52 protein-coding genes and 2 pseudogenes (1 of these 54 cut by a window edge) are annotated in these 55,060 nt (G+C 73.9%); 22 read left to right on the top strand and 32 right to left on the bottom strand.

Annotated elements, in window-relative coordinates; genetic code table 11:
• Positions 1–271: 271 nt before the first annotated feature.
• Positions 272–870, top strand: a pseudogene (locus ACZ6O2_RS13925) (glycoside hydrolase family 15 protein); the annotation flags it as partial.
• Positions 871–875: 5 nt separating this feature from the next.
• On the opposite strand, the gene ACZ6O2_RS13930 reads toward ACZ6O2_RS13925, so the two are convergent.
• The 6 genes from ACZ6O2_RS13930 to ACZ6O2_RS13955 all read right to left on the bottom strand — a co-directional run bounded on the left by ACZ6O2_RS13930 (position 876) and on the right by ACZ6O2_RS13955 (position 8,406).
• Positions 876–1,319 (bottom strand): PPC domain-containing DNA-binding protein, encoded by a 444-nt coding sequence (locus tag ACZ6O2_RS13930; RefSeq protein ID WP_466023075.1) that lies wholly within the window; start codon positions 1,317–1,319, stop codon positions 876–878.
• Between the two features lie 135 nt (positions 1,320–1,454).
• Positions 1,455–2,534 (bottom strand): enolase C-terminal domain-like protein, encoded by a 1,080-nt coding sequence (locus tag ACZ6O2_RS13935; protein WP_466023076.1) that lies wholly within the window; start codon positions 2,532–2,534, stop codon positions 1,455–1,457.
• 5 nt (positions 2,535–2,539) lie between these two features.
• Positions 2,540–5,668, bottom strand: coding sequence for an FAD-binding and (Fe-S)-binding domain-containing protein (locus ACZ6O2_RS13940; protein WP_466023077.1), 3,129 nt, complete (start codon positions 5,666–5,668; stop codon positions 2,540–2,542).
• The gene (locus ACZ6O2_RS13945; RefSeq protein WP_466023078.1) at positions 5,665–7,434 is read right to left on the bottom strand and encodes a thiamine pyrophosphate-dependent enzyme; all 1,770 of its coding nucleotides are present in this window, start codon (positions 7,432–7,434) and stop codon (positions 5,665–5,667) included. Before ACZ6O2_RS13945 ends, ACZ6O2_RS13940 begins: the two co-directional genes overlap by 4 nt.
• 238 nt (positions 7,435–7,672) lie before the next feature.
• On the bottom strand, positions 7,673–7,852 hold the full coding sequence (locus tag ACZ6O2_RS13950) for a hypothetical protein (RefSeq protein ID WP_350704349.1): 180 nt from the start codon (positions 7,850–7,852) through the stop codon (positions 7,673–7,675).
• A 113-nt stretch (positions 7,853–7,965) separates the two neighbouring features.
• Complete coding sequence (locus tag ACZ6O2_RS13955; RefSeq protein ID WP_466023079.1) at positions 7,966–8,406, bottom strand: phage holin family protein; 441 nt, start codon at positions 8,404–8,406, stop codon at positions 7,966–7,968.
• Positions 8,407–8,693: 287 nt separating this feature from the next.
• On the opposite strand from ACZ6O2_RS13955, the gene ACZ6O2_RS13960 reads away from it, so the two are divergent.
• Complete coding sequence (locus tag ACZ6O2_RS13960; RefSeq protein ID WP_466023080.1) at positions 8,694–10,064, top strand: serine hydrolase domain-containing protein; 1,371 nt, start codon at positions 8,694–8,696, stop codon at positions 10,062–10,064.
• Positions 10,065–10,163: 99 nt separating this feature from the next.
• Here ACZ6O2_RS13960 and metH read toward each other — a convergent pair whose 3' ends face one another.
• Positions 10,164–13,679, bottom strand: coding sequence for a methionine synthase (gene metH / locus ACZ6O2_RS13965; RefSeq protein WP_466023081.1), 3,516 nt, complete (start codon positions 13,677–13,679; stop codon positions 10,164–10,166).
• A gap of 262 nt (positions 13,680–13,941) precedes the next feature.
• On the opposite strand from metH, the gene ACZ6O2_RS13970 reads away from it, so the two are divergent.
• Positions 13,942–14,811, top strand: a complete 870-nt coding sequence (locus tag ACZ6O2_RS13970) for a PAC2 family protein (protein ID WP_357093678.1) — start codon at positions 13,942–13,944, stop codon at positions 14,809–14,811.
• Positions 14,812–14,937: 126 nt separating this feature from the next.
• On the top strand, positions 14,938–15,729 hold the full coding sequence (locus tag ACZ6O2_RS13975) for a GntR family transcriptional regulator (protein WP_466023082.1): 792 nt from the start codon (positions 14,938–14,940) through the stop codon (positions 15,727–15,729).
• A 131-nt stretch (positions 15,730–15,860) separates the two neighbouring features.
• On the opposite strand, the gene mshC is transcribed toward ACZ6O2_RS13975, so the two are convergent.
• The 4 genes from mshC to ACZ6O2_RS13995 form a co-directional block, all read right to left on the bottom strand.
• On the bottom strand, positions 15,861–17,099 hold the full coding sequence (mshC, locus tag ACZ6O2_RS13980) for a cysteine--1-D-myo-inosityl 2-amino-2-deoxy-alpha-D-glucopyranoside ligase (RefSeq protein ID WP_350704361.1): 1,239 nt from the start codon (positions 17,097–17,099) through the stop codon (positions 15,861–15,863).
• Between the two features lie 87 nt (positions 17,100–17,186).
• Positions 17,187–18,005, bottom strand: a complete 819-nt coding sequence (locus tag ACZ6O2_RS13985; protein ID WP_350704363.1) for an SCO1664 family protein — start codon at positions 18,003–18,005, stop codon at positions 17,187–17,189.
• Positions 18,002–18,577: a DUF3090 domain-containing protein gene (locus ACZ6O2_RS13990; RefSeq protein ID WP_350704365.1), complete on the bottom strand. Its 576-nt coding sequence runs from the start codon at positions 18,575–18,577 to the stop codon at positions 18,002–18,004. Before ACZ6O2_RS13990 ends, ACZ6O2_RS13985 begins: the two co-directional genes overlap by 4 nt.
• 124 nt (positions 18,578–18,701) lie before the next feature.
• Positions 18,702–19,415, bottom strand: a complete 714-nt coding sequence (locus ACZ6O2_RS13995) for a histidine phosphatase family protein (protein WP_350704367.1) — start codon at positions 19,413–19,415, stop codon at positions 18,702–18,704.
• 121 nt (positions 19,416–19,536) lie between these two features.
• On the opposite strand from ACZ6O2_RS13995, the gene ACZ6O2_RS14000 reads away from it, so the two are divergent.
• On the top strand, positions 19,537–20,145 hold the full coding sequence (locus tag ACZ6O2_RS14000) for a helix-turn-helix domain-containing protein (RefSeq protein WP_466023083.1): 609 nt from the start codon (positions 19,537–19,539) through the stop codon (positions 20,143–20,145).
• A gap of 89 nt (positions 20,146–20,234) precedes the next feature.
• Here the strand turns inward: ACZ6O2_RS14000 and ACZ6O2_RS14005 are convergent, their stop codons facing one another.
• Positions 20,235–21,071 carry an undecaprenyl-diphosphate phosphatase gene (locus tag ACZ6O2_RS14005; protein ID WP_350704371.1) on the bottom strand — a complete coding sequence of 279 codons (837 nt, stop codon included), beginning with the start codon at positions 21,069–21,071 and terminating at the stop codon, positions 20,235–20,237.
• Entirely contained in the window at positions 21,068–22,120 is a 1,053-nt protein-coding gene (locus ACZ6O2_RS14010) for an LLM class F420-dependent oxidoreductase (RefSeq protein ID WP_350704373.1), read from the bottom strand. The genes ACZ6O2_RS14005 and ACZ6O2_RS14010 overlap by 4 nt, the downstream gene beginning before the upstream one ends.
• A 179-nt stretch (positions 22,121–22,299) precedes the next feature.
• Between ACZ6O2_RS14010 and ACZ6O2_RS14015 the strand changes: the two genes are divergently transcribed.
• Positions 22,300–23,271 carry an aldo/keto reductase gene (locus ACZ6O2_RS14015; protein WP_466023084.1) on the top strand — a complete coding sequence of 324 codons (972 nt, stop codon included), beginning with the start codon at positions 22,300–22,302 and terminating at the stop codon, positions 23,269–23,271.
• Between the two features lie 54 nt (positions 23,272–23,325).
• Here the strand turns inward: ACZ6O2_RS14015 and ACZ6O2_RS14020 are convergent, their stop codons facing one another.
• The 3 genes from ACZ6O2_RS14020 to ACZ6O2_RS14030 are packed head-to-tail and all read right to left on the bottom strand — an operon-like array spanning position 23,326 to position 25,635.
• Entirely contained in the window at positions 23,326–24,228 is a 903-nt protein-coding gene (locus ACZ6O2_RS14020; protein ID WP_466023085.1) for a hypothetical protein, read from the bottom strand.
• Between the two features lie 22 nt (positions 24,229–24,250).
• Positions 24,251–25,309: a WXG100 family type VII secretion target gene (locus ACZ6O2_RS14025; protein WP_466023086.1), complete on the bottom strand. Its 1,059-nt coding sequence runs from the start codon at positions 25,307–25,309 to the stop codon at positions 24,251–24,253.
• On the bottom strand, positions 25,306–25,635 hold the full coding sequence (locus tag ACZ6O2_RS14030) for a hypothetical protein (RefSeq protein ID WP_350704379.1): 330 nt from the start codon (positions 25,633–25,635) through the stop codon (positions 25,306–25,308). The genes ACZ6O2_RS14025 and ACZ6O2_RS14030 overlap by 4 nt, the downstream gene beginning before the upstream one ends.
• Positions 25,636–25,675: 40 nt before the next feature.
• On the opposite strand from ACZ6O2_RS14030, the gene ACZ6O2_RS14035 reads away from it, so the two are divergent.
• From ACZ6O2_RS14035 to ACZ6O2_RS14045, 3 genes are all read left to right on the top strand, one after another.
• Complete coding sequence (locus ACZ6O2_RS14035) at positions 25,676–26,146, top strand: YbaB/EbfC family nucleoid-associated protein (RefSeq protein ID WP_363709000.1); 471 nt, start codon at positions 25,676–25,678, stop codon at positions 26,144–26,146.
• On the top strand, positions 26,143–27,228 hold the full coding sequence (locus tag ACZ6O2_RS14040) for an SseB family protein (RefSeq protein ID WP_466023087.1): 1,086 nt from the start codon (positions 26,143–26,145) through the stop codon (positions 27,226–27,228). Before ACZ6O2_RS14035 ends, ACZ6O2_RS14040 begins: the two co-directional genes overlap by 4 nt.
• Positions 27,229–27,384: 156 nt before the next feature.
• Positions 27,385–27,576 (top strand): DUF5703 family protein, encoded by a 192-nt coding sequence (locus ACZ6O2_RS14045; protein WP_053655860.1) that lies wholly within the window; start codon positions 27,385–27,387, stop codon positions 27,574–27,576.
• A gap of 75 nt (positions 27,577–27,651) precedes the next feature.
• Here the strand turns inward: ACZ6O2_RS14045 and ACZ6O2_RS14050 are convergent, their stop codons facing one another.
• Together ACZ6O2_RS14050 and ACZ6O2_RS14055 are read right to left on the bottom strand one after the other, a co-directional pair.
• Entirely contained in the window at positions 27,652–28,302 is a 651-nt protein-coding gene (locus ACZ6O2_RS14050; RefSeq protein ID WP_350704635.1) for a hypothetical protein, read from the bottom strand.
• Positions 28,303–28,364: 62 nt separating this feature from the next.
• Positions 28,365–29,693 carry a M20/M25/M40 family metallo-hydrolase gene (locus ACZ6O2_RS14055; protein ID WP_466023088.1) on the bottom strand — a complete coding sequence of 443 codons (1,329 nt, stop codon included), beginning with the start codon at positions 29,691–29,693 and terminating at the stop codon, positions 28,365–28,367.
• Between the two features lie 183 nt (positions 29,694–29,876).
• On the opposite strand from ACZ6O2_RS14055, the gene ACZ6O2_RS14060 reads away from it, so the two are divergent.
• The 3 genes from ACZ6O2_RS14060 to ACZ6O2_RS14070 all read left to right on the top strand — a co-directional run bounded on the left by ACZ6O2_RS14060 (position 29,877) and on the right by ACZ6O2_RS14070 (position 31,852).
• Entirely contained in the window at positions 29,877–30,485 is a 609-nt protein-coding gene (locus ACZ6O2_RS14060) for a hemerythrin domain-containing protein (RefSeq protein ID WP_350704386.1), read from the top strand.
• Between the two features lie 109 nt (positions 30,486–30,594).
• Positions 30,595–31,590, top strand: coding sequence for a LysR family transcriptional regulator (locus tag ACZ6O2_RS14065; RefSeq protein ID WP_466023089.1), 996 nt, complete (start codon positions 30,595–30,597; stop codon positions 31,588–31,590).
• Positions 31,591–31,609: 19 nt separating this feature from the next.
• Positions 31,610–31,852 carry a hypothetical protein gene (locus ACZ6O2_RS14070; protein WP_350704390.1) on the top strand — a complete coding sequence of 81 codons (243 nt, stop codon included), beginning with the start codon at positions 31,610–31,612 and terminating at the stop codon, positions 31,850–31,852.
• 68 nt (positions 31,853–31,920) lie between these two features.
• Here ACZ6O2_RS14070 and ACZ6O2_RS14075 read toward each other — a convergent pair whose 3' ends face one another.
• From ACZ6O2_RS14075 to ACZ6O2_RS14085, 3 genes are read right to left on the bottom strand one after another with little or no spacing between them, the layout of a single operon-like run.
• On the bottom strand, positions 31,921–32,271 hold the full coding sequence (locus tag ACZ6O2_RS14075; RefSeq protein ID WP_350704392.1) for a DUF3140 domain-containing protein: 351 nt from the start codon (positions 32,269–32,271) through the stop codon (positions 31,921–31,923).
• The gene (locus tag ACZ6O2_RS14080; RefSeq protein ID WP_350704394.1) at positions 32,271–32,441 is read right to left on the bottom strand and encodes a hypothetical protein; all 171 of its coding nucleotides are present in this window, start codon (positions 32,439–32,441) and stop codon (positions 32,271–32,273) included. Before ACZ6O2_RS14080 ends, ACZ6O2_RS14075 begins: the two co-directional genes overlap by 1 nt.
• Positions 32,442–32,455: 14 nt before the next feature.
• Entirely contained in the window at positions 32,456–35,011 is a 2,556-nt protein-coding gene (locus ACZ6O2_RS14085; RefSeq protein WP_350704395.1) for an ATP-dependent Clp protease ATP-binding subunit, read from the bottom strand.
• Between the two features lie 193 nt (positions 35,012–35,204).
• Between ACZ6O2_RS14085 and ACZ6O2_RS14090 the strand changes: the two genes are divergently transcribed.
• From ACZ6O2_RS14090 to ACZ6O2_RS14110, 5 genes and pseudogenes are all read left to right on the top strand, one after another.
• A complete protein-coding gene (locus ACZ6O2_RS14090; RefSeq protein ID WP_466023090.1) occupies positions 35,205–35,609 on the top strand; it encodes a PIN domain-containing protein in 405 nt (134 codons plus the stop codon).
• Positions 35,610–35,733: 124 nt separating this feature from the next.
• Entirely contained in the window at positions 35,734–35,994 is a 261-nt protein-coding gene (locus ACZ6O2_RS14095) for a hypothetical protein (protein ID WP_089000636.1), read from the top strand.
• A gap of 9 nt (positions 35,995–36,003) precedes the next feature.
• Positions 36,004–37,088, top strand: a pseudogene (locus ACZ6O2_RS14100) (hypothetical protein); the annotation flags it as partial.
• A gap of 176 nt (positions 37,089–37,264) precedes the next feature.
• Positions 37,265–39,928, top strand: coding sequence for an FtsK/SpoIIIE domain-containing protein (locus tag ACZ6O2_RS14105; RefSeq protein WP_466023091.1), 2,664 nt, complete (start codon positions 37,265–37,267; stop codon positions 39,926–39,928).
• Positions 39,925–40,590 (top strand): hypothetical protein, encoded by a 666-nt coding sequence (locus tag ACZ6O2_RS14110; RefSeq protein ID WP_466023092.1) that lies wholly within the window; start codon positions 39,925–39,927, stop codon positions 40,588–40,590. Before ACZ6O2_RS14105 ends, ACZ6O2_RS14110 begins: the two co-directional genes overlap by 4 nt.
• Positions 40,591–40,643: 53 nt before the next feature.
• Here the strand turns inward: ACZ6O2_RS14110 and ACZ6O2_RS14115 are convergent, their stop codons facing one another.
• Both ACZ6O2_RS14115 and ACZ6O2_RS14120 read right to left on the bottom strand, forming a co-directional pair.
• Positions 40,644–41,912: a cupin domain-containing protein gene (locus tag ACZ6O2_RS14115; RefSeq protein WP_466023093.1), complete on the bottom strand. Its 1,269-nt coding sequence runs from the start codon at positions 41,910–41,912 to the stop codon at positions 40,644–40,646.
• A gap of 9 nt (positions 41,913–41,921) precedes the next feature.
• On the bottom strand, positions 41,922–42,272 hold the full coding sequence (locus ACZ6O2_RS14120; protein ID WP_466023094.1) for a hypothetical protein: 351 nt from the start codon (positions 42,270–42,272) through the stop codon (positions 41,922–41,924).
• A 256-nt stretch (positions 42,273–42,528) separates the two neighbouring features.
• Here ACZ6O2_RS14120 and ACZ6O2_RS14125 point away from each other — a divergent pair, with 256 nt between their 5' ends.
• Entirely contained in the window at positions 42,529–43,275 is a 747-nt protein-coding gene (locus tag ACZ6O2_RS14125; RefSeq protein WP_466023095.1) for a PIG-L deacetylase family protein, read from the top strand.
• Between the two features lie 111 nt (positions 43,276–43,386).
• On the opposite strand, the gene ACZ6O2_RS14130 is transcribed toward ACZ6O2_RS14125, so the two are convergent.
• From ACZ6O2_RS14130 to ACZ6O2_RS14170, 9 genes are all read right to left on the bottom strand, one after another.
• Positions 43,387–43,815 (bottom strand): DUF2267 domain-containing protein, encoded by a 429-nt coding sequence (locus ACZ6O2_RS14130; RefSeq protein WP_350704411.1) that lies wholly within the window; start codon positions 43,813–43,815, stop codon positions 43,387–43,389.
• 301 nt (positions 43,816–44,116) lie between these two features.
• Entirely contained in the window at positions 44,117–44,989 is an 873-nt protein-coding gene (locus ACZ6O2_RS14135) for a DUF72 domain-containing protein (RefSeq protein ID WP_466023096.1), read from the bottom strand.
• A gap of 44 nt (positions 44,990–45,033) precedes the next feature.
• Positions 45,034–45,432 (bottom strand): TraR/DksA family transcriptional regulator, encoded by a 399-nt coding sequence (locus ACZ6O2_RS14140; RefSeq protein WP_350704414.1) that lies wholly within the window; start codon positions 45,430–45,432, stop codon positions 45,034–45,036.
• A gap of 162 nt (positions 45,433–45,594) precedes the next feature.
• Positions 45,595–46,233: a nucleoside/nucleotide kinase family protein gene (locus ACZ6O2_RS14145; RefSeq protein ID WP_466023097.1), complete on the bottom strand. Its 639-nt coding sequence runs from the start codon at positions 46,231–46,233 to the stop codon at positions 45,595–45,597.
• Positions 46,234–46,359: 126 nt separating this feature from the next.
• Positions 46,360–46,965 carry a winged helix-turn-helix domain-containing protein gene (locus tag ACZ6O2_RS14150; RefSeq protein WP_350704418.1) on the bottom strand — a complete coding sequence of 202 codons (606 nt, stop codon included), beginning with the start codon at positions 46,963–46,965 and terminating at the stop codon, positions 46,360–46,362.
• Positions 46,966–47,341: 376 nt separating this feature from the next.
• The gene (locus tag ACZ6O2_RS14155; protein ID WP_466023098.1) at positions 47,342–47,779 is read right to left on the bottom strand and encodes a DUF6463 family protein; all 438 of its coding nucleotides are present in this window, start codon (positions 47,777–47,779) and stop codon (positions 47,342–47,344) included.
• A gap of 114 nt (positions 47,780–47,893) precedes the next feature.
• Positions 47,894–49,033 carry a CapA family protein gene (locus ACZ6O2_RS14160; protein ID WP_466023099.1) on the bottom strand — a complete coding sequence of 380 codons (1,140 nt, stop codon included), beginning with the start codon at positions 49,031–49,033 and terminating at the stop codon, positions 47,894–47,896.
• Between the two features lie 184 nt (positions 49,034–49,217).
• Positions 49,218–49,892, bottom strand: a complete 675-nt coding sequence (locus tag ACZ6O2_RS14165) for a response regulator (protein ID WP_350704423.1) — start codon at positions 49,890–49,892, stop codon at positions 49,218–49,220.
• The gene (locus ACZ6O2_RS14170) at positions 49,889–51,583 is read right to left on the bottom strand and encodes a sensor histidine kinase (RefSeq protein ID WP_350704425.1); all 1,695 of its coding nucleotides are present in this window, start codon (positions 51,581–51,583) and stop codon (positions 49,889–49,891) included. Before ACZ6O2_RS14170 ends, ACZ6O2_RS14165 begins: the two co-directional genes overlap by 4 nt.
• Before the next feature lie 99 nt (positions 51,584–51,682).
• On the opposite strand from ACZ6O2_RS14170, the gene ACZ6O2_RS14175 reads away from it, so the two are divergent.
• The 4 genes in view from ACZ6O2_RS14175 to ACZ6O2_RS14190 are tightly spaced (at most 5 nt apart) and all read left to right on the top strand, a layout consistent with a single transcriptional unit that may run on beyond the window.
• On the top strand, positions 51,683–52,690 hold the full coding sequence (locus ACZ6O2_RS14175; protein ID WP_466023100.1) for a Bug family tripartite tricarboxylate transporter substrate binding protein: 1,008 nt from the start codon (positions 51,683–51,685) through the stop codon (positions 52,688–52,690).
• Between the two features lie 5 nt (positions 52,691–52,695).
• Positions 52,696–53,454 carry a tripartite tricarboxylate transporter TctB family protein gene (locus ACZ6O2_RS14180; RefSeq protein WP_466023101.1) on the top strand — a complete coding sequence of 253 codons (759 nt, stop codon included), beginning with the start codon at positions 52,696–52,698 and terminating at the stop codon, positions 53,452–53,454.
• Positions 53,454–54,959, top strand: coding sequence for a tripartite tricarboxylate transporter permease (locus ACZ6O2_RS14185; protein ID WP_350704431.1), 1,506 nt, complete (start codon positions 53,454–53,456; stop codon positions 54,957–54,959). The genes ACZ6O2_RS14180 and ACZ6O2_RS14185 overlap by 1 nt, the downstream gene beginning before the upstream one ends.
• On the top strand, positions 54,956–55,060 hold the 5' portion of the coding sequence (locus ACZ6O2_RS14190) for a universal stress protein (protein WP_350704433.1). Its footprint extends 288 nt past the window's final position; the window shows 105 of its 393 coding nt (coding positions 1–105); the start codon lies at positions 54,956–54,958; the stop codon falls past the right edge of the window. The genes ACZ6O2_RS14185 and ACZ6O2_RS14190 overlap by 4 nt, the downstream gene beginning before the upstream one ends.

Below are 55,060 nucleotides of genomic sequence, written 5' to 3' on the forward strand. Positions count from 1 at the left end.
AAGCCGAGGAAACACCGCACACGGTTCCTGGAGTTCTGCCGCTACCTACGCAGCCTGCACCCACCGCAGACCCGCATCGCGATCGTGCTCGACAAGTCGGCGTCCGTGCGGTGGGTCCAAACCCACCCCGCTGGCCTTGCCATCCCGTCCGCCGCCGACCCGCCCTCCTGGAGAGCGGGCCGCCGCCCGGTCCGCCACGTCAAGCGGACCTTGACGCACGGACGGACGCTGGCGGGCCGGGCGACGGTCTGCTCGGCTCGCCCGGGTCGTCGGCATCTGGGAACTGCCGCCCCGCCAGTGGTTTCACTCGAAGCTGATCCGTGGCCGGGCTGCGCGCGGCGGCCGGGGTCGCGTCGGGCGGACAGGCAGGACGATGGTTGGCCCTGGCCGATGCGATCCTCGCCGACGCGGCAGCCCACGGGCAGCATCCGTCCGGGCGTTGGCAGCGAGCGTACGACGACAGGCGGGTCGACGCCGCGTTGCTCTTTCCCGGCATCCGGGGCGCGGCGCCGGCAGGGGACGCGCGGACCGAGGCGACCCGGCGGGCGATCCTGGCGGAGCTGGAATGCGACGGATACCTGTACCGGTTCCGCCCCGACAGCCGCCCACTGGGGGACGCCGAGGGAGCGTTCCTGCTCTGCGGTTTCGCGGCCGCGATGGCCGCCTGGCAGGCCGGCGACGTCGTGGGGGCGAACCGGTGGTTCGAGCGGAGAGCCGGGCCGCCTGCGGCCCGGTGGGCCTCTTCACCGAGGAGTACGACGTGCAGCAGCGGCAGTTGCGCGCGAACCTGCCCCAGGCGTTCGTGCATGCGCTGATGTTGGAGACGGCGGTAACCTGAATCAGGCGGCACCCTGCCCATCGGCCGGCTGAGCGGTCTACCCGCCGCCCGCGCCCGAGATGAGTGCCAGCCCGGTCTCCGGGTCCACCCGCTTGGCCAACTCAGGCGCCACCTCGGAGATCATCACCTCCAGCGTCGGCCACACCCGGCCCCGGAGCAGGTGCCCGCCCACGGTGCTGCCGTCGGCGCGGCCGAGCACCGCGTGCACGTGCAGCGCCGGCTCCCCGCCCCGCTCGGCAACGTCGCCGAGCAGGGAGAGCACCTCGACCTGCTCGCGTACCGGGATCGGTCGGTAGTCGCCGGTCTCCCGGTCGAACCACCCGACCTCGGCGTCGGCGAAACCGCCGACGGCGGTCACCCGGGCGGCGTGTATCCGATGCTCGCGCAGCGCCGCCCCCACGGCCTCGACCGCCTCCTCCCCCTTGTCGCAGACGACCACGAGGACCCGCCCGGTCTGGTGGTGCAGCTCGTGCGCCCTCATCGCCGACCGTCCCGCCGCCAGCCGGCCGGCCGGGCGGTCACCGTGCTGCCCCGACCGGTCGGGCGAGCACTGGTGTGCCAGGCCGGCACCGCCGTCGTCGCGTCCATCGCACCCTTTCCTCTCTCCGGCGCAGCCTCAGCCCACCCGGTACCGCTCCGCCTCGGCGGCACGCAGCTCCAGCCCGTGGCCCGGCCGGTCCAGCGGCACCGCGGCCCCGCCTCCCGCCGCGGACACCGCACCGTCGAAGAGCATCGCCTCGATCCGGACGTGGTCGTGGAACCACTCGATGTGGCGCAGGTTCGGCGTCGCTGCCGCCACGGCCAGGTGCTGGTGGGGCGCACAGTGCGCGGACACCTCCAGGCCCGAGGCGGCGGCCACCGCCGCCGCCCGAAGGAATTCGCTGATGCCACCGCACCGGGTGACGTCGATCTGCAGGCAGTCGACGTACGGGGCCATCCGATGGAAGTAGACGAGGTCGAAGCCGTACTCCCCCGCCGCGACGTCGGGCAGCACCTGGTCGCGGACCAGCCCGAGGCCGACCAGGTCGTCCGAGCTGACCGGTTCCTCGTACCAGCGCACGTCGAGGTCGGCCGCGGCCCGGGCCATCCGTACCGCCTGCTTGCGCTGGTACCCGCCGTTCGCATCGACGTACAACTCGGCGTCGTCGCCGATGGCGCGCCGGGCGGCCACCATCCGGGCCAGATCCCGCGGCGCGTCGGTGCCCCCGGACTCGCCAATCTTGATCTTGACCCGTGGGATGCCCTCGTCGTGCACCCAGCCGGAGAGCTGCCGGTGCTGCCGCTCGGCGTCGTAGGTGGTGAATCCGCCGCTGCCGTAGACCGGCACCTGCCGACGGGCGGTGCCGAGCAGCCGGGCCAACGGCAGGCCGTGCCGGCGGGCCTTGAGGTCCCAGACCGCGCAGTCGGCTGCGGAGAGCGCCAGGCCGGCGATTCCGGGCCGCCCGGCGTTTCTCAGCCGCCGCCGCATGGCCGACCACGCAGCCGGCACGTCGTCCGGGTCGAGTTCGGCCACCACGGGCGCGAGCAGATCCGTGACGACCGGAACCACCGCTGCTGGCCCGTACGTCCAGCCGGTGCCCACCTGGCCGTCGGCCTCCGCGCGGACCAGCACCATGGTGGTGCTGTCCCAGGCGAAGGTGCCGTCGCCCTCGGGCGCGTCGGTCGGTACCCGGTACGCCGCCGCGCTCAGCCGCACCGCCGTCACCGCCCCCGGCGGCGACTGGCCAGCGCGGCGACCGGCGCCAGCGCGGCCAGCCCGACGAGGCTGGTGGCGAGCAGGCGGGCAGCCCGGGAGGGCCGCTGCGGGCGTTGCCCCCACCCCTGCTCGGGGCGGGCGGTCACCCGCTCACCACGCAGGCCGGCCCGCAGCAGCTCGGCGAGGTGGATCGCGGAGCGGCCGCCGTTGGCGCTCTGCTCGACCTGCGTACGGCAGCTGAAGCCGTCGGCCAGGATGACGTCCGTGTCGGCGGCACCCCGGACGGCCGGCAGCAGAACCCGCTCGGCGCAGGCCGCGGAGACCTCGTAGTGCCCCGCCTCGAAGCCGAAGTTGCCGGCCAGCCCGCAGCAGCCCGAGTCGAGGAGTTCGGCCTGGACCCCCGCATCGGTGAGCACCGCCTGGTCCGCGGTGGTGCCGAGGACGGCGTGCTGATGGCAGTGGGTCTGGATCAGTGCGTGCGCGGACAGCTTCGGCGCCTGCCATCCGGGGCTGTGGTCGTGCAGCAGCTCGGCCAGGGTGACGGTCTGCTGCCGCAGACGGTGCACGTCCTCGTCGTCGGGGAAGAGTTCCCGGGCGTCGCTGCGGAACACCGCGGTGCAGCTCGGTTCCAGCCCCACGATCGGGGTGCCGGCCCGCAGGTGGGGTCGGAGCACCTCCACCGTCCGCCGCAGCACCTTCTTCGCCATGCCGAGCTGTCCCGTGGAGATCCAGGTGAGCCCGCAGCAGACCGGCTGCTCCGGCACCCGGACCCGCCAGCCCGCCGCCTCCAGCACCTCCACGGCCGCCTGGGCGATGCCCGGCTGGAGGTGGTTGGTGAAGGTGTCCGGCCAGAGCATCACCTCGCCGCGCCAGCCGTCGCCGGTCGGCCAGCGGTCCGCGAACCAGTGCTGGAAGGTCTCGGTGGCGAAGACCGGGATCTCCCGGCGCTGGTCGATGCCGCCGACCAGCTTGGCGAGCCGGCTCAGCCCGGGCGCCTGGGCCAGCGCGTTCACCACCCGGGGCGCCCGGGCGGCGACCGTGGCCACCGCCGGCAGCCAGCCCATCGAGTAGTGCGGGCGGGGCCGGAGCCGGCCCTGGTAGTGATGGGACAGGAACTCCGCCTTGTACGTCGCCATGTCCACGTTGACCGGGCAGTCGGACTTGCAGCCCTTGCAGGCCAGGCAGAGGTCGAGCGCGTCGCGGACCGCCTCGGAGCGCCAACCGTCGGAGATGGTGCCGCCGCGGGCGGTGCCGTCGAGCATCTCGAACAGCAGGCGCGCCCGACCCCGGGTGGAGTGCTCCTCCTCCCGGGTGACCATGTAGGACGGGCACATCACCCCGCCGTGCTCTCGCCGGCACTGGCCGACGCCCACGCAGCGCAGCACCGCCCGGCCGAAACTGCCGTCGTCGTCCGGATAGTGGAAGTGGGTCGCCACCTGGCCGTGGTTGTAGTCGACGCCGAGCCGCAGGTGGCTGTCCAACGGGTAGGAGGCCACCAGCTTGCCCGGGTTCATCCGGTCGTCCGGATCGAAGATCGCCTTGAACTGCCCGAACGCGCTGACAAGCCGGTCGCCGAACATCTTCGGCAGCAGCTCGCCGCGGGACTGCCCGTCGCCGTGCTCTCCGGAGAAGGAGCCCCCGTAGGAGACCACCAGATCCGCGGCACGCTCGACGAACGAGCGGAACTGCCGCACCCCCTCGGCGGTCGTCAGCTTGAACGGGATGCGGGTGTGGACGCAGCCCTGCCCGAAGTGCCCGTAGAGCGAGGCCTGTTCGAAGCCGTACTCGCGGAACAGCGCGTCGAGATCGCGCAGGTAGTCGCCGAGCCGTTCGGGAGCGACGGCCGAGTCCTCCCAGCCCTCCCAGGTGTCGGGTTCACCCGGCACCCGGGCGGTGGCACCGAGTCCGGACTCGCGGACCAGCCACATCTGGCGCTCGTCTGCCTCATTGTCGTACCGGTGCGCGGTCGGCCCGCCGTCGCGGCACAAGTCGTTGATCATCCGCTCGGCCGCGGCGTCGGCCTCCTCGCGGGTGTCGCCACCGAACTGCACCATCAGCCAGCCGCCGCCCGCGGGCAGCTTGTGCAGCGCCTCCGGGTGCAGGTGCTTACGCTTCTCGAAGTTGACCAGCTTGTCGTCGAGCCCCTCCAACGCGATCGGGTCGTACGGCAGGACCCGCGGCACGTCGTCTCCGGCGGCGGCGATGTCCGGGTACGACAGGAACACCATCGACTTGGCCCGTGTCACCGGCACCAGCATCAAGCGGGCCCGCAGCACGGTGACCAGCGTCCCCTCGGAGCCGACCAACGCCTGTGCGACGTGGAAGTTCTTCTCCGGCAGCAGGCTGTCCAGGTTGTATCCGGAGACCCGGCGCGGGATGCGCGGGTAGCGGGTGCGGATGTCGCTCTGGTACTCGTCGCGCAGCGCCCGCAGTTGGCGGTAGATCTCGGCCTGCCGGCCGCCCCGTCGCTCGATCTCGGCGTACTCCTCGTCGCTGGTCTCGCCGACCCACATCCGGGTGCCGTCGTAGAGCAGTACCTCCATCTCGACAAGGTTGTCGACCACCTTGCCGCTGCGCTGCGCGGTGGAGCCACAGGAGTTGTTGCCGATCATCCCGCCGATGGCGCAGTGGCTGTGGGTGGACGGGCGCGGCCCGAACTCCAGCCCGTGCGGTGCCAGCAACTCGTTGAGCGTGTCGAGCACGATGCCGGGCTCCACCAGGCAGGTGCCGGCCTGCGGGTCGACCTCCAGCAGCCGGTTGCAGTACTTCGACCAGTCGATGACCACCGCCACGTTGGTCACCTGTCCCCCCAGGCTGGTACCGCCGCCCCGGGAGAGCACCGGCGCGCGGTGGCGGCGGCAGACGGCGACCGCGGCCACCGCCGCCTCGACGGTGCGGGGCACCACCAGGCCGAGCGGCACCTGGCGGTAGTTGGAACCACCGGTGGCGTACGCGGCCCGTGCGCCGGCGTCGAAGCGCACCTCCCCGTCCACCTCGGCGCGCAGGTCCGCGGCGAGCGCGGCCAGGTCGACGTCGTACGCCGGCTCGGGCGGCCGCACGACGGGCCCGGGCAGGGACACCGGCTCCGTGGCCGGAGCTGCCCTCCGTGCCGTGCCGGTGACGCGCCGGGTCATGACCGCAGCTCGTTGATCTTGTCTCGGGCCACGGTGGCGAGGGTGGCGACCTTGTGCGGCTGGCCCCGCAGGAACGCCTCGGTGAAGTGCTTGGCCTGTTCGTACCGGACCTTGCCGGGCATCGGCGGTTCGTCCGGGTTGACGTCACAGTCGACCAGCGCCGGGCCCGGATGGGCCAACGCCCCACGGATCGCGTCCGGCACCGCCTTCGGGTCGGTGACCTTCACGCCGTACCCACCGCAGGCCCGTGCCCACGCGCCGAAGTCGGCCTCGGGCTGCCGGTGCCGCACCGCGTACTCCGGGTAGCCGAGGACGATCTGCTCCCAGAGGATCTGGCCGTACGAGTTGTTGTTGTTGATCACCACCTTGATCGGCAGCTCGTGCCGCACGGCGGTGAGGAACTCGGCCATCAACATGGCGAAGCCGCCGTCGCCGACGAACGCGATGACCTGCCGGCCGGGGAACGCGTGCTGCATGGCGATCGCGTACGGCAGGCCCGGCGCCATGGTGGCCAGGTTGCCGGAGAGGTAGAACTCGCGGCCGCCGCGGATGGTCCAGTGCCGCGCCGCCCAGGTGGCGATCGTGCCGGAGTCGCAGGTGAGGATGGCGTCCGAGGTGGCGGCCGCGTCGATGCAGCTGATCAGGTACTGCGGGGCGATCGGATCCCGTCCCGGGTCCTGCAGGGCGATCATGTCCGCGCGCCAGGCGTCCCGCGCCCGCTGGTACTTCGTCAGGAAGGACCGGTCCGAGCGGGCCTGGAGCATCGGCAGCAGCTGCTGCAACGCCAGCTTCGCGTCCGCGGTCACCGCCGCCTGCACCGGCAGGCGCAGGCCGATCAGGCTCGCGTCGATGTCGATCTGGACCACCTTGGCCTGCCCCGGCGCGGGCAGGTACTTCCCGTACGGGAAAGAGGTGCCCACCATCAGCAGGGTGTCGCACTCCTCCATCAGCTCCTCGCTCGGCTTCGTGCCGAGCAGGCCGAGGCCGCCGGTGGTGAGCGGATGGTCGTCCGGCACCACCAGCTTGCCGGGCAGGGTCTTGACGATCGGGCTGGCCAGTGCCTCGGCCACCGCGAGCACCTCGTCCCGGGCGTGGCGGGCGCCGACGCCCACCAGCATGGCCACCCTCTTCCCGGCGTTGAGCACCTCCGCCGCCCGGGCCAGGTCGACCTGCGCCGGCGCCACCGGCGGCTGCGACACCACGGCGCTGCTCGCGGGTGGCACCCCCGGGCTGACGTGCCGGTAGGGGTCCTCGCCGACGGCGGCGACCTGCACGTCGTTGGGGAAGGTCAGATGGGCGACGCTGCGCCGCGCCAGGGCGTGCCGGATGGCGATGTCGACCACGCCGGGCACCTGCTGGGGGTTGGTGACCATCAGGTTGTACGCCTCCGCCACGTCCTGGAAGAGCAGCGCCGTGTGTACCTCCTGCTGGTAGTGGGAGCCGAGCACCGACGTCTCCTGCATGCCGGTGATGGCGAGCACCGGGACGTGGTCGAGCTTGGCGTCGTAAAGCCCGTTGAGCAGGTGGATTGCGCCCGGCCCGGAGGTGGCGGCGCACACCCCGATCCGGCCGGTGGCCTTGGCGTACCCGGTGGCCATGAAGGCCGCCGCCTCCTCGTGGTGCACCAGCACGAACCGCAGCCTCTCCCGCTGCCGACGAAAGCCCTCCATCAGGCCGTTGATGCCGTCGCCGGGGAGGCCGAAGACGGTGTCGACGCCCCACTCCACCAGTCGTCGGGCAAGGCCTTCGCCTACGATCTCCTGCACGTCACGCCTCCTGAATCCGTACCCCGCGGTCCGGACGGCCACCCGACATCCGATCCGTCGCGAGCTACCCGTGACGATTCGCGGCAAACGTCCGACCTGACGTTTTCGGCAGAGCGGCGGTGACATGCCGGACGGATGCCGCCGGGAGGATGCCGCCGGACGAAGACCCGTGGGCGGCGGCCACGGCGGCGAGGTGCGCAGGGTGCAGCTCGGCCAGGGCCGGGCGGCCCGCGACCGCTCAGCCGCGGCGGCGACGCGAGATCAGCAGGCCGAGGACCAGACCCGCCAGGAGCAGCGCGATCTGCTTACCGGAGACCGACGACTTCAACTGACCAAGTCCTCTCCTGGGGTCGACGAGGGTGCCCGCGGCGTCACCAATCCTTCCGACGATCGCGTCGTCGATCCGACTCCGTCTCATCGCCCACCGTCCATTCCTGTGTGCGGCCCCCGCATCCTGCCGGCGGTACCCGACGCTCCGCCCGGCAAACGAGGTGAGAACCAGCGCCACGGCCGATCCGCTGCGGATCTGGTTCAGCGCCCCAGCTCGTCGCGGGCGGCCGAGGAACCGGCCGGCACCACCCGGCCGGCGGTGCTGGACACCGCGTCGCGTACCTCGTCCGCCAGGCGGGCGGACCTTCCGCCCGCCGCACGCAGCCGATCCAGGCCCGCGGCGCCGAGGAACACAGCAGCGGCCACGTACCCGGCGGTCATCCCGGCAGCCGCCAGCCGTCGCGGCAGGAACGCCTCCAACATCCGCAGCGAGGTCGCCGAGGCCGCCCCGACAGCCAGCACCGCACACCCTCCGGCGGCGGCCAGCAGCACGAAGCCGAGCCCGGCTGGACGAGCGGCGTCCGCGAGCTGGGTGCGTACCGCTCGAACCTCCTCGCGTACCACCTCGGCCACGTCCTCCGCCAGGCGGTCGGTGGGACTGGCTGGTCGGCCGCCATCCCCGGGCTGGTTCGCCATGCCCATCGGGCCTCCCCCTCGGCTCGTCTCGGCGCGGTCGGGTACCCCGAAACAGCGCCCCCATTCGCTCCCGTCCCACAGCGGCGGCTGGGGGATCGCGCAGCACGAGCCAGGCGGAGACGGCGGCGTACGACTCACCGCTACGCCGGGAACCGCTCGCGCCGCGTCAGCACCGCGTATCCCGAGACCGCCGCCGGTCCCGGCACCGGCATGGAAGCGGCGGAAGCCCGCGTCGGTGAACGCGTTCGCCATCGCGTTGATCCACCGGGTACGTGTGGCCGAGAATCGACGCCGTGGAAGACGTGGGTATCTCTCAGGACTGGGTCCCATTGCTGGGCCAACTTGACCGGCATGTGTCTTCCGGGCGGCTCTCGCCGGACACCGCGGCGTTGTCCGATCTGATGAGCATCTATCAGGTGCCGGGGGTCAGCATCGCCGTCGGCCACGTGAGCGGGCGGGTGTGGGCGGCGGGGTATGGCGTCACGGGTGGCGAGACGTCGATGCCGGTGACCGCGGGCACCGCGTTTGCGGCCTGCTCGATCAGTAAGCATGTCGCCGCGTTCGGCGCATTGCTACTGGTCCAGGAAGGTGTCCTGGACCTGGACACCGACATCGGCGAGTACCTCACCTCGTGGCAACTACTCGACCGCGAGGGTCAACAACCGGGAGTTACGTTACGACAACTGCTGGCACACACGGCGGGTTTGTCCGACACCTGGTACCGCGGCTATGCCGCTGATCGCGCCCCGTCGCTGTTGCAGGTCCTGGAAGGCAGCGGCTCGACGACCACTCCACCGGTTCGGTCGACCCTGTTGCCGGGTAGCCGCTTCCGGTACTCGGGCAGCCACTACTCCGTGCTCCAGCAGCTGATGGTGGACGCGACCGGAACCCCGTTCGAGGACCTCATGCAAACTCTGGTGCTGGAACCGGTCGCCATGACCGACAGCAGCTTCGACCAGCAGTTTCCGCACCAGCGACCGCATCTGGTGGCTCGTGGCCATCACGGGGGCGGCACCGGGATTCCCGGCGGTTGGCGAGTGCAACCGGAGACGGCCGCAGCTGGACTGTGGAGCACCCCGACCGACCTGCTCCGGCTCGACCTCGAGATCGCCCGGGCGGCCTCGGGAGACTCGACGCTGCTCGACCCCGACCTGGCCACCGAGATGTGGACACCGCAGATTCCTGCCGGCAGCTACGGGCTCGGCACCGAGGTTGACGACCGCGCCGGGCGCCGGCGTGTCGGACACACCGGGTTGAACGTTGGCTATACCTGCTTTTCCTACGTGTGGCCCGACAGCGGCACCGCAGTCGCTGCGATGACCAACTCGGAGGATGGATGGGAGCTGCTGGCCAGCATCCGCGCCGCCGCGGACCGTCAGTACGCCACCAGCATCACAGCCGCGCCGCCCAGTGACGTGACGGGCCGCTACGTCCTACACGACGGTTACCCGATCGACATCGCGGTCACCAACGGCCAACTGACCTTCACCGCCGCTGCCCAGCAACCGGTTGTACTACTGGCAGAACCAGACGGGCGCTACCTACACCCAGGACTCGACCTGGAAGTCCGGTTCCTACAGACCAACAACCAGCCTTACATCCTGGAACTGCGGCAGGAGGGAGTCACGCAAACCGCGACGCCATCAACCAAGCAACCCAAATAGCCGAGTAACACCTGTGCTCGCGGCGGCCAACGATGTGCTGGCCTCTGTTCGTATACGAGTCGCGGATCAACCCCGATCCGTTGCGCTGCCATGCGTGAGTTACTTGGCGTTGAAGTAGCTCGCCTCCGGGTGGTGCACCACGATCGCGTCCGTGGCCTGCTCCGGCATCAACTGGAACTCCTCCGACAACTGCACGCCGATCCGCTCCGAGCCCAGCAGCTCCACGATCTTCGCGCGGTCCTCCAGGTCCGGACAGGCCGGGTAGCCGAACGCGTACCGGCAGCCCCGGTAGTCGGTGCGCAGCAGCCCCGCCAGGTCGGCCGGATCGTCGTCGGCCACGGTACGGCCGCCCGGCAGGGTCAACTCGGACCGGATCCGCCGGTGCCAGTACTCCGCCAGGGCCTCGGTGAGCTGCACGGACAGCCCGTGCACCTCCAGGTAGTCGCGGTATTCGTTGCGGGCGAACAGCTTGGCGGCGTACTCGCTGACCGGCTGGCCCACCGTGACCAGCTGCAACGCCACCACGTCCAGCTCGTCGCCGCGCGGGCGGAAGAAGTCGGCCAGACAGAGCCGCCGCTCCTGGCGCTGCCGGGGGAAGGAGAACCGGGCCCGCTCGGCGTGCCCGTTCTCGTCCAGCACCACCAGGTCGTTGCCCTCGGCGTACGCCGGGAAGTAGCCGTACACGACGGCGGCCTCAAGCACCTGGTCGGCGATGAGACGGTCCAGCCAGTAGCGCAGCCGCGGCCGACCCTCGGTCTCCACCAGCTCCTCGTAGGACGGTCCCTTGCCGCCCCGCGCGCCGCGCAGCCCCCACTGCCCGAGGAAGGTGGCCCGCTCGTCGAGCAGCGCCGCGTAGTCCGCGAGCGGCACGCCCTTGACGACCCTGGTGCCCAGGAACGGCGGGGCGGGCACCTCGACGTCGGTGGCCACGTCGGAGCGGACCGAGGCGTCGTCCAGCGCCGGCAGCGCCTCGCTGACGATCGCCCGCTGCCGCTCGCGGCGGGCCCGGCGGGCCGCCAGGGCCGCCTCCCGCTCGGCGTCGATCACGGGCGCCCCGCCACGCTTGGCGGTCATCACCCGGTCCATCAGGGACAGCCCCTCGAAGGCGTCCCGGGCGTAGTGCACCTGGCCGGGGAACATCGCCCGCAGGTCGTCCTCGACGTACGCCCGGGTCAGCGCCGCCCCGCCCAGCAGCACCGGCCAGCGCTCCGCGACCCCGCGCGAGGCCATCTCGGCCAGGTTCTCCTTCATGATCACGGTGCTCTTGACCAGCAGGCCGGACATGCCGATGGCGTCGGCCCGGTGCTGCTCGGCGGCCTCCAGGATCGCGTTGATCGGCTGCTTGATGCCGATGTTGACGACCTCGTAACCGTTGTTGGACAGGATGATGTCGACCAGGTTCTTGCCGATGTCGTGCACGTCGCCCCGCACGGTGGCTAGCACGATGCGGCCCTTGCCGCCGTCCTCGGCGGTCTCCATGTGCGGCTCCAGGTAAGCCACCGCGGTCTTCATCACCTCGGCGGACTGGAGCACGAACGGCAGCTGCATCTGGCCCGAGCCGAACAACTCGCCGACGACCTTCATGCCGTCGAGCAGGATGTCGTTGATGATGGACAGCGGGCTGCGCCCCTGCGCCATCGCCGCGTCCAGGTCGGCCTCCAGGCCGTTGCGCTCGCCGTCGATGATCCGCCGCTTGAGCCGCTCCTCCAGCGGCAGCGCGGCCAGTTCCTCCGCCCGGCCGGCCCGCGCCGACGCGGCATCCACGCCCTCGAAGATCTCGATGAACTTCTGCACCGGGTCGTAGCCCTCGCGGCGCCGGTCGTAGACGAGGTCCAGCGCCACCTCCCGTTGCTCGTCGGGGATCTTGTTGAACGGCAGGATCTTGCTGGCGTGCACGATGGCGCTGGTCAGGCCGGCCTGGCGGCACTCGTGCAGGAAGACCGAGTTGAGCACCTGCCGGGCGGCCGGGTTGAGCCCGAAGGAGACGTTGGAGATGCCGAGGGTGAAGTTGACGCCCGGCCAGCGGCGGGCGATCTCCCGGATCGCCTCGATCGTCTCGATGCCGTCGCGCCGGGTCTCCTCCTGGCCGGTGGCGATCGGGAAGGTCAGCGCGTCGATCAGGATGTCCGCGCGGTCCATCCCCCACCGCACGGTGAGGTCCTCGATCAGCCGGCCCGCGACCCGCACCTTCCAGTCGGCGGTCCGCGCCTGCCCCTCCTCGTCGATGAGCAGCGCCACCACGGCGGCTCCGTGCTCCTTGACGATCGGCATCACCCGCGCGTACCGGGATTCGGGGCCGTCCCCGTCCTCGAAGTTGACCGAGTTGACCACGCACCGCCCGCCGAGCATCTCCAGCCCCGCCTCGATCACCGCCGGCTCGGTCGAGTCCAGCATGATCGGCAGGGTGGAGGCGGTGGCGAAGCGGCCGGCGAGTTCCCGCATGTCCTGCGTGCCGTCGCGGCCGACGTAGTCGACGCACAGGTCCAGCAGGTGCGAGCCGTCGCGCGCCTGGCCACGGGCGATCTCCACGCAGGCCCGCCAGTCGCCGGCGAGCATGGCCTCGCGGAACGCCTTGGAGCCGTTGGCGTTGGTCCGCTCCCCCACCATCAGCAGGGAGGCGTCCTGGGCGAACGGCACCGGGTGGTAGACCGACGAGACCCCCGCCTCGTGCCGCGCCTCGCGGGGTACGGGGCTCGTGCCGTGCAGGCGCTCGGCCAGGACCCGGATGTGCTCGGGGGTGGTGCCGCAGCAGCCGCCGACCAGCGAGACGCCGTGCTCGGTGACGAACCGCTCCAGGGCGTCGGCCAGCTCCACCGGGGTCAGCGGGAAGTATGCCCCGTCCGCGGTCAGCACCGGCAGGCCCGCGTTCGGCATCACCGACAGCGGGATCCGGGAGTGCTGGGAGAGGTAGCGCACGTGCTCGCCCATCTCGGCCGGCCCGGTCGAGCAGTTCAGCCCGATCAGGTCGACCCCCAACGGCTCGATGGCCGCCAGCGCCGCCCCGATCTCGCTGCCCACCAGCATGGTGCCGGTGGTCTCCACGGCGACGTGGCAGATGATCGGGACCGTCCGGCCGAGCCGGGCCATCGCCCGCTTCGAGCCGACCACCGCGGCCTTGACCTGGAGCAGGTCCTGGCAGGTCTCCACGATCAGCGCGTCCGAACCGCCGTCGATCAGGCCCTCGGCGTTCTCCTGGTAGGCGTCGCGCAGGGTCGCGTAGGCGGCGTGCCCGAGGGTGGGCAGCTTGGTGCCCGGGCCGATCGAGCCGAGCACGAACCGGGGCCGCTCCGGCGTGGCGTACGCGTCGGCGGCCGCCCGGGCGATCCGCGCCCCCGCCTCGGAGAGCTCGCGGATGCGGTGCGGGATGTCGTACTCGCCGAGGTTGGCCAGGTTGGCCCCGAAGGTGTTGGTCTCGACGCAGTCCGCGCCGGCGGCCAGGTACGCCTCGTGCACCCCGCGGACCACGTCCGGCCTGGTGACGTTGAGGATCTCGTTGCAGCCCTCGTAGCCCTCGAAGTCGTCGAGGGTGAGGTCAGCCGCCTGCAGCATCGTGCCCATGGCGCCGTCGGCGATGAGGATCCGGTCTGCCAGCACGTCGAGCAATGAGGTCCGCACGGGGTTCAGGTTAGTGCCGCCGCGACCCGATGGGCTCCCCCGTGCTTGTCTTCCCACATTCTGTCAGCGGGATCACGCCGTCCGGTTCATCGCGCTATGACCGGCCGACGTCGGGCCCGACCGGCGCGGCCGACGGGCCGCTTCCCGCGCCGGGACGTAGGCTGACGGACGTGAAGGACAACAGCGACAGCACCACGCCCGGCGGGCGGGCGACCGGGTACGGTCCCGGCACCGCCCCCGACGAGCAGGGTGAGGTGACGGCGTGACCGAGTTCGACGGACTGCCGGTGCTGCGGTCCCCCGTGGCGATCGCCGCGTTCGAAGGTTGGAACGACGCCGCCGACGCGTCCACCGCCGCCGTGGAGCACCTGGAGCAGGTGTGGCAGGCCCGCCAGGTCACCGAGCTCGACCCGGAGGACTTCTACGACTTCCAGGTCAGCCGCCCCACCATCACGATGGCCGAGGGCGAGACCCGCCGGGTGGAGTGGCCCACCACCCGCTTCATGGTGGCCAGCCCCGAGGGCACCGAACGGGACGTGGTGCTGATCCGGGGCATCGAGCCGAGCATGCGGTGGCGCACCTTCTGCGAGCAGGTGCTGGAGATCTGCCACAGCCTGGAGGTCGAGCGCGTGGTCGTGCTCGGCGCCCTGCTGGCCGACGTGCCGTACACCCGGCCGCTGCCGATCAGCGGCAGCGCCTCCGACGCGGAGGCCGCGCAGCGCTACCAGCTCACCCCCACCCGCTACGACGGCCCGACCGGGATCGTGGGCGTGCTGCACGACGCCTGCAACCGCGCCGAGGTCGACGCGGTGTCGTTCTGGGTGCACGTGCCGCACTACGCCAACAACCCGCCCTGCCCGAAGGCCACCCTGGCCCTGCTGCACCGGGTCGAGGAGGTGCTCGACCTGCCGGTGCCGATGGCCGACCTCGCCGAGGAGGCCGCCGAGTGGGAGCAGCGGGTGCGCAGCGCCGCCGAGCAGGACGCCGAGCTCGGCGAGTACGTGCGCGAGTTGGAGGAACGCGTCGGCGACGCGGGCATCACCCCGCTGACGGGCGACGAGATCGCCCAGGAGTTCGAGAAGTACCTGCGCCGCCGTGGCGGCTCCGCCGGCCCGACCGCCGGCTCCTGGTAGCGCCTCTCCCCTGCCCGCCCCGGGCCCCGGACGCATGTCGTCCGGGGCCCTTTCCGCGTGTCCGGGGTGGCGCCGTCACCACCTCTACGGCATCCTAGGAACCTAGCTGTGATCGAGGAGGCGCGCATGCAGATCAATCCGGGGGCGGCCGAGTTCCCGCACCGACAGATCGCCGCGCAGCTCAAGGCGCAGATCCGCCGCGGCGACTGGGGGCCCGGCGAGCGGCTGCCGTCCATCCCGGCGATCGCCGAGATGTTCGGCGTGGCGAAGCAGACCGTGCAGCGGGCCGTCGACCAGCTGCGGGTCGAGGGCATCCTGATCACCAAGCCCGGCTCCGGGACGTACGTCCGGGGCACGCGGCGGCGGCTCAACCGGCTCTCCCGGGGCCGGTACGGCGGCTTCCGCGGCTACCACACCGACCTGGCCGCCCGGTACCGGCAGCAGCTCGTCTCGGTCGGCCGGGCCCCCGCCCCGCCCGAGGTGGCCGACGCGTTCGGCGTGGCCGACGGCACCGAGCTGCTCTGCCGGCGCCACCTCGTCCGCACCGAGGACTCGCCGGTCGAGGTGGGCGCCTCGTGGTTCCTGCCGGCCGACACCGCCGGCACGTCCCTGGAGCGCGCCGAGGCATTCGGCCGGCCGCTCTACCAGGAGGCCGAGGAGGCCACCGGCCGGCGGTACGTCTCGGCCACCGACACGATCAGTGCCCGCCAGCCCAGCCGGGAGGAGGCGGAGATCCTCCAGATCCGTCCCGACACCCCGGTGCTGCACCTACTGCACGTCGCGTACGACGGTCACCGCAAGCCGATCGAGGTCGCCCAGGCGACCTGGCCCGGCCCGGTCACCACGCTGACCGAGGAGTACAAGATCCCCTCCCCCGCCCCGGACCCGGACCCCGACCCGGGGCTGGTCCTGGGCTGACGCCGCCCCTCCCGCCCCTCCCGACCGCGCTCGTGCGCCTGCCGCCCGGCGAAGGCGGACACACGCCGCGCGCCAAGGGCCGACAGTGCAAGATCGCGGTCGGGACCGGGGCGTGGGAAGCGAGGGCTGGGTCAGAGGCGGATGCCCAGGAGGGCGTCGAGGGTGTCGGCGAAGAGAGTGGGGGCGGCCGGGTCGGTCGCGGTGCCGGCGAGGGCAGCCGCGGCCCACTCGTCGGCCAGCACCAGGGCGGCCGGCGAGTCGAGGTCGTCGGCGAGGCGGGCGCGTACGCCGGCCAGGAACGCCTCCCCCGACGGGCCGGCGGGCACGGCGGCGGCCTGCCGCCAGCGGGCCAGCCGCTGCTGCGCGGCCGCCAGCAGCTCGTCGGTCCAGGTGCGGTCGGCGCGGTAGTGCCCGGAGAGCAGTGCCAGCCGGACCGCCATCGGGTCGACCCGGTCGGCGCGCAGCCGGGAGACGAAGACCAGGTTGCCCCGGGACTTCGACATCTTCTCGCCGTCGAGGCCGATCATGCCGGCGTGCACGTAGTGGTCGGCGAACGGCGCCGCGCCGGTGAGCCGCTCGGCGTGCGCGGCGGAGCACTCGTGGTGCGGGAAGATCAGGTCGTTGCCGCCGCCCTGCACGTCGATCCGGTCGCCCAGCAGGTTGAGCGCGATCACCGCGCACTCGATGTGCCAGCCGGGGCGGCCGGAACCCAGGTCACCGCCCGGCCAGGAGGGCTCGCCCTCGCGGGCGCCGCGCCACAGCAGCGGGTCGAGCGGGTCGCGCTTGCCGGCCCGGTCGGGGTCGCCCCCGCGCTCGGGGAAGATCTCCAGCATCTGCTCGCGGGTCAGGTTGGACTCGTAGCCGAACCGGGGCGCGGCGGCGATGTCGAAGTAGACGTCGCCGGTGCCGTCCTCCAGGCGGTACGCGGCCCCCTCCTTGAGCAGCACGAGGACCTTCTCGGCGATGTCGGGGATGGACTCGACCGCGCCCACGTAGTGCGCCGGCGGGATGATCCGCAGCGCCTCCATGTCCTCCCGGAACAGGGCCGTCTCGCGCATCGCCAGGACCTTCCAGTCCTCGCCGTCGCGCTCGGCCCGCTCCAGCAGCGGGTCGTCGATGTCGGTGACGTTCTGCACGTAGCGCACGTCGAGGCCCGCGTCCCGCCACATCCGCTGCACGAGATCGAACGCGATCATGGTGGCGGCGTGGCCGAGGTGGGTCGCGTCGTACGGGGTGATGCCGCAGACGTACATGGTCGCGGTGCCGGACGGCTCGCTCGGCCGGACGCCCTGCCGCGCCGAGTCGAACAACGCCAGCGGCCCGCCCCTGCCCGGCAGCCGCGGCACCTCGTGTCCCACCCAAGAGTCCATGACCGTCAGCCTAACCAGCCGCCGGACCCGGACACGTCCACCCCACAAGTGATCATCACGACAGCCCGCCGAAGCGGTGCCGGGCGGTCACATGGGGGGCCAGGGCACCGCCGGCCAGTCCTGCGACGGCTGCGGGAAACAGCCGGTGTGGCGCATCCGGTCGACCCGGGCGGCCAGCTCGGCGATCTCCCCGATGGTGAGGTGGTCGGCCAGTTCCGCGCCGAGCGCGCCGGCGAGCTGACCGGCGAGCGCGTCGAGCATCTCCACGGCATCCCCCGGCAGCGGCCGGCCGGCCCAGCCCCAGAGCACCGTGCGCAGCTTCTCCTCGACGTGGAAGCTCACCCCGTGGTCCACGCCGTAGATCCGGTCGTCCGGGCCGACCAGCACGTGGCCGCCCTTGCGGTCGGCGTTGTTGATCACCGCGTCGAGCACCGCGAGGCGGGCCAGCCGCGGGTCGTCTGCGTGGGCGAGCGCGTAGGGCGTGCCGTCGTCGTCGCGGGCCGCGGCGATCGGGAACCAGCGGGGCGGCAGCGCGTCGGCCGGCACGAAGCCGACCAGCGGCTCGGCCTCCTCCGGCTCGTCGATCCAGAGCTGGCACGACCCCGGCCCCAACGGGCCGTCCCGCAGCACCGTGGGCGGGACCAGATCCCACCCGGTGGCCCGGGAGACCACGTACGCCGAGACCTCCCGGCCGGCCAGGGTGCCGTCGGGGAAGTCCCACAGCGGACGCTCACCCCGCACGGGCTTGTAGACGCACCGCGCGGTCGCCCCGTCGAGGGTCAGGATGCCGCGCAGGGTGGTGTTGGAGGCGTCGACGAGTCGCCCCTCCAGGTCGAGTCGGCCGTCGCGGAGCAACCGGAGCGCGGCGTCGCCGTCCTGTCGGGGCTGGAGTTCCGACGAGGTCACCGGTGATAACCGTTGTGGCGCGGGCAGAGGTGACCCGCCGGGTCGAGTGGCTGGCCGCACAGCGGGCAGGGCGGGCGGCCGGCGTTGACCACCCGTCGGGCCCGTTCGATGAACGCGCGGGTCGCCTCGGGGGTCAGCCGCACCCGGAGCCGGTCGAGGTCGTCGTCCGGCTCGTCGTCGACGTCCTCGTCGTCGTCCGGCTCGCCCAGCTCGACCTCGGCCTCCGCCTCGCCGGCGGCGATGGCCTCGATCACCACGGTCGCGGTGTCGACGTCGAAGGCCAGCCCGAGCGTGCCGACCCGGAACTCCTCGTCGACCGGCGTGTCCAGCGGGTCGTTGTCGCCGACGGCGGCCACCGGCTCGGGCAGCTCCACGCCGAAGCGGCGCTGCGCCTCGGAGAGCAGCTCCTCCAGCTTCTCGGCGAGCAGCGACACCTGGACCTTCTCCAGCGCGACGCTGACCAGCCGGCCGCCGCCGCGCGCCTGGAGGAAGAACGTGCGCTCCCCGGGCGGCCCGACGGTCCCGGCGACGAACCGCTCCGGCGGCTCGAAGGCGTGCACCTGGTGGGTCATACCCACGACCCTATCCGGCGCGCCACGGCACCGCGTACCCCACCGACGCGAATCGCCGCGCGCCCGCCGCGCCCGGCGGAGCGGCGGCCGGGCCCGGGCGTGGCGGTGGGCCGCCGCCGGGCCGTCACCGGCCTGCCCCCGCGCCGCCGCCCACCGCCGCGTCGGAGTCGGCCGCGCCGGCCGCCCGGGCCGCCCGGCGGCGTCGCCTGGGCGGCGGCGGCACCAGGGCGGCCAGGTCGCCGCCGGTGTCGTTGAGCCGCACCAGGAACGGCCGCAGCGGGGTGTAGCGGATCGCCGTCACCGACGCCGGGTCGGCCACGATCCGCTGGAACAGGTCCAGGTGTACGCCGAGCGCGTCGGCCACGATGGCCTTGATCACGTCGCCGTGGCTGCACGCCAGCCACACCGCCTCCGGGCCGTGCTCCGCGGTGACCCGGGCGTCCCACGAGCGCACCGCGGCGACCGCCCGCGCCGCCATCGCCGCCATCGCCTCCCCCTCCGGGAAGACCGCCGCGCTCGGGTGCTGCTGGACCACCGGCCAGAGCGGCTCCTTGGCCAGCTTCTTGAGCGGCTGTCCCTCCCAGGTGCCGTAGCCGCACTCGGTCAGGCCCTCCTCCACCGTCGGGGTGGCCCCGGGCAACGCCAGCTCCAGGGTCTGCCGGCAGCGGATGAGCGGGCTGGTCACCACCGCGGCCAGCGGCACCGGCCGCAGCCGCTCGCCCACCGCGGCGGCCTGGGCCCGGCCGGTGTCGTCCAGCTCGACCGGCTGGCGGCCGGCCAGCCCGCCGTCCGCGTTCGCGGTCGTCCGGCCGTGTCGCAGAAGCAGAAGGGTCGCCACGGTGACACCCTATGATCCTGCGCCCGGCGGCGGGCGTACGCGGCGTCCGCCGTGGCCGCCGTATCCGGCCCCGCGCCGGCCAGGGTGGCAAGTTGTGTTGCCGGGCTGGCAAACTGGCGGCATGGACGACGATCTCGACGACGCGCTCGGCGCGGTGGGACCCCGGCTGCGCGCGCTGCGCCGGCAGCGCGCGACCACGCTGGCCGACCTGTCGGCGGCGACCGGCATCTCGGTGAGCACGCTGTCCCGGCTGGAGTCCGGCTCCCGCCGGCCGACCCTCGAACTGCTGCTCCCCCTGGCCCGGGCCCATGGCGTCACGCTCGACGAGCTGGTCGGCGCCCCGCCCACCGGCGACCCGCGCATCCACCTGCGGCCCGTCACCCGGCACGGCATGACGATGCTGCCCCTGACCCGCCGGGCCGGCGGCATCCAGGCGTACAAGCTCGTGATCCCGGTCAGCAGCCCCCGCCGGGAGCCCGATCCGCAGACCCACGAGGGCTACGAGTGGCTCTACGTCCTCAACGGGCGGCTGCGGCTCGTCCTCGGCGAGCGGGACCTGGTGCTCTCCCCCGGCGAGGCGGCCGAGTTCGACACCCGGGTGCCGCACTGGTTCGGGGCCGCCGACGCCGAGCCGGTCGAGTTCCTCAGCCTGTTCGGCACGCAGGGCGAGCGGGCGCACCTGCGCGCCCGTCCCAGGGCCACCCCGTCGGAGGAACCGGACGGGCGCTGACCTCGCGGACGGTCCGCCCGGCCCGCCCGGACACGGGCCGGCCCCCGTCCACACGAGGCGGAGGCGGGGGCCGGCGGGGCCGCGAGCGGTCAGGTGGCGCTGATGGTGCCGGTCATCAACAGGGCGAGCACCAGGGTGCCCAGCGCGACCCGGTACAGCACGAAGACGTACAGGGTGTGGTGCGCGACGTAGCGCAGCAGCCAGGCGATGGCCGCGTACCCGACGCCGAAGGCGATGATCGTGGCCACGACCATCTGGGCGACGCTCGGCACGGAGGTGCCGGGGGCCGCCGGCTCGAAGACGTCGCCGACGCTGAAGATCCCGGACATCACCACCGCCGGGATGGCCAGCAGGAACGAGTAGCGCGCCGCCGCCTCCCGGGTGAGGTTGAGCAGCAGCCCGGCGGTGAGCGTGCCGCCGGAGCGGGACACGCCGGGGATCAGCGCCATCGCCTGGGCGAAGCCCATCACCACGCCGTCGCGCATCCGGAAGTTCTCCAGGGTGCGGCTCTGCCGGCCCCAGTACTCGGCGAACGCCAGCACGAACGCGAAGACGATCAGCGTGGTGGACACCAGCCAGAGGTTGCGGCCGGCGGTGCGGATCTGGTCCTTGAACAGGAAGCCGAACAGCCCGATCGGGATCGAGCCGACGATCACGTACCAGCCCATCCGGTAGTCGAGGCTGGAGCGGACCGACTTGTCCCGGATGCCGACCAGCCACGTCCGGGTGATCCGCCAGATGTCCTTGGCGAAATAGATCAGCACCGCCGCCTCGGTGCCCAGCTGGGTGACCGCGGTGAACGACGCCCCGGCGTCGCGGTCGAAGAAGATCGCCGAGGTGATCCGCAGGTGCCCCGACGAGCTGACCGGCAGGAACTCGGTCAGTCCCTGGACGATGCCCAGGACGATGGCCTCGACCCAGGTCACTCGCCGACTCCCGAGAGCTCCAGCGCCTCGGCGACGGTACGCAGCGTCTGCACGCCGCTGTCCCGGTCCGCCGCGAACAGGGTCACCGACAGGGTGGTGACGCCGGCGGCCGCGTACTCGCGCATCCGCTCGGCGATACGCTCCTTCGGGCCCAGCAGCGAGGTCCGGTCGATGAACTCCATCGGCACCGCCGCGGCGGCGTCACGCTGCCGCTTGGCCAGGTAGAGGTCCTGCACCTCGCGGGCGGCGTCGCCGTAACCCATCCGGGTGGCGAGCTGGTTGTAGAAGTTCTGCTGCCGGCTGCCCATGCCGCCCACGTAGAGGGCCGCGTAGAAGCGGACCAGCTCGGCGCAGGACGCGACGTCGTCGCCGACCACCACCGGCACGGACGGGACCACGTCGAAGCCGGCGAGTTCCTTGCCCGCCTTCGCCCGCCCGGCCCGGACCGACGCGAGCTGCTCCTCGGCGAACTCGGGGGCGTAGAAGACGGCGAGCCAGCCGTCAGCGATCTCCCCGGCCAGCTCCAGGTTCTTCGGGCCGACCGCGGCGAGGTAGATCGGGATGTGTTCGCGCGGCGGGTGGAAGCCGAGGCGCAGCGCCTTCCCGGGCCCGTCCGGCAGCGGCAGCGTGTAGAACTCGCCGTCGTACGCGACCTCCTTGCGGGCGACGGCCAGCTTCACGATGTCCACGAACTCGCGGGTCCGCGCCAGCGGCTTGCCGAACCGCACCCCGTGCCAGCCCTCGGAGACCTGCGGACCGGACACCCCCAGGCCGAGCCGGAACCGGCCGCCGGAGAGCGCGTCGATGGTGGCCGCGGTCATCGCGGTCATCGCCGGGGTGCGGGCGGGGATCTGCATCACCGCGCTGCCCACGTCGATCCGTTCCGTCTGCCCCGCCATCCAGGCGAGCATGCTCGGCGAGTCGGAGCCGTAGGCCTCCGCCGCCCACACCACCGAGTAGCCGAGCCGGTCCGCCTCCTGGGCGAGAGCCAGGTGATCGGCCGGCGTGCTCCACGCCGTCTGGTATCCGAGGCTGAGCCCGAGTCGCACTAAGGTCCTCCCCCATCCGCACCACAGGTCGCATCAGGTTACGCAATGCGGGAGGACGCCCCGATCACCGGCTCACCGCAACCCCGGGGCCGACCCGGGCGGTCGGAAACACGACGCGCCCGGCAGACTTGACGGGAGCGAGGATGTCCGCGCGGCCCGGTTCGAAATAAGGTTCACCCATGCAACAGCGACCGCTCGGCCGAAGCGGGCTGGCGGTTTCGCGGCTCGCGCTCGGCACCATGACGTGGGGCCGGGACACCGACGCCGACGATGCGGCCGCCCAGCTGAAGAGTTACCTCGACGCGGGCGGCAACCTGATCGACACCGCCGACGTCTACGGCGACGGCGACGCCGAGTCGGTCATCGGGTCGCTGCTGGGCACCCTGGTGCCGCGCGAGGAGCTGCTGATCGCCACCAAGGCGGGGCTGCGGCCGGGCAGCGGCCGGCGCCGCGACGGCTCCCGGGGGCACCTGCTGCGGACGTTGGACGCCTCGCTGCGCCGCCTCAACACCGACCACGTCGACCTGTTCCAGGTGCACGGCTACGACCCCGACACCCCGCTGGAGGAGACCCTCGCGGCGCTGGACCACGCGGTGGCCAGCGGCCGGGTCCGCTACGTCGGGGTGTCGAACTTCTCCGGTTGGCAGACCGCGCGGGCGGCCGCCTGGCAGGCCGCCTGGCCGGGCCGCGCCGCGGTGGTGGCCGCGCAGGTGGAGTACTCGCTGCTGGAGCGGGGCGTGGAGCGGGAGGTGCTGCCCGCGTGCGAGGCCCTGGGGCTGGGGGTGCTGCCCTGGTCGCCGCTGGGCCGCGGGGTGCTCACCGGCAAGTACCGGCACGGCCGCCCCGCCGACTCGCGGGCGGCCTCGCCGCACTTCGAACGGTTCGTCGCCACCTACCTGGAGCCGCGCTGCTCCAGCATCGTGGAGGCGGTCGCCACCGCGGCCGGCGGGCTGGGGGTCTCGCCGCTGGAGGTGGCGCTGGCCTGGATCCGCGACCGGCCCGGGGTGGTGGCCCCGATCCTCGGCGCGCGAACGGTCGGGCAGTTGCTCGGCGCGCTCCAGGTCGAGCGGATGACGCTGCCGGAGGAGATCATCACCGCGCTGGACGACGTGTCGGCCGTACCGGTCGGCTACCCCGAGCGCGACGGCTGACCTGCTGCGACACAGGACACCGGCGTCCGCGCCGCTCCGGCGGACGCCGCCGGCTCAGGCCGTGGGGCGCCGACCGGGGATGTCGCGTACGGCGGTGAGGAAGCGCGCCTGGTCGTCGCGGGTGGCCGGGTTGACGACCCGGATCCAGGAGCCGTCGTCGAACACGATGGTGGACGGGAACTGCATGAGGCGGGCTGCGCCGTGGTCGGAATCGATCCGGGCGATGCGCCGCCGGTCCACGCTCCACAGCACCTGGGGGCGGCGACGGTCCTCCCGATCGGGGTCGGGGCGGCGGCCCATCCGCAACAGGTGCAGGTGGGTGTCGGTGACGGCGAGCGGGGTGCCGGTGTAGCGCTCCAGGAACAGCAGCAGGCTGCCGGCGAGCGTGGCGAGGTCCCCGCTGAAGACGTACCGCCGCCGGTAGGCGATCTCCGCGAGCTGGTCGGCCAGCGGCCGGTAGCGGCTGAGCCGGAACAGCGCCCGGAACGCCTCCTGTTCGGCGGTGAGCGGCAGCGGCTGCCGGGGCTCGGCGGCCGGGCCCGGCTCGTCCGCCTCGGCCGCCTCCGGGCTGCCCGCCGCGAGGACGGCCGCCCTGCCCGGCAGCAGCAGGACGCCCGCGACGACCCGCACGGGCGTCATCACGGCGTCCACCCACGCGACCGGGTTGACGACGTGGAGCAGCCCGAACAGCGCGCGCGGGTCGAGCGCCTCGGCCAGCTCGGCGTTCACCCGGTCGGCGAGCTGGTCGCCCGCCCGGTGGTTCTCGGGCGCCCGCACCGGCGCCAGGCCGACGTAGCGGATCTCCTCGCCGGGCAGCAGCGGCGCGACCAGGGCGCGCTCCGGCTCGTCGCTGGTGCGGAACTCGTCGCGCAGCTCGCGGGCCTTGTCGCGGGCGGCCCGTGCCCCGCCGAGCACCGCGTCGGTCAGCCGGCCGAGTCGACCCCGGGCACCGGTCACGCCCCACCCCCTCGATCGGCCCTCACCGGCCGGCCGGTTGCTCCGCCGGCTGCCCGAAGACATTCTGGTCGATCCACTCGGCGCCGCCCGCCACCGCCCCGTCGACCTTGTCGTCGAGCTGGTCCGTGCCGGGCACCGACAGCCCCGAGACCATGGCGACGGTGCCCCAGGTCGCGCCGTGCACCACCGCGTTCGGGACGTTCCACGGCAGGTTGGTGACGAAGTCCCGGCCGATCATCCGCGCCCCGTCGGCCATGCCGTGCGCCCGCAGCGCCCCGACGCGCTCGAAGGTGCTCATGTCGAACGGCGTGCCCGACTTGCCGAGCTTCCAGCTGCCCTTCGCCTGGTCCGTGAACTTGTGGAACCACTTGTCGGGGTCGCCGGCGGCGCGGCGCTTGTCGGCGTACTTCTGGCCGGCGCGCAGCGCCTTCTGCTTGTCGACCAGCTTGTCCAGGTGGTTGCGCAGCCTGCGCAGGTGGTGGAGCACCCGCTGGAGCAGCCGGATGACCTTCTGCAGGTGCGCCGCCAGCGGGCGGATGATCTTCAGCATCCGGGCGAGAGCGATCATGCCCCGGGTGACGCCCAGCGCCACGCCGGCCGCCCAGGACGCGCCGGCGGTGAACGGCGCCATCAGCAGCGCGGTCACCAGCGTCACCAGCAGGAAGTTGACGAACTCGACGCAGATGTCGACCAGCACGTCGTGGACGGTCTGCAGGGCGTCGGCGACGCCGCGCAGGTATTCGGCGGTGGCGGTGAACTGCTCCGCGACGTCCAGCAACTGCTGCTCGACCTCGGCCAGCCGCCGCCCGTACGCCTCACCGGCCGGCGAGCGCCACCCGGCCCGCACGGCCTCCCGTACGCCGCGGTGTCCCGTGGCCAGCTCGCGGACCTGGGCGGCCAGGGCGTCCCACTCGGCGGCCTTGGCGCGCAGCGCGGCCGGCTCGCCGTCGACGAGGTCGACGAGCTGGATCAGCGGCCAGGCCAGGGCCCGGCAAACGCTGTCGACCGCCTTGTCCACACTGGAGAGTGCGCCGTCGATGCCGTTCCACAGCTCGACGGCGGTTCCCGCCGGCCCGCTCACCGGGCCATGCCGGTGCCGATGGCGCGGAAGGACGCGTCGATGTCCTGCTCGTTGCGCTCGTACGCCTCGGCCGTCCCGCTCAGCGCCCCGCCGACCCGCTCGAACGCGTCGTGGCCGGACCGGAACAGCTCCATGCCGCCGCTGACCTGCTCGGCGTACTTCTCGCGGAGCAGGTCGCTGACGAACGGCAGGTGCCCGAACGCCCCGTCGGGAATGTCGCCCGCGGACGCGATCCGGCTCTCCAGCGCGGTCAGCGAGGTGGCCACCTGTTTCGCCGCCGCTTCCAGTCGCCGTACCGCCTGCACGTCGACGTCGATGTCCCCCATGCCGTTCCTCCCCGTCGCCCGGCGCGACGACGATACGATCATGCGGCTGCCGGTCGCCACCCCGGACCGGCGCTGCGCCCGGGAGGTTCTCATGTCCGACCCGCTGTCCGCGTTCGACGCCCTCGCCGGACGGCTCGCCGACATCGAACGCCGCTTCGCCGGTCTCAGGGACGACCTGGACGAGCTGAGCAGCACCGCGACCGACGACAGTGGACTGGTGTCCGCGACCGTCGACGCCACCGGCGAACTGACCGACCTGAGCTTCGCGCCGACCGCGCTGCGCGTGGGCACGGAGAACCTCGCGGCGATGGTGCTGGCGGCGTACCGGCAGGCCCGGACGGCGGCGGCGGAGCAGCTCGGCGAGCGCACCGAGGGCCTCGACGTCACGCTCGGCGCGGGCCTGGGCGAGATCTTCGGCACCCCCGGCGACTTCGCCTCGCTGGGCCGGCTGGAGGAGGCCATGGGGCGGCTCGGGCGACTCGACGGGCGTCTCCCGGGGTCGCCGGCATGACGTCGCCGGGCTGGCCCGACGTCGTCGCCCAGCTCCACGACACGCTGTCCCGCTGCGACCACGACACCGATCTGGAACTCGCCGCGGGTCCCCGCCGGCTGCACCTCATGGTGCGCCGCAACCGGGTCCGGGGGATCTGCCCGGCCTACGACGAGCGGCACCTCGCGGAACTCGGCTGGCAGGCGCCGCGGGGCGCCGGCGGCTGGTGGCACGAGACGCCGCGCACCCCCGAGGGCCTGCGTTGGTGGAGCGGGTTCGTGGCGCGGACCGCCGCCGCGGTGCTCACCACGGAACCCGACGCGCTGTCCTGCCAGATCCTCCCGCCCACCGGCCCCCGGGTGCGGCCGGCGCCGACCCTGCCGCGCCCGGCGCGACCCCGGCCCCAGGTAGCCGCGCCGCCCGTCCCGCCGCCCGCCGGCCCGGCCGTGCCCGTCGCCCCGGTGGCGACGCCGCCCGTCCCGCCGCCCGCCGGCCCGGCCGTGCCCGTCGCCCCGCCAGCCGCACCGCCGCCCCCGCCCGTTCCCGCCGGCCCGCAGCCGCCCGCCGGGGACCGGCCGGAGCGGAGCGGACCGGCCGCCGCCTCGACCCACCGGCCCGCCGACGGCACCGAGCCCCCCACCGCCGACGCCCGGGACGGGTCGGCCCGCCCCGGGTCCGGGCCGACCGTCGCCGTCGGGGGCGGGTCGGCGGGGGGCGGCCGGACGGTGCAGGACCTGCTCGGCGACGCCGTCGCGCGGCGGGACCTGCCGGCGTACCTCGGCGTCCTGGCCACCGCGACGGTGTGCGTACCACTGGCGGCGGAGCCGGGCCCGGACCGCGACGTGCCCTGGACGGTCGTCACCGACTCGTCCGGCGCGCCGCTGCTGCCCGTCTTCACCACGCCGGACGCCCTGACCGCGTTCGCCGGGTCGGGCGTGCCGTTCGTCGCGGTGCCCTGCGCGGACCTGCTCGCCGACTGGCCGGACCCGGCGTGGGGGCTGGCGGTGGACGCCGGCACCCCGCGGACGCTGCTCCTGGCGCCGCCGGCGCTGGCCACCCTGCTGGCGGCGAACCCGCCCGTCGACAGCGCGCCCCTCGACTAGGGACGGTGTCGGGACCGGCCGGTGTCGGGTGGACCGGCCGGGTAGGGGGCGGGCCGCGGCCCGGGGTGGGTCACGTCACACCCGGGCGTCGGACGGCGGCGCGGGTCACCGGCGAGGGGGTGGCGGACGGCCGCCGGGCTGGGCAGCATAGGGCTCATGGACTACGAGTACGCGCCGCTGCGGCTGCCGCCGAACGTCGACCGGTTGACCGCCGCGGCGCAGTTGGCGATCCAGGCGGAGTTCTCCGGGTGGGAGTTGGCCCGGGTGCGGCTGTTCCGCGACGGCACGCGCCAGGTGGTGCTGCGTCGCCGACGGGTCAACCAGCCGCAACCGGGCCTGTCGTACTGATCACCGGCGGCACCGCCGGTACGCGGACGCCCCGGGGCCCGGCCGAACTGCCGGGGGCCCCGGGGCGTCGCCGCCCTAGTGGGCGTGGTCGTGCTCGTCGTCGAGCTCCAGGAACGGGTGCTCGTCGAGCCGGCCCACCAGCCGGTCGTCGGGCGCCGGCTGGAACGGGCCGACCGGGTCGTCGTCGTCGAAGGACTCCAGGTCGACCGGGGTGCCGACCTCGCTGACCATCACCACACCGTCCAGCGGCTCCAGCTCCGGCACGTCCAGCGCGCCGAGTGAGCCGTCGCCGCTCTGGAGCAGCTCCAGCACCGCCTCACCGACCCCCTCGACGGGTGCCGGCTCGTCGTCGGCCGGGGTGCCCTCCCGGCGGGCCGCCTCGGCCACCCGGATCAGCGCCGAGACGCTCGGCACCCGGTAGTCGCGCCGCTGGCGCACCGAGATGACCCGCGGATGCGGGTCGGTGGGCTCCACGCCCTCCCCGCCGAAGCGCTCGTCGGCCTCGTCCGGGTCGATCGACTCGACGTCCCAGGGGGTGACCTCGCCGAAGGCGTCCAGGAGTTGCTCGTCGTACGCGAAGGAGGCGTTGTTCAGGGCGACGTACGCCTGCCAGACGTCGTCGTCGTCGACGCGGCCCTGCGCGGCTCGGACGGCGGCCAGGTGGTGGCGGGCCGCATCGATCACGCGCTCGAGGGCGGCGTCCAGCTCACCGTGCTGGTCGGTCATGTGGGTCAGTCCCTTCACGATGGGGAGGTTCCCCGGCGGAACACTGGCGTTCCGGACGGGGGCTAGCAGGTGCGGAGGAACCGGTCGAGAACCCGCACGCCGAACTGTAGTCCGTCCACCGGAACGCGCTCGTCGATGCCGTGGAACAGCGCGGAGAAGTTCAGGTCGGCGGGCAGCCGCAGCGGCGCGAAGCCGAAGCATCGGATGCCGAGCTGGGAGAACGCCTTGGCGTCGGTGCCGCCGGAGAGCATGTACGGCACCGGCCGCGCCCCCGGGTCCTCCGCGCGCAGCGCCGCCGACATCGCGTCGACCAGGTCGCCGTCGAACGTCGTCTCCAGCGCGGGCTGGCGCTGGATGTACTCGATGACGATGTCCGGGCCGACCAGCTCGCGCAGCTGCCGCTCCAGCAGCTCCGACTGCCCCGGGAGGCTGCGGCAGTCGATGGTGGCGGTGGCCCGGCCGGGGATGACGTTGTCCTTGTAGCCGGCGGCGAGCCGGGTCGGGTTGGCGGTGTTGCGGATCGTCGCGCCGATGATGTTGGCGATCGGCCCCAGCTTGGCGATGGCGGTCTCCGGGTCCTCCGGGTCGAGTTCGATCCCGAGCAGGTCGGAGACCTCCTCCAGGAAGGCCCGGACGGTGTCGGTCACCACCACGGGGAAGCGGTGCCGGCCGACCCGGGCCACCGCCTCGGCGAGCGCGGTGACGGCGTTGTCGTCGTGCACCATCGAGCCGTGCCCGGGCCGGCCCTTGGCGCGCAGGCGCAGCCAGTCGATGCCCTTCTCAGCCGTCTCGATCAGGTAGAGCCGCTGCTCGTCGTTGACGGAGTAGGAGAAGCCGCCGACCTCACCGATGGCCTCGGTGCAGCCGTCGAGGAGATCGCGGTGCCGCTGGACGAGGAAGTGTGCGCCGTAGTCGCTGCCGGCCTCCTCGTCGGCGGTGTACGCGAGCACGATGTCGCGCGGCGGGCGCACCCCGGTGCGCTGCCAGTGCCGCACCACGGCCAGCACCATCGCGTCGAAGTCCTTCATGTCGATCGCGCCCCGGCCCCACAGGTAGCCGTCGCGCAGCTCCCCGGAGAACGGGTGCACCGACCACTCGTCGGCGTCGGCGGGGACCACGTCGAGGTGGCCGTGCACCAGCAGGGCGCCGCGGCTCGGGTCGGCGCCCGGGATGCGGGCGACCAGGTTGGCGCGGCCCGGCGCCGACTCGTGGATGGCGGACTCGACGCCCACCTCGGCCAGCTTCTCCGCCACGTACTCGGCGGCGACGCGTTCGCCGACGCTGGTGTCGTTGTCCCCGGTGTTGGTGGTGTCGATCCGCAGGAGGTCGCGGCACAGGCCGACGACCTCGTCGGTGGGGTCGGGAAGGGCGGAGGCGGGGTCGCTCGTCATCGCTTCTTCATACCAGCCGACCGGTCCGCTCCGGTCGCCCCGTCCCGCCCCTGTGGCGCGGCGGGGCGGGGACGCCGGGGCGGGCGGGTACCGCCGCCCGGTTTCGCCGCCGGCGCGGTCGGGTACCGCCGGTCGCGACCGCACCCCCACCACGTGCTCCGCCCGCCGCCCGAGGAGGGCACCATGACCGTTCCGCTGCCGCCGCTGCCGCCCACCGGAGAGGACGAGACCTTCCGGCCGGGCGGGCGCAGCATCGCCGACATCGTCGACGCCGAGCACCGGCAACTGCGGGAGCTGCTGCGCCGGCTCACCGACGCCGACCCCGAGCCCGCCCCGGAACGGGGGCTGGAGGTGCTGACGGCGGCGCTGTCCCGGCACCTGTCCGCCGAGGAGCAGTACCTGCTGCCCACGGTCCGGGCCGCGCTACCCGACGCCGCCGACCGGGTGGACCGGGCGCTCGCCGACGACGCGGCCCTGCTGACCGCCCTGGGCGGGCTCGCCGACGACGGGCTGGCCGAGGTCGACGCGCGGGTCCGCCGCCACGTCGAGGAGGTCGGCGCCCTGGTCGCGGCGCTGCGCGAGGTGGCCAGCCCCGAGGAGCTGATCCGCCTGGGCAACCGGCTGGAGATCGCCGAGGAGGCGGCCCCGACCCGACCGCACCCGGGCACGCCGGCGACCCCGCCCTGGAACCGGGTCGTCGAGCCGGCGGTGGGCGTGGTCGACAAGGTGCGCGACGCCGTCACCGGCCGCCCCACCTATCTCGCCGACCTGGCCGAGCCGCCGTCGAGCTGAGCCGCCGGCTTCCCCGCCGGGCGCCCCGGCCACCGGTCCGGCAAACATCGGAGAGTGTTGATCCGTCCAGGGCCTTCCGCCAGCCGCTGCGGGGTCATACCGTCACTCTATGAATCTGGAGCTGCGTCACCTGAGGGTGGTCTGCGCGATCGCGGAGACGGGGAGCGTGACCAAGGCGGCCTCGGCGCTCGGCCTGGCCCAGCCGGCGCTCACCGCCCAGCTCCAGCGCATCGAGCGGACGCTGGGCGGGCCGCTGTTCGAACGGGACCGCCGCGGCGCCCGGCCCACCGTCCTCGGCGAGCTGGTCCTCGCCCGGGCCCGCGTGCTGCTGCCGGCGATGAAGGGCCTGCAGGACGAGGCGGCCCGGCTGGCCGGTGCCGGGGACGCCCCCCGGCGCTACCGGTTCGGCGGGGTGAACAGCCCGATCCTCGGTCGGCTCGTGCACCGGCTCGCCGCCGATCCCCCACCGGCCCAGATCACCACCCACGCCTCCTGGTCGGCGGAGGAGCTGACCCACCTGGTCGCGGGCGGCCGGCTGGACTTCGCGCTGATCGGGGTGTGCGGCGATGCCGCGCCGCCGGCCGAGTACGGGTTGAGCTGGCGGGAGGTGGCCGTCGACCCGGTGCTCGTCATGCTGCCCGAGCAGCATCCGCTGGCCGGCCGGGCCGAGGTGCCCCTGGCCGACCTGCGCCGCGAGCAGTGGGTCGCCGCGCCCGGCGACGGCTGCTTCGGCGACTGCTTCGCCGCCGCCTGCGCCCGCGCCGGCTTCACCCCCCGCAAGCTGTACGAGGCCGACGTGCGCGTGTGCATCGACATGGTCGACTCCGGCGAGGCGGTGGCGCTGTGCCAGGCCACCTTCCGCCCGGTCGCCGGGCTGGTCACCCGGATGCTGGCCGGGACCCCGCTGCGCTGGCGGCTGATGCTCGGTTGGCACCCCGACTCCCCCGCCGCCGGGGACGCCGAGGTAGTGCTGGAGACCGCGCTGGCCGCGTACACCGACTCGCTGGCGGCGCATCCGGAATACCTGTCCTGGCTGCTGCGCAACCCGGGCTTCGGGGCGCGGGGGCTGACGGCCACCGGGACGGACCGGGTGCGAACGGCGTGACGTCGGGTATCTGGCGGGCATGACCGATCTCTACCCCGCCGCCGACGACCGGGAGATCCTCCGGCAGGCGGCCGCCGCGCACACGTCCGCCGCCCGCGACGTGGAGGCCTTCCTGCGCCGCCTGCCCGAGGTGCCCGACCCGGCGGACGTCACGGAGTACGCCACCCTGCTCACCCGGGAGGAGCAGACGCGCGCCGACCGCGAGGCGGCGGCCGACGCCGCGGGCCTGACGATCGGCAGCCTGGAGAGCGACCAGGGCTGACCACGCGGGCCGGCGGCTCCCGGGAGGTGTTCCCGGGGCGCCGCCGGCCCGCGTGTCGACGGGACGGTTCAGCGTTCGACGAGGACGTCGTGACCCAGGTCGAGCAGCGAGTGCCGCCACTCGTCGTCGGCGTTGCCGCGGTCCGGCTTGGCCTCCAGCAGGTTCTCGATCTCGTCGATCGCGTCCTGCATCACCTTGATGTCCTCCGGGGTGAGGTCGACCTTGCGCTTGGTGAGCACCTTGAGGATCTCCCGGCCCAGCGCGGGCAGGTCGAGGTCCGGGTTCGGCCCGAACGCCTCCTCTCCGGAGCCGCGGGTGAGCAGCCACTGCCGCAGCTTCTCCGACGGGACGTTCACCTGGGCGTGGAAGTCGTCCCAGAGCACCTCCACCTCGGGATCGAGCCGCTGCTCGCGTACCATCAGCCCTCCTCTCGACGGTGACGGTCGGACGCCACCGGCTCCGGCTCGTCGCCCTGCTGCTGGCCCAGGCCCTCCGGCGGCACCTGCACCCGGGCGGGGTTCGCCGTCGGCGGCGCCAGGATCGGATCGGTGCGGTCGGTCTCTTCCTGGGTCTCCTCGGGTTCGGTCATGTCCGCCCTCCGGGTCATCGGGGATGGGACGTGCTGGCCGCGGTGTATCCGCGCTCGCCGGCGGTCACGTCGAAGGCGAGTCGGCCGTCGCGGGCGTCGACGACGACCTTCTGGCCGGGCGAGATGGCCGATTCCAGCAGCATCCTGGAGAGGTGGTTGTCCACCTCCCGCTGGATGACCCGGCGCAACGGCCGCGCGCCGAACTCCGGCTGGTAGCCGTGCTCGGCGAGCCAGTCGATGCCGGCGGTGGTGAAGTCGACCTCGATGTCCTGGGCGTGCAGGCGGCGGCGGGTCTCCTCCAGCATCAGCTCGGTGATCTGGCGCAGCTGCTCGGCCTCCAGCCGACGGAAGATGATCACCTCGTCGATGCGGTTGAGGAACTCCGGCCGGAAGTTCTCCTGGAGCCGGCGCATCAGCCGCTCGCGCAGTTCCTCGCGCTCGGCGTCGGTGCCCGGCGCGCCGGCGCCGAACCCGACCGCGCGCTGGGTGCCGGTGATCAGCTCCGAGCCGAGGTTGCTCGTCATGATCAGCACGGTGTTCTTGAAGTTGACCGTACGTCCCTGGCTGTCGGTGAGCCGGCCGTCGTCGAGCACCTGGAGCAGGATGTTGAACACGTCCGGGTGGGCCTTCTCGATCTCGTCGAGCAGCACCACCGCGTACGGGCGGCGGCGCACCGCCTCGGTGAGCTGGCCGGCCTCCTCGTAGCCGACGTACCCGGGCGGGGCGCCGACGAGGCGGCTCACCGTGTGCCGCTCCTGGAACTCGCTCATGTCCACCCGGACCATCCGGTCGGCCTCGCCGAAGAGCGCCTCCGCGAGGGCCCGGGCCAGTTCCGTCTTGCCGACGCCGGTCGGCCCGAGGAACAGGAAGCTGCCCATCGGCCGTTCCGGGTCGGCCAGCCCCGTCCGCGAGCGGCGGACCGCCTCGGCGACCGCGGTGACCGCGTCGTCCTGGCCGACCACCTTCTCGTGCAGATAACCCTCCAGGCGCAGCAGCCGGTCGCGTTCCTCCTCGGTGAGCTGGCTGGCCGGGATGCCGGTGGCCCGGGAGACCACCTCGGCGATCTCCTGCGGCCCCACCGCCGGCACCTGCGAGGTGGTGCCCTCGTCGCCCCGGGCGCGGCGGATCTGCTCCTCCAGCTCGGCGAGCCGGTCGCGCAGGGTGGACGCCTTCTCGTACTGCTCGTCGGCGACGGCCTGCTCCTTGTCCCGGCGTACGTCGTCGAGCTGCGTCTCCAGCTCGCGCACGTCGGAGGCCGGTGTGCGGGTGCGCAGCCGGACCCGGGCGCCGGCCTGGTCGATCAGGTCGATCGCCTTGTCCGGCAGGTACCGGTCGGTGATGTACCGGTCGGACAGCTCGGCCGCGGCGACCAGCGCCTCGTCGGTGAACCGCACCTGGTGGTGCGCCTCGTAGCGGTCCCGCAGGCCGCGCAGGATCGCCACGGTGTCCTCCACGCTGGGCTCCGGCACGAACACCGGCTGGAACCGGCGGGCCAGCGCGGCGTCCTTCTCGATGCTCTTGCGGTACTCGTCCAGGGTGGTCGCGCCGATCACCCGCAGCTCGCCCCGGGCCAGCGCGGGCTTGAGCATGTTGGACGCGTCCATGCCGCCCTCGCTGCCCGCCCCACCCGCGCCGACCAGGGTGTGGATCTCGTCCAGGAAGACGATCAGCTCCTCGCGGTGCGCGCGGATCTCGTCGATCACCTTCTTCAGCCGCTCCTCGAAGTCGCCCCGGTAGCGGGTGCCGGCGACCAGGCCGGCGAGGTCGAGCTGGACCACCCGCTTGCCGAGCAGCGTCTGCGGCACGTCGCCGTCGCAGATCCGCTCGGCGAGGCCCTCCACGATCGCGGTCTTGCCGACGCCCGCCTCGCCGATCAGCACCGGGTTGTTCTTCGTACGCCGGGACAGGATCTCGACGGCCTGCTCGATCTCGTCGGCCCGGCCGATCACCGGGTCGATCTGGTCGTTGCGGGCCAGGTCGGTGAGGTCCTGGCCGTACTGGTCGAGGGTGGGGGTGCCACGGTCCGGCTTCGGACCGGCCATCGGCCCACGCTCGGCGCTGGCCGCCTGCAGGGACTCGGGCTGGATCCGGCCGGCGGCGAGCATCCGGCCCGCGGGCGACTCCGGGTTCAGCGGCAGCGCCATCAGGATGTGCTCGGGGCCGATGTAGTTCGCCCCCATCGCCCGGGACAACTGGTGGGCGTCGAGCAGCGCCCGTTTCGCCGCCGGCGTCAGCGACAGGTTCGGCGGCACCTCGCCCCGGGGCGCGCCGTCGCCGCGCCCGCCGAGCGCGTTGAGCAGGGTGTCCGGGTCGGCGCCGGCGCGGCGGACCAGGTCGCGCAGCGGCTCGCGTTGCAGTGCCGCCCACAGCAGGTGGTCGGTGTCCAGGTCGGTGCTCTGCCGCTGGGCGGCCCGCCGGGCCGCGTCGGCCAGCATCTCCCGGGCGTCGGCGGTCATCAGCCGGGTGATGTCGACCCGGTGCGCGGGTCGGCGCCCGCCCTCGCCCCGGCCGAAGTACCGGGCCAGGAACTCGTCCCACGGGTCGGAGCCGAAGTCACCGGGTCCCATCATGTCTCCTCCGCTGCTCGGGCGCGGCACGGTCGCCAGGGGCTACCCGGCGGCCGGCCCGACAAACGCCGCCGCCCGCCGAGGCAACCCGCGTACGCCCGGCACGCCGCCGGCGGGGCGTACGCGGAGGGAAAGGCCCGGTCGCACACCTGCCGCCGGCGGCGTGGCGGCGGGGGCGGGGTGGCACGCTGGCGGCATGGAGCCGACGCCGCTGCTGATCGTGGACGCCGCCAACGTGGTGGGTTCCCGCCCGGACGGCTGGTGGCGGGACCGCGCGGGCGCCACCGCCCGGCTGCGCGACTCGCTGGCCCGGGTGGCCGACGACGGGCTGCCCCCGGAGCTGCCGGCCCCGGTGGAGGTGGTGCTGGTGGTGGAGGGCCGGGCGCGGGACGTGCCGGGCGCGGCCGGGGTCCGCGTGGTCGCCGCGACGGGGTCCGGGGACGACGCCGTGGTCGAGCTGGTCGCCGGCGCGCCGGAGCGCCGGCGGCTGGTCGTCACCGCCGACCGTGAGCTGCGGGACCGGGTCGCGGCACTGGGCGCCGAGGTGTACGGCCCGCGCTGGTTGCGGGACCGGACCGAGCCCTCCGACCAGTCCCGTTAACCGGACTCCCGGCGCTTCCGGTCGACAACCGGTCAGCGGGGCAGGAACACTGACAGGGCGGATGTTCTCCCGCCGCAACCGATAGGCTCTAATGGAGGCCTCCCCGCCCCCAGGAGGTTTCGCCGTGGCGAGCGTCGCCGAGCTCAAGGCAGCCATCGATGTCGCGCTCCAACAGATCGGCGACGGCCAGAGTGCCGTGCAGGCGGCCGGCGAGAAGCTGGCCGAGGCGCAGCAGACACTGGCCGGCGCGCTGGAGGGCAGCGGGCACGAGACGGTCGAGGCGGCCCAGTCCTCGCTGACCCAGGCCAGCCAGGAGCTGGAGGAGTGCCTCGCCGCGACACTCGTCGCGGTCGAGCAGGCGCAGCTCTACGTCGCGACGCTCTGAGGCCGGGCCGTGTCCATCGTCGAGGACATCGGCGCGCAGGTCCGCGCCGCCGCCGAGGACCTGCCGCTCGCCCAGCTCGCCCTGGCGTTGGAGAAGTTCGGGCTGGCCGCCGAGCGGCTGCGCTGGGTGCGCCAGGAGTCGGCCGACCCGATGGGTGTGCCGGAGTTGTCCGCCGCCACCGAGCACGCCGAGACCGCCGGCTACGCGCTGCGCGTCGCGCAGGAGCAGTTGTCGGCGTACCTGGCGGCGATCGGGCTGGGCCCCGACGGCGCGCCGGCGCCCGGGCCGGAGCGGCAGCAACGCCGGCCGGCACACGACGCGCCGCGCGAGGCGGCCCCGGTCGCTCCGGCGCCCGAGCCGCCCGGCGAGGTGAAGCTGCGCCGCTGGTGGTCGGTGCGGGTGGCCGAGCTGACCGGCGGTCGGGAGGGGCCGCCGGACGAGCCCGACGAGCGGGTCGGCGACTCCCGGGAGCTGCTGCGCCGGGTGGTGGGCGGGGTCCGGGCCGGCGACCGGGACCGGCTGCACCGCGAGCTGCGCCGCGCGCACGCCGACGTCGGCCTCGGCCTGGCCGCGCTGGCGCCGCCGCTGCTGCGCGACCTGGCCGGGGAGCTGCTGGGGCACCCGCCGCGCGCCGACGACCTGGGGCAACTGCACCGTGAGCTGGACGGCCGGGTCCGGGACCTGCTGCCCGGGCTGCCCGCGCCGGTGCTGGACACCCTCCTGACCCGGGTCTGCCGGATGCCACCGCCGCGGCGCGGCGAGGCGGAGCAGCCGCACGCCGCCGATCCCGCGGTCACCGCCGGGGTGCTGACCGGCGTGCTGCTGGCCCGGCTCGGCCGGGACCTGCCGGCCGAGGACGAGCGGGACCGGCAGGCCGAGGCCGCCCGGGAGCGGCAGGCCGCCGCCGAGCGGGACCGCCGGGCCGACGCCGCGCGCGACCGGGCCGCCGACGCCGAGTGGGGGCGGCGCGCCGCCGACGCGCGGGACCGGGTGGCCGATGCCCGGAAGCGGGCCGCCGCGGCGTCCGACCGGGCGGCCGCGGCGCAGGAGCGGGCCGCCGCGGTACGGGACCGGGCCGCCGCCCGGCGGAACGGACCGGCGGGCGGCGGCCGGGCCGCCCCTGGCGACCCGGCGGCACCGGGCGGACCGGGGACACCCGGCGGGCCGGCGGCCGGCCGGGGCGCGGCGGGCGCCGGTCGCGCCTGGTCGAGCCCGCCGACAGGTCGGCCCGCGTCCGGCGGGGCCGGGGAGCCGCAGTCGCGGGGCGTCGATGGCTGACCGGCGGGCACAGCTGGTCACCCGGGTCCGGGGCATGCTCGGCGAGGCCCTCGGCGCGACCCGGACCCGGCTGTCGACGGCGCAGGCCGAGCTGACCACGGCCCGGGAGCGGCTGGCGAAGGTGCGGCGGGCCGCGGCGGTCGTGCCGGAGCGGGTGGGCGCGCAGCGGGACCGCCGGCTGGCCGACATCGACGACCGGCACGCGGCGCGGATCGCCGAGCTGGCCCGCCGCGCGGCGGACGCCGCGCGGCGGGAGGCCCCCGGCGCCGCGTCCGCCGACTGGGCGCGGTGGCGCCCCACCCCGGCGCGGCGGGCGGAGCCGCCCGGCGCGCTGCGGATCGGCACGGTCCGCATCCCGGGCGCGGAACCGGTGCCGGCGCTGGTGCCGCTGCTGGACGCCGGCCACGTGGAGCTGACCGGGGACGACCGGGACGGCGGCGAGGCGGTGGTGTCGGCGCTGCTGCTGCGCGCCGTCGGCCGGGCCGACCCGGGCGCCGGCCGGCTGATCGGCTACGACCCGGAGCACCTGGGCGGCGGCCTGGCCGGCTTCGCCCCGCTCGGCACCGCCGGGCTGCTCACCTTCGTCGGCCCGGGCGGGCTGGCCCGCCTGCTCGACGACCTGGTGGAGCAGATCCGCCGGATCAACGAGACGGTGCTGGCCGGGGAGCACGGCTCGCTGCGCGAGCTGGCCGCCGCGACCGGCCGCCGGCCGGAGCCGTGGCGGGTGGCGGTGCTGCTCGGCGGGGACGAGCTGTCCCGGCACGAGCGCGGCCAGCTCGACCGGGTGGTGCGCACCGGGGCGGCCTGCGGGGTGCACCTGGTGGTGCGGGGCGTGACGCTGCCCGACGATCCCACGGTGACCCGGGTGACGGTCGACCCCGACGGCGCGCGGATCGGTGGGCTGCCGGTCAGGTTGGACCCGCCGCCGCCCACGGCCCTGGTCACCGAGACCTGCCGGGACGTGGCGGCGCGGGTGAACGCCGGCCCCGCCCCGACCCCGTTCACCGACCTGCTCCCGCCCCCCGAGCAGATGTGGCGGGAGGATTCGGCGACCGGGCTGACCGCCCCGATCGGCGAGGGGCCGCACGGCCGGCCGGTCCTGCTCACCCTGGGCGACTACCCGCCGCACGCGCTGATCGGCGGCCCGTCCGGCACCGGCAAGACGAACCTGATCTTCGCCTGGATCGGCGCGCTGGCGGCCCGCTACTCCCCCAGCGAGTTGGAGTTCTACCTGCTGGACTTCAAGGAGGGGGTCTCCTTCGCCCGGTTCGCCCAGGGCCGGCGCGACCCGAGCTGGCTGCCGCACATGCGGCTCGTCGGGATCAACGTCAACACCGACCGGGAGTTCGGCCTGGCCCTGCTGCGTTTCCTCGCCGAGGAGCTGCGCCGGCGGGCCGACGCCGCGAAGAAGCACGAGGTCACCAAGCTCGCCGAGCTGCGCGCGGTCGACCCGACGGGGCACTGGCCGCGGATCGTCGCGGTGGTCGACGAGTTCCAGATGCTGCTGGCCGGGCGCGACGTCGTCGCCCGGGAGGCCGCCGACCTCCTGGAGGACCTGGCCCGGCGCGGCCGGTCCCAGGGCATCCACCTGGTGCTCGCCTCGCAGGACGTGCGCGGCATCGAGGCGCTCTGGGGGCGGCCGGCGCTGGTCGCCCAGTTCACGCTGCGCATCGCGCTGCCCAAGGCGCTGCGGATCCTCGCCGAACGCAACGACGCCGCCCAGTCGCTGCCCCGTCACCACGCGGTCGTCAACGCCGAGTCGGGCATGGCCGAGGGCAACCAGGTGGCCCGTATCCCGTCGGCCAGCGACTGGGAGACGTGGAGCGAGTTGCAGCACCGGCTGTGGCGCATGCGCCCGCAGGACGCCGCCCCGGCCCGGCTCTTCGACGGCGACGCGATCCCCCGGCTCGCCGACGCGCCGGACTTCCGGGCGCTCACCGCGCCGGAGGCCGGCCATCCGCGGACGCCGGTCGCGCTGCTCGGCGAGATCATCGACGTGCAGGCCCGTTCGGCGGCGCTGCGGCTGCCCCGGGCCCCCGGGCGCAACCTGGCGGTGCTCGGCACGCGGGTGGACGAGGCGTGCGCGGTGCTCGACGCGGCGGCCCGCTCGCTGGCCCGGCAGCACCGCCCCGGCACGGCCCGCTTCTCCATCGCCTGCCTCGACCCGGACGCCGACCCGGCCGCCCGTTCCCTCTACGAGGACCTCGCCGACGACGCCGCCTGGTACGACGAGGAGACCGTCGGGGAGCTGATGGCCGAGACCGCCGAGGGGCTCGGCGCGCCGGGCACCCCGCACTACCTGCTGCTGTTCGCGGTCGACGCGGCGGCCGGGGCGCTGGCGGCGCGGGTCGGCCGGCGTACCGGGCTGGAGGAGCTGCGCCGGATCCTGCACGACGGGCCGGAACGGCGTACGCACGTGCTGGCCTGGTGGCGGGGTGTCGCCCGGATGCGCGCCGACCTGGGCGGGCCGGCGGCGCGGACGGACCAGATCGGCGCCTGGGTGGCGCTGGACGCGCACGGCGGCGAACTGGGCTCGTCGCTCTATCCGGGCACCGGCGGCCCGGACTGGTATCCCCGCCCCTGGCGTGGGCTCTTCTTCGACCGGGCGGTGCACCGCACCGGTCAGGTGATCATCCCCTACGGACCGGCCCGATGAACGAACCGGCGACCAGTGAGACGTACGCGGCGCAGCTGCGGCGGCTGGCCGAGCTGACGGCGCGGGTGCGCGACCAGCGGACCGAGGCGCACACCTGGTACGCGCAGCAGTGCGCCGCCGCCGAACGGGCGGTCGCCGAGGCCGAGGCCGAGGTCGCGCGCGCCGAGCGGGAGCTGGTGGCGGCGCGGGAGTTGCAGGAGCGGGTGGACGCCGAGGTCGCCCACCTGTGGCAGCAGCTGCGCGGCCGGCTCGGCGGGGGCGGCCGTCGGGCGGGCGGGCCCCCGGCCCCGGCGTCGGGCGCCACGGCGGACCCGGTGACGCTGCTGGACGGCGTACGCGACCTGCTGAACCGCACCCGCCAGCCCGGTGACCTGCCGGGCTCGGTGAACCCGCTGCTGGCGCTCTGCGGCGTGGCCGGCGCGGTGGTCGCGTACGCCCTGGGCGGCGTGGCCCGGGCGGCGGGCGACCGGTACGGCGGCGAACTCGCGGTCGGGCTGCCCGTGCTGGCCCTGGTGGTGACCCTGCTGGGCCCGCTGGTCGGCCTGGTGCCGGCGAAGATCCTGGCCGACCGCCGGCACGCGGTGCTCGGCCCCCGCCCGGTCGCCGTGGTCCTCGGTGCCGGCCTGCTCACCACGGTCCTGCTGCTGACCCTCGCCCGCTGAGCCCGCGCCTGTGGCGTGGGGGTCGGCGTGCAGGCGGGTGCCGGTCCCGCGCGTCAGGCGGGGACGACGACGGCCTCCCGGAGCAGGCGGCGGGCCAGGGTGACCCGGTCGGCGTCGTCGTCGAGGCCCGGCAGGTCGCCGACCCGGGTGGCCTCGCCGGCGAGCAGGGCGCGCACCGCCGGAGCGCACGACGTCGGCAGGGTGATGGTGCGGTCGAAGAGGCACAGCGCCACCCGGTCGCCCTGCGGGGCGAGCTGCCAGCGCAGGCCGGGGCGCGGGGCGAGTCGGGTGTCGGCGTCCAACGCCGCCAGCGCGGCTGCCTGGGCCAGGGGCCGGATCGGCGCCGGCCGGGCGGCCGGCCAGGCGCGCTGGCGCAGCCGGGCGGCCACCGTCGCCGGGTCGGCCCGCAGCAGCCAGTCCCGCAGCGCCTCGACGGTCTCGGTCAGCTCCGGCTCGATCGCGTCCGGGTCGGCCACGTCGGCGCCGAACGGCAGCGTGGCGCGTAGCCGCTGGTCCTCGGCCGCCAGAGCGAGCAGCTCCTCGACCAGGGCGTACCGGGTCAGTGCCCGGACCCCGACGGTCAGGTGCAGCGAGCTGGACTCCTGCGCCTGCGCGCTGTGCAGCCAGCCGCGGGGCAGGTAGAGCGCGTCGCCGGGGCCGAGCACCACGTCGAGCGCGGGCGGCCCGTCGGCGGTGGCGGCGACCTCGTCGGCCCGCCCGCCCCAGGCCTGCTTCTCCAGCGGGTCGGGCAGCACGGGCGGGTGGATCCGCCAGTGCTTGCGGCCGTCGACCTGGAGGACGAAGACGTCATGGGTGTCGTAGTGGGTGGCGAAGCCCTGGTTGCCGGCGGGGGTCAGGTAGGCGTTGACCTGCAGCGGCTGCCCGACCGCGACGCCGAGGTCACGGGCGAAGTCGATCAGCGCCGGCCAGGTGCGGTGCAGGCCCTGCAGCACCAGGGTGGCGCCGTCGGCGTACAGCTCCAGGACCCGCTCGTCGAGGACCTGGTCGCCGATCTCGGCCCCGGCGCCGCCGCCGCCGGTGAAGCGCGCCGCCGAAACGAGTTGGCCGTCCTTGGCGATGCGCAGGAACGGGGTACGCAGGCCGCGCCGGCTGAGCAGCTCGTCGGCGTCGGCGGGGCTGAGCAGGTCGGCGAACCCGGCGGAGTTGGGCAGCTCGTCGGCGCGGGACAGCAGCGGCGTGCGTCCCCAGTGGGCGGCGGCGAACTTCGCCGGCTCGACCGACACGCAGCGGGTCAGCGCGGTCGTGGGTGCGGACGGAACCGCCGGGCGACCGTGGCCGCCCGGCGGGACGATGTGGGTCACGGCGATCCGTCAGGAGGCGCTGCCGTCGGCGCCGCCGTCCTGCTGGCCGGGGTTGGCACCGCCGTCGGCCGGGCCCTCCGCCCCGCCGTCGGCGCCGCCGTCCTGCTGGCCCGGGGTGGCACCACCGTCGGCCGGGCCCTCCGCGCCACGGTCCGCACCCTTGTCCGCGCCACGGTCGGCACCCTTGTCCGCGCTACGGTCCGCACCCTTGTCCGCGCCACGGTCGGCACCCTTGTCGGCACCGCGGTCGGCACTGCCGTCGGCGCCGCCGTCCTGCTGGCCGGGGGTCGCGCCGCCGTCGGCCGGGCCCTCGAGGCCGCCGCCGCCGGTGGTCTGCATGTCGTCGTCGTTGAGTGCCATCGGTGCTCCCTCGGATGTGCCGCCCCGCCGTGCGCCGGGGTCCGTCGTGCAGCGGGTGGTACCCCACGCCCGATCTTCTCTAACCACACCGTAGACGTCCTTTTCAGCTCACACCGGCGGTTCGCCGTGCCGGGTGGGCGGTCAGTTCGGCGGTACGGCAGGACGGGCGAGGCGGCCGTTCACCCGCGGTCGGCGGTGCCGGGCGGCGGGCCGGCACCGGCGGTGTCAGGATGGTCAGGCCGACGAGGAGGTGGCGATGACCGAGGGGCCGGGGCCGCTGGAGCCCGTGACCGAGCAGTGGCAGCGCGCGCTGGCGATCGTGGCGCACCCCGACGACCTGGAGTTCGGCGCCGCCGCCGCGGTCGCGCGCTGGACGGCGCAGGGCAAGCACGTCGTCTACTGCCTGGTCACCAGCGGCGAGGCGGGCATCGACGGGATGCCGCCGGCGCGGGCCCGCCAGGTGCGCGAGCAGGAGCAGCGGGCGTCCGCCGCGCTGGTCGGGGTGGACACGGTGGAGTTCCTCGGCCTGCCCGACGGCATCCTGGAGTACGGCGTGCCGCTGCGCCGCGAGCTGGCCGCGGTGGTGCGCCGGCATCGCCCCGAGATCGTCATCACCAACAACTTCCGCGACACTTGGGACGGGGCGTACGCGCTGAACCAGGCCGACCACATCGCCACCGGGCGGGCGGTGCTGGACGCCGTTCGCGACGCCGGCAACCGCTGGATCTTCCCCGAGCAGCTCGCCGACGGCGTCGAACCGTGGGGCGGGGTGCGCCAGGTGTGGGCGGCCTCCTCCCCGCTCGCCGCCCACGGGGTGGACGTCACCGACACCTTCGACCGGGGAGTCGCCTCGCTGCGGGCGCACGACGCGTACCTGGCCGGGCTGGGCGACGGCAGCTTCGACGCCGAGGAGTTCCTCGAGGGGCTGGGCCGTCCCGCCGGCGCCCGGCTCGGCGTCCGCTACGGCACCGCCTTCGAGGTCTTCCACTTCGACCTCTGGTAGGGCTGCCACGACGATCCTGCTCGGCACCACGGTCGAGGTGAACGACGCCTCGCCGGAACGCGCGAGCGGCCCGCCCCACGCCGGTGGAGCGAGCCCTCGTCGACGCGCCGGTCAGGGAATCATCCGGGCCATGTCCTTGGGCATGGTGTCCTTCACGTCCTGCCACTCGCCCTGGGTCACGTGCCGGCGCAGGGTGTCCAGCACCACCTGCACCACCCGCTCCGGGCCGCCCTCGACGTCGTACGGAAAGCGCTGCCGGACCTCCAACAGGAAGTCGTCCCGGTTCAGCTTGACCGGCACGTCCATCGGCTTCCAGCCGTCGAAGTAGATCCCCCGCACCACCACCGGCAACTGCGCGGCGAACTCCACGCTCTCCTGCACCGGCATCCGGTCGCGCAACAGGTGCAGCACCGTGCGCATCGCGCAGTAGGACTGGTTGCGGTGCTCCTTCGGCCAGCCGTAGGCCTGCTCGATGTCCCTCAACATCTCGTTGGTCTTCTGCATCGAGGACTCGATTGCCGACTGCAACTGCTCAGCCATCTCTCCACCCCCGTACGTCGGTCTCCCACCGTCGGTCGTCGTCGCGTCGCGGCGGCCCCACCGGGCCGCGCGGCTGCCGGGTCGGCCTGACCCGGTCGGCGCGCGGCACCCACCGGGCGTCGCCGGACGACCCGACGACGTGCAGCACGGCGCCGCGTCGTCGATCCGGTACCACCCGAACCGTCATCTCCAGCCACCTCCGTGGTGTCGGTTCCGCGGTCGCGTCGACCGCACGCACCGTCCATGCTGCGCGGCGGCAGGGTGAGCGGGCTTCACCCGGACGGGATGAGACCGGGGCGGCTCAGCCGGCGTCGAGCAGCCCGGCGAGGGTGGCGGCGTTGGTCTGCGCATAGTCGCGGTAGCAGTTGTTGAGGAGGACGTGGGTCCGCTCGGCGGTGTCGGCCAGCTCGCGCAGCTTCGGCGCCCAGTCGCGCAACTCCCGGTCGGAGTAGCGGTAGCCGAACTTCTCGTGGATGTCCTTGCTGGTCCACTTGTCGCTGTGCCCGTGGAAGCGGACCACCGCCAGGTCCGCGGTGGCGGCCAGCACCGGCGGCACCGACGAGCGGTGCCCCTGCGGCATGTCCACGCAGACGTACGCCAGCCGGTGCTGACGCAGGAAGGCGAGCGTCTCGTCGGCGTTGTCGCCGTCGAACCAGGAGGCGTGCCGGAACTCGTAGACCGGGCGCAGCGGGGCGCAGCGCTTCGCCACCTCCAACAGGTACTGCTTGTTGTCCCGGCGGATGGTGAACCAGGGCGGGAACTGGAACAGCAGCGCGCCGAGCCGGCCCGCCTCGACCAGCGGGTCCAGCGCGCTGAGGAACCGCGTCCAGACCTCCTCGTACGCCTGCGGCGGCAGGTCGTCCGGGTAGAGGTTCTTCTTCTCCGTGTCGGGCCGGAGATCCTTGTAGAGGGCGTTGACCCGGGTCGGGTGCCCGGTGAGCATGCTGAACGCCTTGACGTTGAAGGTGAAGCCGGCCGGGGTGCGCTCGGCCCACAGCCGCGCCGTCCGCTCGGCGGGCGGCGAGTAGTAGGTGGCGTCCACCTCGACGAGCGGGAACTGCCGGGCGTAGTACGCCAGCCGCTTCTCCGGGGTGTCGGCGGTCTGCGGATACCAGCCGGAGTCCAGCAGCGTGCGGTCGGTCCAGGAGGCGGTGCCCACCTTGATCTCGCCCATGGGTGGAGTCCACCGCGTCCCGGACCGACCGGCAACCGCTCGCGTCAGGCCGCCCGGCGCTCCCGGTTCTGCTTGCACTGCACGCAGGTGGTGGCGGAGGGGAAGATCTCCAGCCGCTCGACCGGGATGGCCGCGGAGCAGCCCTCGCAGAAGCCGTAGGTGCCCTCCTCCAGCCTGGTGAGGGCGTGCTCGTACTGGGCGCGGCGGTCGAGGATGGTCCGCAGCAGGGACTGCGCGGTGTCCCGTTCGGCCGTCTTGGTGCCGCTGTCGGCCTGGTCGTCGCCGGCGGTGTCGCCGACCTCCACCAGCCGCAGCACCTGGCTCTGCAGCACCGCCTGCTCGTACTCCGCGGACAGCTCGTCGTAGCGGGCCTGCAGGGAGCGCCGGATCTGGTCGATCTCCGCCTGGGATCGGCCCGTACCGACCTTGTCGTGGACGAGCATCGCTGCCTGCCTTTCTGGGCCTCAAAGTCCGTCGGGGCGCCGGTGCGTGCGCCCGGGCCGTCGTCGTCTGCGCGCGGGTGGATCACCCGTGCTCTGTGAGCCGGCCGAATACCCCGGCCCGCCGACGATCAAACCGGCCACTTTTTCCGGACGTCGCGGCGGTCAGGAGGACACCGCGGACTCCACCAGCGCCGGGTGTCGGGGGTCGTCGGCGCGCACCACGACGTCGGCGAACGAGGCCGGGGCCACCTCGTCGGCGTACCGGGCGAAGGCCGGCAGCGTCCACCGCAGCGCCGGGTCGGTGCGCCGGGCCAGGGCCGCCGGGGAGAGCGCCAGGTGGACCGTGACGTCGAAGGGCAGGCCCCCGCCGAGCAGCAGCGCCCCGCTCACCAGCAGGACGCCCCCGGGTGGCAGGTCGACGTACGCGGCGCGGCTGGCCCGGTCGGCGCGGGCGTCCCAGAGCGAGGGCAGCACCCGCCCGGAGCCGTCCGGCCCGGCCGGGTCGAGCACCTCCCGGCGCAGCCCCGCCTCGTCGACCCACCCCTCGTAGTACGCGTCGGGGTTGGTCCGGCCGTACTCGAGGCGGACGGAGGCGGGGCGGAGGAAGTCGTCGGCGCGCACGTGCAGCACGGGCCGGCCGAGCGCGCGCAGCGGGTCGACCAGCGCGGCGGCCAGCGCGTCCGGGCCGGCGGCGGGCGGGCCGTCGACGCCCACGCGCAGCCGCCCGGCGCTCGCGGTGCCGGCGAGCCGCTCGGTCAACTCGGTGACCAGCCGGTCCGGGGTGATGGGACGGATCCGCATCCGACCATCGTGCCCCGTGGGCCGGCGTCCCCACCGGCCGGCAGGCTGCGGGGTGGGGCCGGGAGGGCGCCGCCCGGTCGCGACCGGCGCGACTCGCCCCGCGATCGGGCCACTGCGGGCGCGAGGTCAGCCGCTGCGGTCGATGGTGACGCGGGCGTCGTCGGCCAGCCGGTAGCCGACGCCGTAGACGGTGGTGACCAACGGGACGTCGACGCCGACCTTGCCGCGCAGGCGGCGGACGTGCACGTCGACCGTGCGCACCCCGGCGTGCTCGTAGCCCCACACCGCGTTGAGCAGCTGCAACCGGGTGAACACCCGGCGGGGGTGGGCGACCAGGTGCAGCAGCAGGTCGAACTCCAGCCGGGTCAGCGGCAACGGCTCGCCGTCGCGCAGCACGGAGCGGGACGAGGCGAGGATGTGCAGGGCGGGGATCGTGGGGGCGGCGGCCGGGCGGGCCGGCGACCGGCCGGCCGGCACGGCGTCGGGCCGACGCTCCACGGTGGCGGCCGTGATGGTGCCCTCGCCTCGTTCGAGCATCTCCCGGGCGGCCTCCAGCAGCCGACGGGCGGGTGGGGTCAGCGACTCCTCGCAGGCCAGCGGGATGTTCAGCGTCACCGTGAGCATCGGGGCGGCCGTGTTGGCGGGGCGGCGCTGGCCGCCGGGGGGCCGACCGGGAACAGCGGGCTGGGACGTATGCCATCCGGCGCGCGACGAGGCGGGGCTGACCGACATGGTCCTCCTTGGCTGGTCCGGGTATCTCCCCACGGCCCGGGACGCCGCTTCATCGATGCTTCCCGGCGCCCGTGCGAGGGTCAAGGGGCGGCTACGTTGCATGAATGTGACAATTGACGAACGCATCGGAGCCGAATGCTCGCTCTGCGTACGAAGCCTGATGATTACAGCAGAGCCGCCGGGTTGACCCGATACGGGGGGGTACCCGTCCGGTTCACATCCGTCGAGGTGGCACGCCCCGGCACGGGTGAACCTGGCTCACCTCGGCACCGCATGGCGGTCGGGCACGCTCCCACGGAAGGCGTGACGAAGCGGCGACATGCACGGAGACGCTGCCCAGGTGGTCACGAACCGGCGGCTGCCGTACTGGCGGCGATCAGCGCTGTGGCCGCGCGGCCTCCTCCCGCCCGACCGCCGGCCCCGTTACGCCACGCCCGGCGCCCCCGCGGCGGGCCAGCAGGTCTTCGGCGATGAGCAGCCCGGCCGGGATGAGGCCCAGCAGGAAGCCGCTGGGACCGACGAGCAGTGCGCATCCGGCCGCCCAGCCGGCCACTGTCCAGCCGACGTAAGCCGGCGCGCACTCGCCGCGCCGCCCCAGCCGCGCCAGCAGGAGGCCGAACAGGACCAGCGGGACGACGAAGCCCCCGGGCAGCGCCCAGAACACGGACAGGGACGCGTCACCGCCTTCGCCCGAGCGCAGCCCGCCGGTGAGCCACTCGCTCCAGTACGGGTGGGGCAGGAAGACCACGGTGTGCAGGACGCCGATGGCCGCCATCGACCATCCGGCGCCGATCGTCAATCTTTTCTTGATCATGCCCCTAGCATCCGCCTCCTGCCCGGGGCCGCGCCTCCCCGATGAGGGTGGCCCCCTCCCCCGCAGGAGGGAACGTCCGCACGGGCGCGTGAAAGGGACGTGAATCCGTCTCGATCATTGGTGCGGCATCCGCAGCCCGGCGGAGAAGGCATCCCGCAGGTCGACGTATCCGTTGATCCGCCGTGCGATCGCGGCGTAGTGCGCCCGACGCGGGGCGGGCACCACCGGGTCACTCAGCGCGGCGGTCAGGTCGACGACGCGGGCCCGCGGTCGGTACTCCATCCAGGTCGGCAGCACGGTCACGCCGGTGACCTCCCACCCACGGGACGGGGTGCGAGTGAAGGTGAACTCCGGCACGACCGCGTCCTGAGTGTTTTCCGCCGAACCGTCACCGAACCGGGTGGTCAGGTTTCCCATGCCGTAGGCGACCCATTTTGCGCCGACCTTCTCGAAGGGCTGCACCACGTGCGCATGGTGGCCGACGATCAGGTCGATGTCGGGCGAGGAGAGCAGCCGGCTCGCGAGGTCGACCTGGTCGGCGTTCGGTTCGTTCTGGTACTCGGTGCCCCAGTGCATCGACAGGATGACGATCTCCGCGCCGGCGACGCGGGCCCGCCGCGCTTCGGCGAGGATGGCGTCCGCGTCGATCAGGTTGGCCGCCCAGGGTCGTCCCGGTGGCAGCGGGATGTCGTTGAAGCTCAGGGTGTACGAGAGGTGTCCGATCCTGACGCCGCCCACGTCCATGACATTCGGCCGTTGGCTCTCCGCCGCGCTCCGGGCCGTGCCCGTGTGCCGCAGGCCCACCCGGTCGAGGTTGTCGAGAGTACGGGCGATGCCCTCGACCCCGGTGTCCAGAGAGTGGTTGGAGGCGGTGGAACAGGTGTCGAAGCCCGCCCATGCGGCGGCGTCGGCCAGTGCGGGGGGCACGCTGAAGTTCGGCCAGCCGGTGAACGGGCCGGTGGGCTCGGCCACGGGCGTCTCCATGTGGCAGATGGCCAGATCGGCGGCGCTCACGCGGGTGCGGACCGCGGCGAGCACCTGCGTGAAGTCGTGGCCGTCGCGTCCTGCTCGGCGCGCATCGGCGGCTGCCTGCTCGGTGAGCGCGGGGTGTACGAGCAGGTCACCGGCCGCCACCACGGTGAGGGTGTTTCGGGGTCCGGGGCTGGTGGCGGCGGCGCTGGGCGGTTCGCTTGTCGTCTCCCTCTCCGGCGCGTCGCAGCCGGACGCCAGAGCAGCGATCACCAGTAGCGCCACAGCCGATATTCTTCTCATTCAGCACATAATGCCGATGCTCCGGACAGCGGGTTGGGGAGAGAGGAAAACGTCCTTCCCAGGGAGGAAGGGTCAGATGCCGGCATCGTCCTGGGACGGTCGCGGCGAGCACGGCCGGGCGCCTCCCCGGGGGTGCCAGGCGCCTGCGGCGTCGAGCCGTCGGCGGTCAGGAAACCCAGACGTAGCGACGCTCCGGGCGGCCGGCGGAGCCGTACCGGAGACTGACCTCCGCCCGTCCCGTGTCGGCGAAGTGTTCCAGGTAGCGACGGGCGCTGACCCGGGAGATGCCCACCGCGTTGGCGCACTCGGCGGCGGAGAGCGTCCCGGAGTGCCCCCGCAGGGCGCGCTCCACCAGCTCGGCGGTCTCCGCGCTGAGGCCCCGGGGCAGCGCGGAGGTGGCGATGTGCGCGCCGCTGCGGGACAGCACCCGGTCCACGTCGGTCTGGTCGCTGACCACGGTGGCGCGCAGCGAGTTGCGCCGGGCGGCGTACTGCTCCAGCCGGGTCCGCAGCTCGTCGAAGCCGAACGGCTTGAGCAGGTAGTTGACCGCGCCGTAACGGACGGCCCGACGCACCGCCTCGGCCTCCCGGGCCGCGCTGATCACCAGCACGTCGCAGTCGTGCCGGGCGGCCCGCAGCCGGGTCACCACATCCAGGCCGAACATGTCCGGCAGGTAGAGGTCGAGCAGCACCAGGTCGGGGCGGAACTCGTCGACGGCGGCGACCGCCTCCTCGCCCGTGCTGGCCGTGCCCACCACCCGGAAGCCGTCGATACGCTCGACGAAGCCGCGGTGGATCCGGGCCACCATGAAGTCGTCGTCGACCACCAGTACGTCGATCACCGGCTCGCCTCCACTGCCCCGGTCACCGACATCCGGGCCGTGAACATCGCACCCTCCTCGGTGTTCGTCACCGCCACCTCGCCGCCACGACGGTGGCAGACCAGCCGGGTGAGCGCCAGCCCGATGCCGCGTTCGCCACCGCGCGCCGCCTTGGTGGTGAACCCGTGCGTGAAGACCTCCTGGGCCAGTTGCGGGGCCACCCCCGGGCCGGAGTCACGGACCACGATCTCCACCGAGGAGGCGTCCTGACGTAGCTCGACCTCCACCCAGGCCGGCCCGTCCGGGACGTCACCGCCGTCCGCTCCGGCGCCGTCCGGGCTGCCCGGCGGCACCGGCGTCCGGCTCTCCCGGCCGCCGGCCACGGCCTCCACGGCGTTGTCGACCAGGTTGCCCAGGACCGTCGCGACGTCCGCGGCGACCGCCGGCTCCAACCGGTCCAGGCCGGTCCGCTCGGAGATCCGCAGCTCCACCCGGCGCTCGGCGGCCAGCGCCGACTTCGCCATCAGCAGGGCCGCCACCGCCGTGTCCTGGATCCGGCTGGTGACGGTGAGGTCGAGGGAGGCCCGGTGCCGGCTCAGCGCGTCGACGTACCGGACCACCTCGTCGTGCTCGCCGATCTGGATCAGCCCGGAAATGGTGTGCAGCTGGTTGGCGAACTCGTGGGTCTGGGCGCGCAGCAGCTCGGTGGTGCTGCGGAAGGAACCGATCTCCTGCTCCAGGCGGGCCAGTTCGGTGCGGTCCCGCAGGGTGGTCACCGAACCGAGCCGACGGCCGTCCTTGCTGACCGTCATCCGGTTCATCACCAGCACCCGGCCGGCGCGCACCACCACCTCGTCCCGGGCCTGCGGCTCGTGGTCGGCGCCGGCCAGCACGTCCCGCAGCCGGCCGGAGATCCTCAGCTCGGCGAGGGTCCGGCCGAGGCAGTGCTCGGGCAGGTCGAGCAGCCGCCGGCCGACCGCGTTGACCAGGGTGACTCGCTGCTGCGGGTCCAGCGCGATCACCCCCTCGGCGATGCCGTGCAGCAGCGCCTCCCGGTGCTCGGCCAGGCCGGCGATCTCCCGGGGCTCCAGGCCCAGGGTCTGCCGCTTGATCCGGCGGGCCAGGAGCCAGGAGCCGACGACCCCGAGCAGACTGGCGATGCCCAGGTAGGTGAAGAGGTACGACGAGGCGCCCACCAGGCGCTGGGACCATCCGGGCGACGCCTCCCCGATCATCACCACGCCGAGATGCCGCCCGAGGTTGTCCTTGCGGTCGCCGAGCACCGGCACCTGGGCGACCAGCTCCCGCGAGTCGCCGACCGCCAGCTCGCCGGACCAGCTCCGGCCCCGTGCCACCTCGGGGTCGCCGAGCACGAGCGGGCTCCCCACCAGCGTCGGGTCGGTGGAGCTGACCACCCGGCCCCGGGCGTCGGCCACGGTCACCGAGGTCACCCCGGACTGGGTCAGCGCGTTCTGCACCAGCGGGGCGACGAGCTCCGCCGGCGCCGGCTGGTTGATCCGCTCGCGCAGCAGCCGGTTGCCGGCGAGCTGCTCGCCGAGGGCGGCCACCCGCCGCCCCTCCACCCGGTTGAAGGTGGCGGCGGACTGGGCCAGCGAGACGGCGGCCACCGCCACCAGCACGACCACGATGATCGCGAGCTGGAGCACGAGCAACTGCCCGGCCAACGTACGGCGGGGGGTGACCGTGACCACAAAGACCTCAACTTCCGCTGGTGACAGAACGCAGACGTAGGGTTCGCCCGGGGGCCATCATCTTGCCGCCGGACTCCTTCGAAACGGAAGAGAAACATGATGGCAACTCGGAGAAAACTGCTGGTCATGGGCGTCGCGGCCGCCACGGCGCTGGCGCTGGGCGCCTGCGGTGCCACCGCGGACAAGAACGAGGGCGGGTCCGGCGGCGACGGCGGACCCGCGACCGGACTGCGGATCATGGTGCCGAACACCCCCGGCGGCGGGTACGACACCACCGCTCGCACCGCGGCCAAGGTGATGGAGGACGCCAAGATCGCCACCGGGGTGCAGGTCTTCAACCTGCCGGGCGCGGGCGGCACCGTCGGTCTGCAGCGCATGGTGAACGAGAAGGGCAACGGCAAGCTCGCCATGCAGATGGGGCTGGGCGTGGTCGGTGCCTCGTACACCTCGAAGTCGTCGGCGACGCTCACCCAGACCACCCCGCTGGCCAAGATGATCGAGGAGGCCGGCGCCATCGTGGTGCCGAAGGAGTCGCCGTACAAGACCATCGGCGACCTCGTCGCGGCGTGGAAGGCCAACCCCAAGGGCATCGCGGTCGGCGGCGGCTCGTCCCCCGGCGGCCCGGACCACCTGCTGCCGATGCAGCTCGCCAAGGCCGTCGGCATCGACCCCCGCCAGGTCAACTTCGTCTCGTACGACGGCGGCGGCGAGCTGCTGCCGGCCGTGCTCGGCGGCAAGGTCGCCTTCGGCGCCAGCGGCTTCGGCGAGTTCCTCGACCAGGTCGAGGCCGGTCAGATCCGGGTCCTCGCGGTCACCAGCGCGGCCCCGATCGACGCGCTCAAGGACGTGCCGACGCTGAAGTCGTCCGGCATCGACCTCGTCTTCACCAACTGGCGGGGCATCGTCGCGCCGCCCGGCATCAGCGACGCCGACAAGAAGGTCTGGATCGACGCGCTGACGAAGATGCACGAGTCGGACGAGTGGAAGGCCGAGCTGACCAAGCGGGGCTGGACCGACGCCTTCGTCACCGGCGACCAGTTCGCCGCCTTCCTCACCGAGCAGGACAAGTCGGTGGCGGACCTGCTCGCGCAGCTCGGACTGGCATGACCGGCATGACCACCCGACCGGAGCGGGGCGGCGACCCGCCGTCCCGCCCGGGCGCCGCCGACGGACCGGTCACCGCGCCGGTGCCGGGCCAGCCGACCGGTCCGGACCCGGTCATGTCGGGCGGGACGCCGACGGTTCCCGGCCCGGACGTGGCGCCCGCGCCCGCGGCGGGACGGCCGGGCGCGGCGCGTACGCCGGTCGGGCCGGCGGAGCCCTCGGCCGTGCCGGGCGGCCCCGCCCCGACCGACGCGGAGGTCGGGGCGGAACCGGCGGCGACGCCCCGTCGCGACCGGGCCCAGTACGCCGTCTGCGCCTTCCTCGCCCTCGTCGGCGCGCTGGTCCTCGTCGACGCTGCCCGCACCGGGCACGCGATCAGCACCGCCGACCCGATCGGCCCGAAGCCGGTGCCGATCCTGCTCGGGGTGCTGCTGCTGATCGTCGCCGCGATCTACGCGGTGGACGTGGCCCGTGGCGGCGCCGGGGAGCCGGAGGCCGGCGAGGACGTCGACCTGACCACCCCGATCGACTGGCGGACGGTGCTGCTGCTCATCGGCGCGTTCGGAGTCAACGCGGTGCTCATCGACCGGCTGGGCTGTGTGATCAGCGGGACGCTGCTGTTCTGGGGTTCGGCGTTCGCGCTGGGCAACCGGCACCACGTGCGCAACCTGCTGATCTCCGTCGCGCTGTCGTTGATCACCTTCTACACGTTCGCCATCGGGCTCGGCGTGAACCTGCCCGCGGGCGTGCTGCAAGGGATCCTCTGATGGACAACCTCGGAAACCTGCTCGACGGGTTCGCCAACGTGGTGACCCCGATGAACCTGCTGATCGCGCTGCTCGGGGTCACCATCGGCACCGCCGTCGGCGTGCTGCCCGGGATCGGCCCGGCGATGACGGTGGCGCTGCTGCTGCCGGTCACCTACGGGATGGAGCCCACCCAGGCGTTCATCATGTTCGCCGGCATCTTCTACGGCGGCATGTACGGCGGTTCGACCACCTCGATCCTGTTGAACACCCCGGGCGAGTCGTCCTCGGTGATCACCGCGATCGAGGGCAACAAGATGGCGAAGGCGGGCCGGGCCGCGCAGGCTCTCGCCACCGCCGCGATCGGCTCGTTCGTCGCCGGGACCATCGCCACCCTGCTGCTGGTGGTGGTGACCCCGCCGGTCGTGCAGTTCGCGATCAGCCTCGGCGCGCCCGACTACTTCGCGCTGATGCTGCTGTCGTTCGTGGCGGTCACCGCGGTGCTCGGCGCGTCCCGGGTACGCGGCTTCGCCTCGCTGCTGATCGGCCTGGTCATCGGCACGATCGGGATCGACGCGGTGAGCGGCCAGCAGCGGCTCACCCTGGGCATCCCGCAGCTCGCCGACGGCATCGACGTGGTGGTGGTGGCGGTCGGCATCTTCGCCGTCGGCGAGGCGCTCTGGATCGCCGCGCACCTGCGCCGCCGCGCCGCCGAGGTGATCCCGGTCGGGCGGCCGTGGATGGGGAAGCAGGACTGGAAACGGTCCTGGAAGCCGTGGCTGCGCGGCACCGCGTACGGGTTCCCGTTCGGCGCGCTGCCGGCCGGCGGGGCGGAGATCCCGACGTTCCTGTCGTACGCCACCGAGAAGAAGCTGACGAGGCACCCGGAGGAGTTCGGCCGGGGGGCGATCGAGGGCGTCGCCGGGCCGGAGGCGGCCAACAACGCCTCCGCGGCCGGCACGCTGGTGCCGATGCTGGCCATCGGCCTGCCCACCAACGCCACCGCCGCGGTGATGCTGGCCGCCTTCCAGCAGTACGGCATCCAGCCGGGCCCGCTGCTCTTCGAGCGGGAGTCGGGCCTGGTGTGGACGTTGATCGCCAGCCTCTTCGTGGGCAACCTGCTGCTGCTGGTGCTCAACCTGCCGCTCGCGCCCGCCTGGGCGCGGCTGCTGCGGATCCCCCGCCCGTACCTCTACGCCGGGATCCTCTTCTTCGCCTCGATGGGCGCCTACGCCGTCAACGCCCAGCCGTTCGACCTGTTCCTGCTGCTCACCCTCGGCCTGCTCGGCTTCGGCATGCGTCGCTTCGGGCTGCCGATCCTGCCGCTGATCGTCGGGGTGATCCTCGGCCCGCGCGCCGAGTTGCAGGGCCGGCGGGCGTTGCAGCTCTCCGGCGGCGAGCTGCACGGCCTCGTCGGCGGCTGGGTGTCCTGGACGATCTACGCCGTGGTCCTGGTGGTGCTGCTCTGGCCGGTGCTCGGCCGCTTCGTCGTTCGACCTGTTCGGGAAAGGCTGGTGGTCCGATGACGGTGCTGGTGGGGTACGTCCCCTCGGCCCTGGGTGAGGCGGCCCTGCGGGCCGCCGTGGAACAGGCCCGGTTCCGCGACGAGCCGGTGCTGGTGGTGAAC

The sequence above is a fragment of the Micromonospora sp. NPDC048040 genome, assembly GCF_055587185.1.

What these genes read in the sequence shown, in the direction of transcription:
- ACZ6O2_RS13990 (WP_350704365.1), bottom strand. Translation starts at nt 18,577, where the DNA reads ATGACCCACCAGGTGCACGCCTTCGAGCCGCCGGAGCGGTTCGTCGCC.
- ACZ6O2_RS13940 (WP_466023077.1), bottom strand. Translation starts at nt 5,668, where the DNA reads ATGACCCGGCGCGTCACCGGCACGGCACGGAGGGCAGCTCCGGCCACG.
- ACZ6O2_RS14145 (WP_466023097.1), bottom strand. Translation starts at nt 46,233, where the DNA reads ATGCGGATCCGTCCCATCACCCCGGACCGGCTGGTCACCGAGTTGACC.
- ACZ6O2_RS14135 (WP_466023096.1), bottom strand. Translation starts at nt 44,989, where the DNA reads ATGGGCGAGATCAAGGTGGGCACCGCCTCCTGGACCGACCGCACGCTG.
- ACZ6O2_RS14105 (WP_466023091.1), top strand. Translation starts at nt 37,265, where the DNA reads ATGGCTGACCGGCGGGCACAGCTGGTCACCCGGGTCCGGGGCATGCTC.
- ACZ6O2_RS14175 (WP_466023100.1), top strand. Translation starts at nt 51,683, where the DNA reads ATGGCAACTCGGAGAAAACTGCTGGTCATGGGCGTCGCGGCCGCCACG.
- ACZ6O2_RS14150 (WP_350704418.1), bottom strand. Translation starts at nt 46,965, where the DNA reads ATGTCGGTCAGCCCCGCCTCGTCGCGCGCCGGATGGCATACGTCCCAG.
- ACZ6O2_RS14155 (WP_466023098.1), bottom strand. Translation starts at nt 47,779, where the DNA reads ATGATCAAGAAAAGATTGACGATCGGCGCCGGATGGTCGATGGCGGCC.
- ACZ6O2_RS14015 (WP_466023084.1), top strand. Translation starts at nt 22,300, where the DNA reads ATGCAACAGCGACCGCTCGGCCGAAGCGGGCTGGCGGTTTCGCGGCTC.
- ACZ6O2_RS13950 (WP_350704349.1), bottom strand. Translation starts at nt 7,852, where the DNA reads ATGAGACGGAGTCGGATCGACGACGCGATCGTCGGAAGGATTGGTGAC.
- ACZ6O2_RS14185 (WP_350704431.1), top strand. Translation starts at nt 53,454, where the DNA reads ATGGACAACCTCGGAAACCTGCTCGACGGGTTCGCCAACGTGGTGACC.
- ACZ6O2_RS14065 (WP_466023089.1), top strand. Translation starts at nt 30,595, where the DNA reads ATGAATCTGGAGCTGCGTCACCTGAGGGTGGTCTGCGCGATCGCGGAG.
- ACZ6O2_RS14000 (WP_466023083.1), top strand. Translation starts at nt 19,537, where the DNA reads ATGGACGACGATCTCGACGACGCGCTCGGCGCGGTGGGACCCCGGCTG.
- ACZ6O2_RS14110 (WP_466023092.1), top strand. Translation starts at nt 39,925, where the DNA reads ATGAACGAACCGGCGACCAGTGAGACGTACGCGGCGCAGCTGCGGCGG.
- ACZ6O2_RS14090 (WP_466023090.1), top strand. Translation starts at nt 35,205, where the DNA reads ATGGAGCCGACGCCGCTGCTGATCGTGGACGCCGCCAACGTGGTGGGT.
- ACZ6O2_RS13975 (WP_466023082.1), top strand. Translation starts at nt 14,938, where the DNA reads ATGCAGATCAATCCGGGGGCGGCCGAGTTCCCGCACCGACAGATCGCC.
- ACZ6O2_RS14125 (WP_466023095.1), top strand. Translation starts at nt 42,529, where the DNA reads ATGACCGAGGGGCCGGGGCCGCTGGAGCCCGTGACCGAGCAGTGGCAG.
- ACZ6O2_RS14140 (WP_350704414.1), bottom strand. Translation starts at nt 45,432, where the DNA reads ATGCTCGTCCACGACAAGGTCGGTACGGGCCGATCCCAGGCGGAGATC.
- ACZ6O2_RS14060 (WP_350704386.1), top strand. Translation starts at nt 29,877, where the DNA reads ATGACCGTTCCGCTGCCGCCGCTGCCGCCCACCGGAGAGGACGAGACC.
- ACZ6O2_RS14050 (WP_350704635.1), bottom strand. Translation starts at nt 28,302, where the DNA reads ATGACCGACCAGCACGGTGAGCTGGACGCCGCCCTCGAGCGCGTGATC.
- ACZ6O2_RS13955 (WP_466023079.1), bottom strand. Translation starts at nt 8,406, where the DNA reads ATGGGCATGGCGAACCAGCCCGGGGATGGCGGCCGACCAGCCAGTCCC.
- ACZ6O2_RS14055 (WP_466023088.1), bottom strand. Translation starts at nt 29,693, where the DNA reads ATGACGAGCGACCCCGCCTCCGCCCTTCCCGACCCCACCGACGAGGTC.
- ACZ6O2_RS14075 (WP_350704392.1), bottom strand. Translation starts at nt 32,271, where the DNA reads ATGGTACGCGAGCAGCGGCTCGATCCCGAGGTGGAGGTGCTCTGGGAC.
- ACZ6O2_RS14120 (WP_466023094.1), bottom strand. Translation starts at nt 42,272, where the DNA reads ATGGCACTCAACGACGACGACATGCAGACCACCGGCGGCGGCGGCCTC.
- ACZ6O2_RS14045 (WP_053655860.1), top strand. Translation starts at nt 27,385, where the DNA reads ATGGACTACGAGTACGCGCCGCTGCGGCTGCCGCCGAACGTCGACCGG.
- ACZ6O2_RS14130 (WP_350704411.1), bottom strand. Translation starts at nt 43,815, where the DNA reads ATGGCTGAGCAGTTGCAGTCGGCAATCGAGTCCTCGATGCAGAAGACC.
- ACZ6O2_RS14070 (WP_350704390.1), top strand. Translation starts at nt 31,610, where the DNA reads ATGACCGATCTCTACCCCGCCGCCGACGACCGGGAGATCCTCCGGCAG.
- ACZ6O2_RS14080 (WP_350704394.1), bottom strand. Translation starts at nt 32,441, where the DNA reads ATGACCGAACCCGAGGAGACCCAGGAAGAGACCGACCGCACCGATCCG.
- ACZ6O2_RS14180 (WP_466023101.1), top strand. Translation starts at nt 52,696, where the DNA reads ATGACCACCCGACCGGAGCGGGGCGGCGACCCGCCGTCCCGCCCGGGC.
- ACZ6O2_RS14040 (WP_466023087.1), top strand. Translation starts at nt 26,143, where the DNA reads ATGACGTCGCCGGGCTGGCCCGACGTCGTCGCCCAGCTCCACGACACG.
- ACZ6O2_RS14085 (WP_350704395.1), bottom strand. Translation starts at nt 35,011, where the DNA reads ATGATGGGACCCGGTGACTTCGGCTCCGACCCGTGGGACGAGTTCCTG.
- ACZ6O2_RS14030 (WP_350704379.1), bottom strand. Translation starts at nt 25,635, where the DNA reads ATGGGGGACATCGACGTCGACGTGCAGGCGGTACGGCGACTGGAAGCG.
- ACZ6O2_RS13930 (WP_466023075.1), bottom strand. Translation starts at nt 1,319, where the DNA reads ATGAGGGCGCACGAGCTGCACCACCAGACCGGGCGGGTCCTCGTGGTC.
- ACZ6O2_RS14035 (WP_363709000.1), top strand. Translation starts at nt 25,676, where the DNA reads ATGCGGCTGCCGGTCGCCACCCCGGACCGGCGCTGCGCCCGGGAGGTT.
- mshC (WP_350704361.1), bottom strand. Translation starts at nt 17,099, where the DNA reads ATGGACTCTTGGGTGGGACACGAGGTGCCGCGGCTGCCGGGCAGGGGC.